The organism is Pseudomonas sp. C 49-2, from assembly GCF_003970195.1.
Lineage (GTDB): Bacteria > Pseudomonadota > Gammaproteobacteria > Pseudomonadales > Pseudomonadaceae > Aquipseudomonas > Aquipseudomonas canadensis.
The window spans coordinates 1-55,288 of sequence record NZ_RXYG01000021.1; the positions used below are offsets into that span (position 1 = coordinate 1).

58 protein-coding genes (1 of these 58 cut by a window edge) are annotated in these 55,288 nt (G+C 60.7%); 34 read left to right on the forward strand and 24 right to left on the reverse strand.

Annotation, left to right across the window (positions count from 1 at the left end):
• Together EJ576_RS27165 and EJ576_RS27170 are read left to right on the forward strand one after the other, a co-directional pair.
• Window positions 1-1,875 (forward strand): RHS repeat-associated core domain-containing protein (locus tag EJ576_RS27165; RefSeq protein WP_148106698.1); only part of this gene is annotated, 1,875 nt, incomplete at its 5' end.
• Entirely contained in the window at window positions 1,872-2,195 is a 324-nt protein-coding gene (locus EJ576_RS27170; protein ID WP_028616587.1) for a contact-dependent growth inhibition system immunity protein, read from the forward strand. The genes EJ576_RS27165 and EJ576_RS27170, both read left to right, overlap by 4 nt.
• A gap of 152 nt (window positions 2,196-2,347) precedes the next feature.
• Here EJ576_RS27170 and EJ576_RS27175 read toward each other — a convergent pair whose 3' ends face one another.
• Window positions 2,348-2,935, reverse strand: coding sequence for an NUDIX domain-containing protein (locus EJ576_RS27175; RefSeq protein WP_126571553.1), 588 nt, complete (start codon window positions 2,933-2,935; stop codon window positions 2,348-2,350).
• 11 nt (window positions 2,936-2,946) lie between these two features.
• Window positions 2,947-3,804: an SDR family NAD(P)-dependent oxidoreductase gene (locus tag EJ576_RS27180; RefSeq protein WP_126571554.1), complete on the reverse strand. Its 858-nt coding sequence runs from the start codon at window positions 3,802-3,804 to the stop codon at window positions 2,947-2,949.
• 163 nt (window positions 3,805-3,967) lie between these two features.
• On the opposite strand from EJ576_RS27180, the gene EJ576_RS27185 reads away from it, so the two are divergent.
• On the forward strand, window positions 3,968-4,894 hold the full coding sequence (locus EJ576_RS27185) for an alpha/beta hydrolase (RefSeq protein ID WP_122728757.1): 927 nt from the start codon (window positions 3,968-3,970) through the stop codon (window positions 4,892-4,894).
• 192 nt (window positions 4,895-5,086) lie between these two features.
• Here EJ576_RS27185 and EJ576_RS27190 read toward each other — a convergent pair whose 3' ends face one another.
• Complete coding sequence (locus EJ576_RS27190) at window positions 5,087-6,247, reverse strand: alpha-hydroxy acid oxidase (protein WP_122728759.1); 1,161 nt, start codon at window positions 6,245-6,247, stop codon at window positions 5,087-5,089.
• 121 nt (window positions 6,248-6,368) lie between these two features.
• On the opposite strand from EJ576_RS27190, the gene EJ576_RS27195 reads away from it, so the two are divergent.
• On the forward strand, window positions 6,369-7,154 hold the full coding sequence (locus tag EJ576_RS27195; protein ID WP_122728761.1) for a DeoR/GlpR family DNA-binding transcription regulator: 786 nt from the start codon (window positions 6,369-6,371) through the stop codon (window positions 7,152-7,154).
• Here EJ576_RS27195 and EJ576_RS27200 read toward each other — a convergent pair.
• The 3 genes from EJ576_RS27200 to EJ576_RS27210 are packed head-to-tail and all read right to left on the reverse strand — an operon-like array spanning window position 7,134 to window position 8,499.
• Window positions 7,134-7,856: a DUF72 domain-containing protein gene (locus tag EJ576_RS27200; protein ID WP_126571555.1), complete on the reverse strand. Its 723-nt coding sequence runs from the start codon at window positions 7,854-7,856 to the stop codon at window positions 7,134-7,136. The two genes, EJ576_RS27195 and EJ576_RS27200, sit on opposite strands and share 21 nt — an antisense overlap.
• Complete coding sequence (locus EJ576_RS27205; protein ID WP_126571556.1) at window positions 7,853-8,284, reverse strand: DNA methylase; 432 nt, start codon at window positions 8,282-8,284, stop codon at window positions 7,853-7,855. The genes EJ576_RS27200 and EJ576_RS27205 overlap by 4 nt, the downstream gene beginning before the upstream one ends.
• Window positions 8,285-8,286: 2 nt before the next feature.
• Window positions 8,287-8,499, reverse strand: coding sequence for a hypothetical protein (locus EJ576_RS27210; RefSeq protein ID WP_126571557.1), 213 nt, complete (start codon window positions 8,497-8,499; stop codon window positions 8,287-8,289).
• 200 nt (window positions 8,500-8,699) lie between these two features.
• Between EJ576_RS27210 and EJ576_RS27215 the strand changes: the two genes are divergently transcribed.
• Window positions 8,700-9,260 (forward strand): type 1 glutamine amidotransferase domain-containing protein, encoded by a 561-nt coding sequence (locus EJ576_RS27215; protein WP_126571558.1) that lies wholly within the window; start codon window positions 8,700-8,702, stop codon window positions 9,258-9,260.
• A gap of 58 nt (window positions 9,261-9,318) precedes the next feature.
• On the opposite strand, the gene EJ576_RS27220 is transcribed toward EJ576_RS27215, so the two are convergent.
• Entirely contained in the window at window positions 9,319-9,525 is a 207-nt protein-coding gene (locus EJ576_RS27220; RefSeq protein ID WP_028616597.1) for a PLDc N-terminal domain-containing protein, read from the reverse strand.
• A gap of 267 nt (window positions 9,526-9,792) precedes the next feature.
• Here EJ576_RS27220 and EJ576_RS27225 point away from each other — a divergent pair, with 267 nt between their 5' ends.
• Window positions 9,793-10,269, forward strand: coding sequence for a hemerythrin domain-containing protein (locus EJ576_RS27225; RefSeq protein WP_028616598.1), 477 nt, complete (start codon window positions 9,793-9,795; stop codon window positions 10,267-10,269).
• A gap of 65 nt (window positions 10,270-10,334) precedes the next feature.
• The gene (locus tag EJ576_RS27230; protein WP_126571559.1) at window positions 10,335-10,616 is read left to right on the forward strand and encodes a hypothetical protein; all 282 of its coding nucleotides are present in this window, start codon (window positions 10,335-10,337) and stop codon (window positions 10,614-10,616) included.
• Window positions 10,617-10,824: 208 nt separating this feature from the next.
• On the opposite strand, the gene EJ576_RS27240 is transcribed toward EJ576_RS27230, so the two are convergent.
• Complete coding sequence (locus tag EJ576_RS27240; protein ID WP_126571560.1) at window positions 10,825-11,373, reverse strand: putative natural product biosynthesis protein; 549 nt, start codon at window positions 11,371-11,373, stop codon at window positions 10,825-10,827.
• A gap of 62 nt (window positions 11,374-11,435) precedes the next feature.
• Entirely contained in the window at window positions 11,436-11,819 is a 384-nt protein-coding gene (locus tag EJ576_RS27245; RefSeq protein ID WP_126571561.1) for a DUF2946 domain-containing protein, read from the reverse strand.
• 164 nt (window positions 11,820-11,983) lie between these two features.
• On the opposite strand from EJ576_RS27245, the gene EJ576_RS27250 reads away from it, so the two are divergent.
• Both EJ576_RS27250 and EJ576_RS27255 read left to right on the forward strand, forming a co-directional pair.
• Window positions 11,984-12,592: an SCO family protein gene (locus EJ576_RS27250; RefSeq protein ID WP_016976099.1), complete on the forward strand. Its 609-nt coding sequence runs from the start codon at window positions 11,984-11,986 to the stop codon at window positions 12,590-12,592.
• Window positions 12,592-13,059, forward strand: a complete 468-nt coding sequence (locus EJ576_RS27255) for a copper chaperone PCu(A)C (RefSeq protein ID WP_122728773.1) — start codon at window positions 12,592-12,594, stop codon at window positions 13,057-13,059. Before EJ576_RS27250 ends, EJ576_RS27255 begins: the two co-directional genes overlap by 1 nt.
• A gap of 162 nt (window positions 13,060-13,221) precedes the next feature.
• Here EJ576_RS27255 and EJ576_RS27260 read toward each other — a convergent pair whose 3' ends face one another.
• Window positions 13,222-14,157 (reverse strand): LysR family transcriptional regulator, encoded by a 936-nt coding sequence (locus tag EJ576_RS27260; RefSeq protein ID WP_126571562.1) that lies wholly within the window; start codon window positions 14,155-14,157, stop codon window positions 13,222-13,224.
• Window positions 14,158-14,244: 87 nt separating this feature from the next.
• Between EJ576_RS27260 and EJ576_RS27265 the strand changes: the two genes are divergently transcribed.
• Window positions 14,245-15,276 carry an NADP-dependent oxidoreductase gene (locus EJ576_RS27265; protein WP_126571563.1) on the forward strand — a complete coding sequence of 344 codons (1,032 nt, stop codon included), beginning with the start codon at window positions 14,245-14,247 and terminating at the stop codon, window positions 15,274-15,276.
• Here the strand turns inward: EJ576_RS27265 and EJ576_RS27270 are convergent.
• Entirely contained in the window at window positions 15,263-15,592 is a 330-nt protein-coding gene (locus tag EJ576_RS27270) for a DHCW motif cupin fold protein (RefSeq protein ID WP_126571564.1), read from the reverse strand. The genes EJ576_RS27265 and EJ576_RS27270 overlap by 14 nt on opposite strands.
• 125 nt (window positions 15,593-15,717) lie before the next feature.
• Here EJ576_RS27270 and EJ576_RS27275 point away from each other — a divergent pair, with 125 nt between their 5' ends.
• Window positions 15,718-16,203, forward strand: coding sequence for an HIT family protein (locus tag EJ576_RS27275; protein WP_068934253.1), 486 nt, complete (start codon window positions 15,718-15,720; stop codon window positions 16,201-16,203).
• Between the two features lie 122 nt (window positions 16,204-16,325).
• Here the strand turns inward: EJ576_RS27275 and EJ576_RS27280 are convergent, their stop codons facing one another.
• Entirely contained in the window at window positions 16,326-16,796 is a 471-nt protein-coding gene (locus EJ576_RS27280) for a GNAT family N-acetyltransferase (protein WP_123478581.1), read from the reverse strand.
• A 175-nt stretch (window positions 16,797-16,971) separates the two neighbouring features.
• Between EJ576_RS27280 and EJ576_RS27285 the strand changes: the two genes are divergently transcribed.
• Window positions 16,972-17,307 (forward strand): hypothetical protein, encoded by a 336-nt coding sequence (locus tag EJ576_RS27285; protein WP_126571565.1) that lies wholly within the window; start codon window positions 16,972-16,974, stop codon window positions 17,305-17,307.
• Here EJ576_RS27285 and EJ576_RS27290 read toward each other — a convergent pair.
• Window positions 17,297-18,910, reverse strand: a complete 1,614-nt coding sequence (locus EJ576_RS27290; RefSeq protein WP_126571566.1) for a hybrid sensor histidine kinase/response regulator — start codon at window positions 18,908-18,910, stop codon at window positions 17,297-17,299. The genes EJ576_RS27285 and EJ576_RS27290 overlap by 11 nt on opposite strands.
• Window positions 18,911-19,026: 116 nt before the next feature.
• Here EJ576_RS27290 and EJ576_RS27295 point away from each other — a divergent pair, with 116 nt between their 5' ends.
• The 5 genes from EJ576_RS27295 (at window position 19,027) to argE (ending at window position 23,351) form a co-directional block, all read left to right on the forward strand.
• Window positions 19,027-19,629: a response regulator transcription factor gene (locus EJ576_RS27295; protein WP_028616609.1), complete on the forward strand. Its 603-nt coding sequence runs from the start codon at window positions 19,027-19,029 to the stop codon at window positions 19,627-19,629.
• A gap of 126 nt (window positions 19,630-19,755) precedes the next feature.
• Entirely contained in the window at window positions 19,756-21,087 is a 1,332-nt protein-coding gene (locus tag EJ576_RS27300; protein WP_371923958.1) for a flavin-containing monooxygenase, read from the forward strand.
• 23 nt (window positions 21,088-21,110) lie between these two features.
• The gene (locus tag EJ576_RS27305; protein WP_016969085.1) at window positions 21,111-21,521 is read left to right on the forward strand and encodes a RidA family protein; all 411 of its coding nucleotides are present in this window, start codon (window positions 21,111-21,113) and stop codon (window positions 21,519-21,521) included.
• Window positions 21,522-21,531: 10 nt separating this feature from the next.
• On the forward strand, window positions 21,532-22,209 hold the full coding sequence (locus EJ576_RS27310; protein WP_126571568.1) for a DUF1028 domain-containing protein: 678 nt from the start codon (window positions 21,532-21,534) through the stop codon (window positions 22,207-22,209).
• On the forward strand, window positions 22,206-23,351 hold the full coding sequence (gene argE / locus EJ576_RS27315) for an acetylornithine deacetylase (RefSeq protein WP_126571569.1): 1,146 nt from the start codon (window positions 22,206-22,208) through the stop codon (window positions 23,349-23,351). Before EJ576_RS27310 ends, argE begins: the two co-directional genes overlap by 4 nt.
• A 104-nt stretch (window positions 23,352-23,455) precedes the next feature.
• Here argE and EJ576_RS27320 read toward each other — a convergent pair whose 3' ends face one another.
• Window positions 23,456-24,367, reverse strand: coding sequence for a LysR substrate-binding domain-containing protein (locus EJ576_RS27320; RefSeq protein WP_122728793.1), 912 nt, complete (start codon window positions 24,365-24,367; stop codon window positions 23,456-23,458).
• A 219-nt stretch (window positions 24,368-24,586) separates the two neighbouring features.
• Here EJ576_RS27320 and EJ576_RS27325 point away from each other — a divergent pair, with 219 nt between their 5' ends.
• From EJ576_RS27325 to EJ576_RS27360, 8 genes are all read left to right on the forward strand, one after another.
• Window positions 24,587-26,002 (forward strand): cytosine permease, encoded by a 1,416-nt coding sequence (locus EJ576_RS27325; RefSeq protein WP_122728796.1) that lies wholly within the window; start codon window positions 24,587-24,589, stop codon window positions 26,000-26,002.
• Between the two features lie 158 nt (window positions 26,003-26,160).
• Window positions 26,161-26,652: a GNAT family N-acetyltransferase gene (locus EJ576_RS27330; protein ID WP_126571570.1), complete on the forward strand. Its 492-nt coding sequence runs from the start codon at window positions 26,161-26,163 to the stop codon at window positions 26,650-26,652.
• A 304-nt stretch (window positions 26,653-26,956) separates the two neighbouring features.
• Window positions 26,957-27,220: a hypothetical protein gene (locus tag EJ576_RS27335; RefSeq protein ID WP_126571571.1), complete on the forward strand. Its 264-nt coding sequence runs from the start codon at window positions 26,957-26,959 to the stop codon at window positions 27,218-27,220.
• Window positions 27,221-27,289: 69 nt separating this feature from the next.
• On the forward strand, window positions 27,290-27,715 hold the full coding sequence (locus EJ576_RS27340) for a GNAT family N-acetyltransferase (protein WP_126571572.1): 426 nt from the start codon (window positions 27,290-27,292) through the stop codon (window positions 27,713-27,715).
• 396 nt (window positions 27,716-28,111) lie between these two features.
• Window positions 28,112-28,624, forward strand: a complete 513-nt coding sequence (locus EJ576_RS27345) for a sigma-70 family RNA polymerase sigma factor (RefSeq protein ID WP_126571573.1) — start codon at window positions 28,112-28,114, stop codon at window positions 28,622-28,624.
• On the forward strand, window positions 28,621-29,571 hold the full coding sequence (locus tag EJ576_RS27350) for a FecR domain-containing protein (protein ID WP_126571574.1): 951 nt from the start codon (window positions 28,621-28,623) through the stop codon (window positions 29,569-29,571). The genes EJ576_RS27345 and EJ576_RS27350 overlap by 4 nt, the downstream gene beginning before the upstream one ends.
• 98 nt (window positions 29,572-29,669) lie before the next feature.
• Window positions 29,670-32,132: a TonB-dependent receptor gene (locus EJ576_RS27355; RefSeq protein ID WP_126571575.1), complete on the forward strand. Its 2,463-nt coding sequence runs from the start codon at window positions 29,670-29,672 to the stop codon at window positions 32,130-32,132.
• Between the two features lie 63 nt (window positions 32,133-32,195).
• A complete protein-coding gene (locus EJ576_RS27360; RefSeq protein ID WP_122728809.1) occupies window positions 32,196-33,089 on the forward strand; it encodes an AraC family transcriptional regulator in 894 nt (297 codons plus the stop codon).
• Here the strand turns inward: EJ576_RS27360 and EJ576_RS27365 are convergent.
• The gene (locus tag EJ576_RS27365) at window positions 33,031-33,618 is read right to left on the reverse strand and encodes a LysE family translocator (protein ID WP_028616617.1); all 588 of its coding nucleotides are present in this window, start codon (window positions 33,616-33,618) and stop codon (window positions 33,031-33,033) included. The genes EJ576_RS27360 and EJ576_RS27365 overlap by 59 nt on opposite strands.
• Before the next feature lie 331 nt (window positions 33,619-33,949).
• Here EJ576_RS27365 and EJ576_RS27370 point away from each other — a divergent pair, with 331 nt between their 5' ends.
• Window positions 33,950-34,792 carry an alpha/beta fold hydrolase gene (locus tag EJ576_RS27370; RefSeq protein ID WP_126571576.1) on the forward strand — a complete coding sequence of 281 codons (843 nt, stop codon included), beginning with the start codon at window positions 33,950-33,952 and terminating at the stop codon, window positions 34,790-34,792.
• 87 nt (window positions 34,793-34,879) lie between these two features.
• Here EJ576_RS27370 and EJ576_RS27375 read toward each other — a convergent pair whose 3' ends face one another.
• Window positions 34,880-35,764, reverse strand: coding sequence for an NAD(P)/FAD-dependent oxidoreductase (locus tag EJ576_RS27375; RefSeq protein WP_126571577.1), 885 nt, complete (start codon window positions 35,762-35,764; stop codon window positions 34,880-34,882).
• Between the two features lie 143 nt (window positions 35,765-35,907).
• Between EJ576_RS27375 and EJ576_RS27380 the strand changes: the two genes are divergently transcribed.
• Window positions 35,908-36,345: an Rrf2 family transcriptional regulator gene (locus EJ576_RS27380; protein ID WP_068934276.1), complete on the forward strand. Its 438-nt coding sequence runs from the start codon at window positions 35,908-35,910 to the stop codon at window positions 36,343-36,345.
• A gap of 4 nt (window positions 36,346-36,349) precedes the next feature.
• On the opposite strand, the gene EJ576_RS27385 is transcribed toward EJ576_RS27380, so the two are convergent.
• The 3 genes from EJ576_RS27385 to EJ576_RS27395 form a co-directional block, all read right to left on the reverse strand.
• A complete protein-coding gene (locus EJ576_RS27385) occupies window positions 36,350-37,795 on the reverse strand; it encodes a mechanosensitive ion channel family protein (protein ID WP_122728817.1) in 1,446 nt (481 codons plus the stop codon).
• A 68-nt stretch (window positions 37,796-37,863) separates the two neighbouring features.
• Entirely contained in the window at window positions 37,864-38,724 is an 861-nt protein-coding gene (locus tag EJ576_RS27390; protein ID WP_122728820.1) for a pirin family protein, read from the reverse strand.
• A 76-nt stretch (window positions 38,725-38,800) separates the two neighbouring features.
• On the reverse strand, window positions 38,801-40,006 hold the full coding sequence (locus tag EJ576_RS27395; protein ID WP_126571578.1) for a multidrug effflux MFS transporter: 1,206 nt from the start codon (window positions 40,004-40,006) through the stop codon (window positions 38,801-38,803).
• A 102-nt stretch (window positions 40,007-40,108) separates the two neighbouring features.
• Here EJ576_RS27395 and EJ576_RS27400 point away from each other — a divergent pair, with 102 nt between their 5' ends.
• Together EJ576_RS27400 and EJ576_RS27405 are read left to right on the forward strand one after the other, a co-directional pair.
• Window positions 40,109-41,215, forward strand: a complete 1,107-nt coding sequence (locus tag EJ576_RS27400; protein WP_126571579.1) for an efflux RND transporter periplasmic adaptor subunit — start codon at window positions 40,109-40,111, stop codon at window positions 41,213-41,215.
• A 2-nt stretch (window positions 41,216-41,217) separates the two neighbouring features.
• On the forward strand, window positions 41,218-44,301 hold the full coding sequence (locus EJ576_RS27405; RefSeq protein WP_126571580.1) for an efflux RND transporter permease subunit: 3,084 nt from the start codon (window positions 41,218-41,220) through the stop codon (window positions 44,299-44,301).
• A 294-nt stretch (window positions 44,302-44,595) separates the two neighbouring features.
• On the opposite strand, the gene EJ576_RS27410 is transcribed toward EJ576_RS27405, so the two are convergent.
• From EJ576_RS27410 to EJ576_RS27420, 3 genes are all read right to left on the reverse strand, one after another.
• On the reverse strand, window positions 44,596-45,825 hold the full coding sequence (locus EJ576_RS27410; protein ID WP_126571581.1) for a M20/M25/M40 family metallo-hydrolase: 1,230 nt from the start codon (window positions 45,823-45,825) through the stop codon (window positions 44,596-44,598).
• Between the two features lie 47 nt (window positions 45,826-45,872).
• On the reverse strand, window positions 45,873-46,931 hold the full coding sequence (locus EJ576_RS27415) for a diguanylate cyclase (RefSeq protein ID WP_126571582.1): 1,059 nt from the start codon (window positions 46,929-46,931) through the stop codon (window positions 45,873-45,875).
• A gap of 80 nt (window positions 46,932-47,011) precedes the next feature.
• The gene (locus EJ576_RS27420) at window positions 47,012-47,644 is read right to left on the reverse strand and encodes a LysE family translocator (RefSeq protein ID WP_122728832.1); all 633 of its coding nucleotides are present in this window, start codon (window positions 47,642-47,644) and stop codon (window positions 47,012-47,014) included.
• A gap of 123 nt (window positions 47,645-47,767) precedes the next feature.
• Between EJ576_RS27420 and EJ576_RS27425 the strand changes: the two genes are divergently transcribed.
• The 4 genes from EJ576_RS27425 (at window position 47,768) to EJ576_RS27440 (ending at window position 52,658) form a co-directional block, all read left to right on the forward strand.
• A complete protein-coding gene (locus EJ576_RS27425; RefSeq protein WP_122728834.1) occupies window positions 47,768-49,180 on the forward strand; it encodes a PLP-dependent aminotransferase family protein in 1,413 nt (470 codons plus the stop codon).
• A gap of 146 nt (window positions 49,181-49,326) precedes the next feature.
• Window positions 49,327-50,067, forward strand: a complete 741-nt coding sequence (locus EJ576_RS27430) for a response regulator (RefSeq protein WP_122728836.1) — start codon at window positions 49,327-49,329, stop codon at window positions 50,065-50,067.
• Window positions 50,064-51,368, forward strand: coding sequence for an ATP-binding protein (locus EJ576_RS27435; RefSeq protein ID WP_123478567.1), 1,305 nt, complete (start codon window positions 50,064-50,066; stop codon window positions 51,366-51,368). The genes EJ576_RS27430 and EJ576_RS27435 overlap by 4 nt, the downstream gene beginning before the upstream one ends.
• Window positions 51,369-51,575: 207 nt before the next feature.
• On the forward strand, window positions 51,576-52,658 hold the full coding sequence (locus tag EJ576_RS27440) for an LLM class flavin-dependent oxidoreductase (RefSeq protein WP_123478566.1): 1,083 nt from the start codon (window positions 51,576-51,578) through the stop codon (window positions 52,656-52,658).
• Window positions 52,659-52,698: 40 nt separating this feature from the next.
• Here the strand turns inward: EJ576_RS27440 and EJ576_RS27445 are convergent, their stop codons facing one another.
• Both EJ576_RS27445 and EJ576_RS27450 read right to left on the reverse strand, forming a co-directional pair.
• The gene (locus tag EJ576_RS27445) at window positions 52,699-53,493 is read right to left on the reverse strand and encodes a class II aldolase/adducin family protein (protein ID WP_038846144.1); all 795 of its coding nucleotides are present in this window, start codon (window positions 53,491-53,493) and stop codon (window positions 52,699-52,701) included.
• Between the two features lie 107 nt (window positions 53,494-53,600).
• Window positions 53,601-54,506, reverse strand: a complete 906-nt coding sequence (locus tag EJ576_RS27450; RefSeq protein ID WP_123478564.1) for a LysR family transcriptional regulator — start codon at window positions 54,504-54,506, stop codon at window positions 53,601-53,603.
• 217 nt (window positions 54,507-54,723) lie between these two features.
• Between EJ576_RS27450 and EJ576_RS27455 the strand changes: the two genes are divergently transcribed.
• On the forward strand, window positions 54,724-55,288 hold the 5' portion of the coding sequence (locus EJ576_RS27455; protein ID WP_033897171.1) for a cysteine dioxygenase. Its footprint extends 47 nt past the window's final position; 565 of the gene's 612 nt are visible here — the first part of the coding sequence; its start codon is at window positions 54,724-54,726; its stop codon lies beyond the right edge, outside the window.

A 55,288-nucleotide genomic window follows, 5' to 3' on the forward strand; every position in this document is an offset into this window, starting at 1 on the left:
GTGGGCGAAACCTACCGACTCCAGTATCACGCCAATGGATTGATCCAGCAGGAAACCGGCTTTGACGGCCAGCGCACAGCTTACCTCTACGACCTCAACGGCAACCTGCAGGAAAAGACCGAACACGGCGATGACGGCAGTCAGTTAGTTACCCGTTACGAGCGCGACTACGCCGGACGCCTCGTAAGAAAAACCCTGCCCGACGGCAACCTGGTCGATTACGCCTACGACCGTCAGGGCAATCTCTTAAGCGTCGAGGATGGCCACTGGGCGTTGGCCTACGAGTACGACAGCCAAAACCGCCTCACCGCCGAACACCAAGGCTGGGGCACGCTGCGCTATGGCTACGACGCCTGCGGTCAACTGCAAAACCTACGTCTGCCGGACAACAACCGCCTGGTGTTCAACCACACCAAAGGTGGCCACCTCGCCACCGTCGAGTTAAACGGCGCGTTACTGACATCCCACCTGTTCAAAACCGGCCAGGAACACCAACGCCAACAAGGCCAACTGATCAGCCACTACCACTACGACGATCAACAACGCCTGCACGCCCACGCCGTCACCCAAGAGCAACATACGCTTTACCAACGCCACTACGACTACGACAAATCCGGCAACCTCACCCGCCTGCTCGACACCCGCAAAGGCGACCACCACTACCACTACGACCCACTAAACCGCCTCACCCGCGCCAACCACTCGCAAGGCGAGCAAGAACGCTTTGCCCACGACCCGGCCGGCAACCTGCTCATGCAAAACCGCCCCGGCCCCGACATCGTGGCGGGCAATCGGCTGATGATCCAAGGCGACCATCACTACGACTACGACGCCTTCGGCAACCTTATCCGCGAACGGCGTGGCAAAGGCCATCAACTCGTCACCGAATACCGCTACGACTGCCAGCACCGCCTGATCGGCATCAAAAAACCCAACGGCCAGACCGCTAGCTATCGCTACGATCCGTTTGGGCGGCGCATCAGCAAGACCGTTGATAGCACAACTACCGAGTTCTTCTGGCAAGGCGACAGACTCATCGCCGAACACCAGACGGATCGCCACCGCAGTTACCTCTACGAGCCCGACAGCTTCCGGCCGCTGGCACTGCTGGAAGGCTTTGGTCCAAAGGAAACCAAGGCCTACCACTACCAACTCGACCACCTCGGTACGCCGCAGGAACTTACCGATACCAAAGGCGAAATCGTCTGGTCCGCCCATTACCGCGCCTACGGCGAAATCAGCCGTCTCGACATCGGAAAAGTGGACAATCCGCTTCGTTTCCAAGGCCAATACTTCGACCAAGAAAGTGGGCTGCACTACAACCGTCATCGCTACTACAATCCGGATGTCGGTCGCTACCTGACGCCTGATCCGGTGAAACTGGCAGGAGGCATCAACGCGTATCAGTACGCGCAGAATCCAATCGGATGGATAGATCCTCTAGGCCTAAACTGTAAGAACACGAACTGTCCTGAAGGGCCCTATAGCGTAATAGTTCCGGGAGGAGGTTTAGATGCACATGAGAAGGCAGGAGGACATTTAATGGAAAAGCACATAGGTAGAAGCGACAAACAATTGTTGGACCGTTTGAAACAAGAACCACACATCCCAGCCGCCTCTACTTTCCATGACAGAGCCAGCGCAGAGCATGAAGTATCGACTGTACTGGATCAAAACAAAGCAAAAATCGATAAATTTTTAAAGGGAACAAAGAATCAAACCGTCATCACTCAAAAAACCAACTACCCCGTAGGCACGAGCTTTAAAAAGAACAGCACAACAGCGCTTCCGGGAAAGGAAATTCAACTGATAATCCGTAGAGATCATAAAATGCATACTGGCTACCGAATTCATACTGGATTTCCAAACCCATGAATCAAGACTATCCTGAACTACAGCAATTTCTTGCGGGTTACTTCAATCAAGACTGGGTTGATGACCACAAAAAAGCGGACGACGTTATTAAATATTTCATCTCCGAATCATCTGAAGATACGCTATTAGAAGTGCAAGAAGAACTAGATAAGCTAATGCGAAGTGGAACGACAGAGCAAGAGCTCGAAAATTACTTATTCAGTGATATCGGTTGCTATTATTATTATCGCAGCGAATGGCCCGACGGAATCACTTGGCTGAGACATGTTGTATCAATACTGAAAAATGGAATCCTCCAAATGAAAAATGAAAAAAACTAAACGACGCTTAATAAAGCGAGACCCACTCCTGTGGCAAGCGAGCTTGCTCGCGTTGGGCCGCGCAGCGGCCCCAATCCAGGCAATGGTTTTTTTAGTTAATTCGGCACCGCCTGCTCACTACAATGATCGTGTTCACCCGCTAACCAACAAACTCACCACCCTTCTTTCAACATCCGTAACTCCAAATGCTGCAACAGCATAATCGTCTTCCCATCCACAATCTCCCCGCTCTGCACCATCCCCAGCACCTGCTCAAACCCCAGCTCCAGCACCTCGATATCCTCACCCTCCTCTTCCAGCCCACCACCGCTCCCCACCCGATCCCCCGGCTGATACTCACCCATGAAAAAGTGGATCCGCTCCGTCACCGACCCCGGGCTCATGAACGCCGCATAGATCTTCTCCACATGCCCCACGCGATACCCGGTTTCTTCTTCCGCTTCCAGGCGAATACGTTCTTCGGGACTGGCGTTGTCGAGTAAACCGGCCGCCGCCTCGATCAGGTAGCCGGGGTAGTCATTGACGAACGTCGGCATGCGAAATTGGCGGATCAGCAACACCGTGCGCTGCTCGCGGTTGTACAGCAGGATGGTCGCGCCATTGCCGCGGTCGTATACCTCGCGGGTCTGGGCTTGCCAGCTGCCGTCGCGGCGGCGCAGGTCGAAGCTGTATTTTTTCAGCAGGTACCAGTTTTCCGAGAGGGTCTCTTCGGCGGTGATGCGAACGGGGCTGTTGTCCATGCTCGGGTTTCTCAAGAAAAGGGTTGTGTTTGCTTGATGCTGTTCCAGGCAGCGGCGACCGCTTCGGCGCTACTCGCCTTGATCCGTGCGAGGTTGCGCGGGTAGTCCACCCCTGGGTTTTCGGTGAAGCGCGTGGCCGTGAATTGGCCGTTGCTGGCGCGCAGGATATAACCCGTGTCCTCGCACTGCGAGGAGGCGAGAAACAGCACGCCCGGCGTCACCCAGTCGGGCTTGAGTTCATCCGGTTCTTCGGTCACGCCCCACATGCGCGTCTTGGCGACCGGTGAGATTGCATTGACCTTGATCCCGGCCTCAGCACCTTCGTGGCTCAACGCGTTCATGATCCCCAGTTGCGCCATCTTGCCCGCGCTGTAGGCCACCAGGCCGGTCTGCTCATACTGTGCGTACATGGCGCGGTCGGAGGTGGTGAGGATGATGCGCGGCGCAGATGAGCGCAGCAGGTGTGGCCAGGCGTGCTTGCACAACCACAGCGGTGCGTAGAGATTGATGTCCATGGCGCGTTGCAGGAACGCGGCGTCAAGGTCGGCGATGGTCTGGTAACCGACCCAGCCGGCGTTGTGGATCAGGATGTCGAGTTGGCCGAAGGCCTCGATGGCGTAGGCGATCAGTTGCTCGCAGCCCGCGTTCGTGGACAGGTCACCGCCGTGGCCGACCACGTTCAAGCCTTCGGCCTGCAAGGCTTCTGCCGCGGCCTGGACCACCGAGGCATCACTGCCCGCGCCGGCATTGTCGGCACCGATATCGCTGATCACCACCCGTGCGCCGCCCTGGGCCAAAGCCCGTGCGTAACTGAGACCCAACCCGCGTGCACCGCCGGTGATGACTGCAGTTTTGCCTGTGAAATCCATGTGCTTGCTCTCCTGTTCGGGCCGCCCACCCTAACAACCTCGGCGCGCCTTGTTCAATGCTGTAATACTTTGCAAGCAATCCCCGTTGACGGCTGTCGAATTAATTCCTGCCTGGTTGGGCCATCTGGTAAAACCCCTGCTTCACCTTTTTCCTGGAACCTTCATGTCCTCTCGTTTTCTCTCGCGCCTGAGCCTGCGCTGGTTTCCCATGGTGTGCATGGCGTTGTTGATCGTTGGCCTGCCGGTGGGCTGCGCGGTGCTGCAACACAAGGAGCGCGAACTGGTATTTCGCATCGAGCCGGGTACCGCCAGCTGGTACAGCGGCTTGCCCAAGGCGGTGCAAGAGTTCGAACTCAAGCCGGCCAGTTTCAAAGCCGGACAGAATATCCATGGCTGGTGGTACCCGGCGGACAAGAAAGACGCGCCCGCGGTCCTCTATCTGCATGGCGTGCGCTGGAACCTCACCGGGCAACTGTTTCGCATCGAGCAACTGCACGCCCTGGGTTATTCGGTACTGGCCATCGACTATCGCGGCTTCGGCCAGAGCCACGGCGAGCTGCCTTCGGAAACCACGGTATACGAAGACGCGCGCGTCGCCTGGGAACGTTTCCAGGTGCTGCAACCGGACCCGAATAAACGCCTGATCTACGGACATTCCCTGGGGGGCGCGGTGGCCATCGACCTGGCTGCCGAGCTGGGCAAACAGACTCCACTGCCGGTGCGCGGGCTGGTGATCGAATCCACCTTCACGTCGCTGGCAGATGTGGCCACGGCCGTGGCGAATACCTCGTTGCCGGTGCGATGGTTGCTGTCGCAGAAATTCGATTCCATCGACAAGATTGCCGATATCCATATGCCGCTGCTGGTGGTGCATGGCCTTGATGATCGCTACGTGCCGCCGCGTTTCAGCCAGCAATTGTTTGAAGCTGCCCAGGAGCCCAAGCGGCTGTTATTGGTGCCCGGTGCCAGCCATAACAACAGCATGAGCCTGGCCGGTCGCAGCTATGGCCAGGCGCTGGAAAAACTGATGCACGCGAAGATGCCGGACCAGGTTGCCACACACTCCACAGGTCGAAGCGCAGACTCGTAAAAGCGTATTTCGGCACTGGGTTCGCGCTTGCGTGTCAAGCGCAAACCCTGCCCATACTGGGCCAAAACAGAAGTTGATCAAATAATAACCTCTGCCGAAATCGCCAACCCTGCCGGGGCCTCGCAAAGTTATCCACAGAGATACCCACGGTTTTCGTGGACAACTCTTTTTATATTTTTACGTTTTTTTTGCTCAGTAAACGCTTTCAGGAAATGTACCGGGCAACAAAATCTCGCGATTCACATCGCGTATATCGTTATACCCACACAATGCCATCGACACGTCCAACTCACGGGCGATGATCTCAAGCGCCTTGGTCACACCCGCCTCGCCCATCGCACCCAAACCATACAAATGCGGGCGGCCGATCATGGTGCCTTTGGCGCCCAATGCCATCGCTTTGAGCACGTCCTGGCCGGAGCGAATACCACCGTCGAGCCATACCTCAATGCGCTCACCCACCGCTTCGACAATCGCCGGCAACTGGCTGATGCTCGAAGGCGCACCGTCCAGTTGACGGCCACCGTGGTTGCTCACCACCAGCGCGTCGGCACCGGCGTTCGCTGCCAGGCGAGCGTCTTCTACATCAAGGATGCCCTTGATGATCAACTTGCCGCCCCAGCACTTCTTGATCCACTCCACATCGTCCCAGCTCAGGCGCGGATCGAACTGCTGGGCGGTCCAGGAAGACAGCGAACTCATGTCTGCCACGCCTTTCACGTGCCCGACGATGTTGCCGAAACCCCGGCGTTTAGTGCCGAGCATGCCCATCACCCAACGCGGCTTGGTGGCCATGTTGAGGATATTCGGCAAAGTCAGTTTCGGCGGCGCCGACAGGCCATTGATCAAATCCTTGTGACGCTGGCCAAGGATCTGCAGGTCGAGGGTCAGCACCAGCGCATCCACACCGGCAGCCTTGGCCCGCTCGATCAGTTGTTCGATAAAGCCGCGGTCGCGCATCACATAGAGTTGGAACCAGAACGGCTGGCCGACGTGCTCGGCGATGTCTTCCAGGGAGCAGATGCTCATGGTCGACAAGGTGTAGCGCAGGCCAAATGCGGCGGCGGCGCGCGCGGTCAGAATCTCGCCATCGGCGTGCTGCATACCGGCCAATCCGGTGGGTGCCAGTGCCACCGGCATGGCCATCTCCTGGCCGATCATCGTGGCGCGGATCGAGCGCTCATCAATGTTGCGCGCCACCCGCTGGCGGAACTTGATGCTGGCAAAATCACTTTCATTTGCCCGGTAAGTGCTCTCAGTCCAGGAGCCGGAGTCAGCGTAGTCGTAGAACATCCGTGGGACACGTTTTTGCGCGAGCTTGCGTAAATCTTCGATGGTTGTAATCAACGACATCTAGGTCACCTCTCCCTGAACTGAATGCTGAGAGTAACCGCCCATCGGCTGCGCAACCAGCCATTGCGTTTATATAGCCGCACGGCTAATCTCGCATAAACCCGCAAAAAAGCGCACAAACATGCACGGCACTCATCAAGACATCGACTTGCCCTCTTTGCGCAAACAGAAAATCCTATTGCTGCTGGAGCGCGACGGCAAAGTCACCGCCTCGGAGCTGGTGGAACACTTTGCCGTGTCCCAGGACACCATCCGCCGCGACCTCGGCGAACTCGCGGCCGCCGGCCTGTTGCAACGCGTCCACGGTGGCGCCCTGCCCCGGCCCAAAGACACCGGCAAAGACTTCTTCACCCGTGTCGGCGAGACCAACGAAGCCAAGCGTCACCTTGCGCGGCTGGCCGCCGACCGTGTGGAAGATGGGCAGATCGTACTGTTCGATTCCGGCTCTACCACGCTGCAGATTGCCCAGTCATTGCCGCGCTCGATTCGCCTCACTGTGGTCACGACATCCCCCATGATCGCCATCGCCTTGGCCGACCATCCCGATGTGAAAGTGATCCTCACGGGCGGCCAGCTCAACCCGGCGACCCTGTCCACCAGCGGCCATGAAACCGTGCGCATGATCCAGGGCATCAAGGCCGATTTGCTGTTCACCGGCGTGTGCGCGCTGCATCCGCAAGTGGGCATCAGCTCGCTGCATTTTGATGAAGTGGCGGTCAAACAAGCTCTGCTCGACAGCGCCTCCCATGTGGTAGCGGTGACCATGGCGGACAAACTCGGTGCCGTGGAGCCTTTTGTGGTGGCACCGTGCAGCCGTATTCACACGTTGATTACCGAGTGGCATGTACCAAGTGTGGAGGCGTATGAGCAGCTAGGGTTGGAAGTGCTACGCGTGGAGGTCGAGTAGGGACAGCGCGTCGGGCGTGGCCAAACCGCTGGCGGTATTGTCGAAGATGCACCAGGTGGGAATGCCAGCCGCAACAGACGCGCTCAATAAACGCGCATACGCCTGAATGCGTTCAGGCCCATAACCACTGTGATAGATACGCGGTGCTCCGTGCAGGCGCCAATAATGCACGCCCTGCCAACCGCCCGGAGCATTTCCCGCCTCGATGACCGGCGGGTCGGCAGCTACTCGCCCGATCTGCAGATCCTGCAGCATCTCTTCAGCCGTTAACCAACTCGCGTGCCGTGGTTCAAGTACGACAGCGCCTGTAAAACGTCGGCGCAACGCCGTGAAGAATGCGTTGGCAACAACCGGTTCGTAATTCAACGAAGGCGGCAATTGCACCAGCAGGCAACCTAATTTTTCACCCAGTTGCAGGCATTGCCCGAGAAACGCATCCAGTGCGGCCTCGCAGCCCTGCAAGCGCAATTCATGCGTGATGCGCTTGGGCACCTTGACCGAAAAACCAAAGCCCGACGGCACCGAATGCGCCCAACGCGCGTACGTCTTCGCCAGGTGCGGACGATAGAACGAACTGTTGATTTCCACCGCATTGAAACGCGAAGCATAACGCTCCAAATGCGTGCCCTTGTCGGCAAAGGCTGCCCAGTACTCACGCGGCAAACTCCAGCCGGCACAGCCCACAAACAGGGTTGCCGTCAAAACAGCACCTTGGCGGCATCGCGCATGAAAATCTCGATGGTCTTGGGCCCCACACCATCGAATTCCCCAAGGCGCTTTTCGAAGGACGCTCGGCTCTCGCTGGCCTTGCGCATATGTGTGATCTTTCCCGCGTACTCAGCATTCAACTTGGCGCTGAGGTCGAGCAAACGTTGCGCGGTGGTTTCGTCATAGCGCACATAATGCGCGCGCCCGAGCATGGCGACCAACTCACGCGATGTGCAGTGCTGCAGCTTGCGCGCCGAGTCGCGGCCCTGCTCTTCAACGATCACCTTGTAGGCCTGTGCGGCAATCGGTGCCTGGATGCGCTTGCCCATCAGGAAGCTGGCGATAAACCACTTGAAGAGGCCGTCATCATCGTCGGGTTTGAGTTCGATGCCCAACTCCAACGCGGTGATAGAACGGGCCATGTTTAATGGCCCAGCTTGCGCTCGGCCTTGGCGGCCTGCTCGTTGATGGCATTGGTCTGGCGCTCAGTGTCCTTGATCGAGGTGGGCGTCAGCACTTTATCGACGGTTTCGGTGTTGGGATTTGGGCGCTCCAGGGTCTGGCCTTTTGTGGCTTTATCAGTGCCCTGCTGAGCTTCTCCGGAGCTGATGGGGGCTGGGGTCTTATCGGCAGTCATGGTGTTTCTCCAATCAATGAATGCCCGCAGAAATATCGGGCACCTATGCAGCAGAAGCCTTCAGCCTTGGATAGTTCAAGGAAATTGACCGCGCCAACCACCCAAGAAATAAGCGCAAATTAATTTAAACCTTTGCCGCCCGGGCCGGATCAACTCTCCCATACCCCATCCTTCGCACCCCCATCAGGAGACACTCGATCATGAGTTCAAACCTTAACGGCAAGAAGATTCTGGTCATCACGTCCAACACCGGCATCGAGCGCGATGAACTGCTCAAGCCCCTGGAAACACTACGCGGCTATGGCGCGACAGTGACCCATGGTTCCAGCAAAGGCGGCACGACCCAGACCTTCGTCGGCGATACCGAGAAAGACAAGACGGTCGAGTCCGATGCGGCGCTGTCCGAGCTATCGGGCAGTGAGTTCGATGCACTCGTGATCCCCGGCGGCACCGTTAACGCGGATACCTTGCGCCAGGATGCAGCGGCGCTGACGTTAATCAATGAGTTCGTCAAAGCGGGTAAAACCGTGGCGGCAATCTGTCACGGGCCATGGGCCTTGATCGATGCCGGTGTGATCAAGGGCAAGACCCTGACCTCCTATAAAAGTGTACGTATCGACTTGGAAAACGCCGGCGCCGCAGGCTGGGTCGACGCCGATGTCAAGGAATGCCAGGCCAATGGTTGGACGTTGATCACGTCGCGTACACCGGACGACTTGTCAGCGTTCAGCGAGGCAATCGCCAAAGCTGTAGCCGGCTGACTCCGAGCAGAACGAAAACAGGCGCCGCAATGGCGCCTGTTGTCTATTCAGGCCTGACTCAACTTTTACGCTGCTCGGGCATCTCGCGTTTGGGCCCGAACATCGCCCAGGCGATAAGCCCAAACAACGGCACAAAAATCAGAATGACCAGCCACAATCCTTTCGACTCCCAGCCCCCCGTGCTGCGCAGTACGATATTGATGGCCCATAGTTCCAAGAGCAGCAGAATCACCGCCAACCCGATCCAGATGTATTGAATTTCCATGCTTCACCTCCTAGGTCGTATGCATTAGGTCAAGCCATGGCTGCGAGGGTTCATTAAAATTTGCGTCAACTGACCCGGGTTGTGGAATGCAACGTGTCACAGGCAACACCATGCAACCTGCACGACACGCTTCACCTTCAGCTTATCGTAGGCCATTGAATTACTTGATGAATCAAAAACAGCTCAAGTTGGTACAACTGATGCACCTGAATACGGGACGAGGCATGCATTTCGACATGCCCTGAATATTCCCGTGAGGTGTCACCCATGAATGCCATTGACCTGCTCAAAGCCGACCACGAACGCGTGAAGGCCCTGTTGACTCAATTGAGTGAATCCACCGAACGCGGCGTTAAAAAACGCACTGAGCTGCTGGCCAAGCTGGAAGCGGAAATAAGCCTGCACACCAAGCTCGAAGAGGAAATTCTTTACCCGGCGTTCAGGAAGGCCGGTGGCAAGGAGCAGGACATCATGTATCACGAAGCCAAAGAGGAGCACCGCACTGTCGATTCCTTGGTACTGCCGGATCTGAAACAGACCGAACCTTCGACTACGGAGTTTTCCGGTCGCGTAAAAGTGGTCAAGGAGCTGCTGGAACACCACATCGAGGAAGAAGAAACCGAGATGTTCCCGCAGGCGAAAAAACTGCTGGGCAAAGCGTTGCTTGAAGAGTTGGGCGCTGAAATGGAAGCGATGAAAGCGGCGCATAAAAAATTGCAGTCGACCAAGCCAATGGCGGCCTGATCGAGGCATGACCCGAGCCTGGAGGAAACTCAGGCTCTTGATGCATCACGATAGGGGATTGCATCATGAAGACCAGATTGCCCCAAAGGATTTTACTTATAGTCGGCCTGTCAGCTCTGCTCGCAGGCCCCGCCTACGCCGCATTTGGCGATAATCCCGAACCGGCTGCTAGCGCCTTGAGTGGCGACAGCGCTGCCGGTTCAGCACTGCCGCCGGGAACCTACCCCAGCAGCCCCTCCGACAGCGACAAGAAAACCAAAGAACCGGCAAAGCAGCCGAGCAAGCCGGCTAAACCTGCCGACCGCCAGCCAAAAGAAACTCAGCAAAAACCTCGCTCAGGCAGTTGACGGCTCATCCGTTCCCGGCGGCGCGGGCGTCAGCCCCCAGTCGCCGTGTTCATACCAGTCATCACCGAGCATTTCCGCCGGGTGCATGGGGATCATGCTTGAGGGTCAGCAACGTGCCAAAGGAAGAGTCGAAAGGCTCGGCCAGTACCGGCAAGTAGCGCAGCTAGACCAGCCCAATCCGGCGCCGGGCAATGGATTCAACAGCCTCTCAAGGCACCGACAACCACCCACTGAAACCACCCGGCGCCTTTAACGGGCACCAGGCGAAATCCCAGGGCGGCGGCGGCGGCAACGCCTGCTGTTCGGCCCCTGCAGACCGGCCGTCTTTCCAATCGACAACCCGTGACGATTGCCACGCCAGGGCCACACCCTGGGCCTGACTTTCATCCGTATTGACCCAACACGCCGCAGCCGCCGCCATGAACGCCTCGATCGGCTCGTCGTCGATCTGCGACCGATACGGCGAGCCCAGCAGCCAACGGCAGACATTCAGGTGATAGGTCCAATCCAGCGGCGGCCGGTTGCGATAGGCCCAGGTCATGAAGCTGCGAAACAGGTTCAATCCTTCAGGCGGATCCAGCTTGAGCAGCGCCGGGCAGATATCGAACAGGGTGTGCCAATACGGCAACAACCGCGCATCCAGGTGCACGAAGCTGCGGGAATTACTCGGGTATTCAGGCGGCGCCGGTTCCGCGTGCAGGCGGCGGGACGCCTTGCTGACCAGGCGGCTGGCGCCTGCGGGCAACAGGTGGTTCATGAAACGCACTCACAGTCATGACGATGGAATGCCGCCCGATCACGGGAGGCCCAAGGCATACGTCAGAAAGCGGGGGAAGCGCGAGGGTTGGCCGAAGGCCAGGAATAACGCGGTGGCGCCTTGTTGCGCCGCTCGTAAGCGGGTCGAGGGGTTTGCCGCAGGCCCAACAGCCAGGCGAGACCCACCAGAAACACCAGCGCAACCGTCAAGGCGTTGCAGACCGGGCAAGCAAAGTAGTTCGAGATGTTGCTGGAAGACGGGCTGCCCAACCCTTTGTCGGAAAGTGGTGCCGGCTTGCCGTCCACCGAACAGAACGCCCCGCCGATGCCATTCAGTTCCTGGCCCATCATCTGCCCATGCCCCAAACCGCAGACGAACAGGTTCATCAGCACGCAGAAGTACAGGGCCCAGGCAATCAGGGAACGGTCGGGGTGGCTCAATTTCATGGCAGCGACTCTACCACCAGAGCCGCCAAAGGATGAAGTGTCGCAGGCCCCTGTGGCAGAACGTCGCAGATTACGTGCACTTCCCAGGGTTGGTAGACTGGGCGCCCTCAAAGCCTGACGTATTGATCCAGAGCAATGCAGGCGTTTCACAGGATGCACAGTTGATGAGTACCTTATTCACCCGCCGCAAAGTGCTGACCGGAATGGGCCTGCTGGGCCTGGGCAGCCTGCTGGGCGGCTGTGACTACAGCCCCAAGCTGAACTTCAAGTACGGCAAGGACCTGAGCGACAAGATCATGGGCCGTACCTTCAAGCTCAAGAACACCGACGGCGAAACCGTCACCTTGAGTTCGTTCCGTGGCCTGATGCCGGTGGTGTTCTTCGGTTTCACCCAATGCCCGGCCGTGTGCCCGACCACCCTGGCGCGCGCCGCGCAGGCCAAGAAGCTGATGGGCCGCGACGGCGAAATCATGCAGGTGGTGTTCATCACCCTGGACCCGGAACGCGACACCCCCGAGATTCTCGACAAGTACGTCAAAGCCTTCGATCCGAGCTTCGAAGCGCTGTACGGCACCCCGGAAGAAATCGCCGTGGCCGCCAAGGAATTCGGGATCTTTTATGAAAAGATCCCCGCCGGCGACACCTACACACTGTCCCACACCGCCACCAGCTTCGTGTTCGACACCCGTGGCAACCTGCGCCTGGGCCTGCAGGCATCCCTTACCGCTAAAGAGTGCGCAGAAGACCTGCTCACCGTCATGGAGGTCTGCTAATGACTGCCGTTCAACACCTCAAACGCACCCTCATCGGTCTGACCCTGCTGGGCCTTGCCGCCCACGCCAGCGCCCAGGTGCAAGTAACCGACGCCTGGGTACGCGCCACCGTGCCGGGCCAGCCGTCCAGCGGCGCGTTCATGACCGTCACCGCCGACAGCGACAGCCAACTGCTGAGCGTGGCCTCGCCGGTGGCCAAGAACGTGCAGATCCATGAAATGAGCATGAAGGACGACGTGATGCGCATGGGCCCGGTGGGTTCGGTAGCCCTGCCCGCCGGCAAGGCCGTGTCCCTCGACCCCAACGGCTACCACGTGATGCTGATGGGCCTGACCGGCCAGATCAAGGAAGGCGACCAAGTGCCGCTGACCCTGACTGTGCAAAACGCCAAGGGCGAGAAGCAGGCGATTGAAGTGAAGGCACCGGCCCGTGGCGTGGACGGGATGGATCACAGCAAGATGCATTGATGGGGACTGTGGCTTGTGGTGAGCGGGCTTGCCCCGCGCTGGGGCGCGAAGCGGCCCCAACCAAGAGCACTCAATTCCCTCTGACAGAACGCGGTGGATGGTTTTAGGGCTGCTTCGCAGCCCAGCGCGGGGCAAGCCTGCTTACCAGACCAAACGAGAGCTTTATCGGTTTGGCGCGGGAGTTGGGTGGGCTTTATCGAAAGGGACCAGGCCACCTACCCTTGGCTGCGTCATCAGGTGAAAACTCTCGCTGAGCAACTCGACCGTGGCGCGAATGCTGTCGGTCTGACGCGGTACCGCGAACAACCCATAATTGACGCTTAACGCCGGGCTGCCGTTGGGCCCCAGTGCGATCACGCGCATGGTGTCCGGGCGGATATTTTCGGCAGGCAACAACGCGACGCCCAAGCCGCTTTCCACGGCAGCCATGATCACGCCGATATTCGGGCTGGTGACGGTGACACGGAAATCGCGGCCGGCAGTCAATAACGCGTCGAACATCAGGCGCCGCCACGCGCAAGGTTCGGCGTACACGATGACATCCAACGCCAACGCCGGGTCGATCTCGTCATCGATCCCGCACACCCAATACAACGGCATATTCCAGGTATGCACGGGGTCGGCGGCAAATACCGAGCTCACGCCAATGGCAACGTCGAGCAAACCATCGTGCCAGCGTTCAGCAAGTGCATCGCCGTGGTCCACGGTGATGTCCATGTGCACGTGGGGGCTGGCACGGCGTAAGCGGCCCAGGGCGGCTGGCAATGCTGAGACGGCGACGTCTTCCGACAGGCCGACGCGCACCGTGCCCATTACCGTACGCTCCTTCAAGCGTGTCGCCACTGTTTCGCCCAACGCCAGGATGCGTGTGGCATAGCTGAGCAACAGTTCGCCCTCAGTGGTCGGCACCACGCCACGCCCGGTGCGACGCAACAGGCGTTGCCCGAGCAATTCTTCCAGCCGGCGAATCTGCGCGCTCAGCGCCGATTGCGCCCTGCCCGCCTGTTGCGCGGCGCCACTGAGGCTGCCGTGATGACACACCGCGACAAAGGTGCGCAGCAAATAAGGTTCGAACGCGTCGGATATCATGTTTGGCATAACTCTGAATCAACCGCTATCAGCCTACCTTGATACCCATCGTATGACTACGCTGCTCAGCCTGTTCAATCAGTGAGTAGAAACATCATGGATAACCTCCAGAACCCCCGCGTCGTATTGGCCGCTCGCCCCGAAGGTCGCCCGAAAACCAGCGATTTCCGCCTTGAGTACGCACCGATCCCCGAGCAGAACGATGGACAGGTGCTGCTGGAAAACCTTTACCTGTCTCTCGACCCTTACATGCGCTGGCGCATGAGTGCAGCCAAATCGTATGCCGAGCCGGTGGGCATCGGTGAGGTGATGGTCGGCGGCACCGTGGCGCGTATCAAGCACTCACGTCACGCCGATTGGCACGCAGGCGATATCGTATTGGCCTACGCCGGCTGGCAGCGCTTCGCGCTGTCTGACGGACAAGACCTGCGCCGCCTGGACCCAGGCGTCGCACCGCTGACCACCGCCCTCGGCGTGCTGGGCATGCCGGGCTTCACGGCCTACGCTGGCCTGCTCAATATCGGCAAACCCAAACCCGGCGACACCGTAGTCGTCGCAGCCGCCAGCGGTGCAGTCGGTTCAGTGGTCGGCCAGATCGCCCGCCTGCACGGTGCTCGTGCCGTGGGCATTGCCGGGGGAGCGGATAAGTGCGCATTCGTGAAAGACGAACTCGGCTTTGATGCGGTCATTGACCATCACGCAGCGGACTTTGCCGAACAGCTGGCCAAGGCGTGCCCCCATGGTATCGACGTGTACTTTGAGAACGTCGCCGGACCTGTCTGGGATGCCGTGCGACCGCTGCTCAATGATTTTGCGCGTATACCCGTGTGCGGGCTGATCGCTCATTACAACGATGGCGCCCTTCAAGAAGCAACGACGGACCGATTGCCTGCAACGATGCATGACATTCTCGCCAAGAGCCTGACCGTGCGTGGGTTTATCCAGACCGAGTTTGTCGATCAGCAGCAGGACAAATTCCTGCACGACGCCGCGCAGTGGATCGCCGAAGGCAAACTCAAATGGCGCGAGGACATTGTCGACGGACTGGCGCGGGCACCCGAAGCGTTCATCGGGCTGCTGGAAGGTCGCAATTTCGGCAAGTTGATCGTGCGCCTCAATCCACAATAAACAGCTTCGCCCCACTAGTCGTCGATGAGCGATGGCCTTCCATGTCATTGCCCACCTGGTAACTCATTCCGGCCGTCAGGGTGAACTGACGGCCGTCTTCCAATTCGGTGTGCAACTCGCCTTCAAGGCACAACAGAATATGCCCTCTCCAGCACCAGTGATCCGCAAGGTAGCCGGGGGTATATTCGACCATGCGCACGCGGGTTGTGCCGAAGTGGCAGGTGCGCCATAACGCATTGCCGGTAATGCCTGGGTGAATGGCACGTTCGACAGTAGACCAGTCGGTGGTGCCAAAAGGGACGGCAGTGAGTTCCATGGTGGGCTCGATGGTTGTTTAGCGAGGCTTGAGGCTAATCATCTGGAGCAACGGGCGATAGGCACAGATCAAACGCTTTTCTGGGATACAGGTATCCTGCTCGCAACGCTCCCCTGGATTCGCTTATGCACATCGACCCCGCGTACATCCTTCACGAAACCGAACACTGGCTGCTCAACCACCACCTGGCCTCGGCGTTGCCCGGTTACCTGATGTTGGGCGCCAAGACACCGATCCATTCCCTGGCCGACATGCCGGAAGCGGCGCTGGCGGAGTTGGGTGGGCTGCTGGCGAAAACCCAGCGAGTGGTAGAAGCGCAGCTCAAACCGAAATGGCTGTACATCAGCCGCTATGGACACATGCCGGGATTCCCGCTGCATTTTCATTTCATACCGGTGTACGACTGGGTGGAGGAAGCATTCTGGCGGGATGATCGGTATCGCTTGCTGCAGGATTTTGGCTCGCAGCCCCCGACGCAAACGTTGACCGATGGCGCTGAGTTAACGCTGTTTGTGTGGCGTGAGTTTGGCGAGAGCCTCACACCACCGGTAATCCACGGAGCCTCGGTGGCGCAGGTCATCGAACGCCTACAGGCACGTTTTGATGATTGAAACAGTTCCACTGTAGGCGCTGGCTTGCCAGCGAAAATCGTCAACGATGACACTGGTGTTCTGGATGAGTGCGGCGTCCGTGATTTTTTCGCCGGCAAGCCGGCTCCTACAGGGGCAGGGTGTCAGGTCGTAAGGTGTTTAGTCATCGGGATACAGGCCAACTGCAACCCTGATGGTGAGTGATAGACGGCCTGCTCATCTCCCGCATACCCGTGCGCGCGGTAGAAACCCACCGCATTCAGCGTCGAATCCAGCACCAAGGTGGGGATGCCCCGCTTATGCGCCTGGTCCTCTAGAAAATCCAGCATCGCCTTGCCATAGCCGCACCCGGTGTAATCCGGCAGGACGAACAGCGCGCCGACTTCATTGTTGTCCGGATCAAGCATTCCAGTGACGACCGCCTGACCGTCCACCCACCCCAGGTAAAACGGTTTATCCATCAGCGCGCTGTAACCATCTTCGGCCTTACCCCGCGTCCACAGCAGCATTTGCTCGCGCGTGTACGCGCCGATGCATTGGCCGCGAATGGCCTGCAAGCGGATGTCGAACGCCACCTGGGCGTGTTCTGGGACAGCCCGTTTTATCTCCAGCATTTCACGCTCCTTCCATGAAATCATCGTGCCATTAGCACACTTGTGCTAATCGACCCCTCCCCCCTGCGGCGCTATATTCCCCGACACTTCCAGCGCTACTCCGGCACCGTGCATCTCTTGCGCGTGGGCGCGTTGTGCGCTGGAAAAACCATAACAACCCCAAGGAAGAAGCACCATGAAACTGCAATCCTCTGTTACCCGTCTTACCCTGTTGGGTGCCCTGATCATCGGCATGGCCGGCTGCAGCAACATCAAGCCTACCGAAGACCACCTCAAGACGCTGTCGGAAACCAACCTGGGTGAGCCGGTCAAGCGTATCTCCAATGTGCGCAGCGACTCGATGACCACCTACTACGTCGCCAGCGCGGCATCCGGCGAGTACAACTGCTCGGTGCCCAGCGGTGCCAGCGGTGGTGCGTTCGCGGTGGCGAGCTTTGGGCTGATGAAGCCTGCCGCCTACTGCCAGCCCAAAGGTGCACGCGGTAACCCCCTTCAGGGCTTCACCCAGTAACCGCCTCCTGGCTCAGGTCCCGCAGAACACCGCGCAGTTCAGCGGGGCGCACAGGCTTGGAGAGAATGGCGATCTGACGGTCGTGCAACGCGGCCTGGATTTTCTCCACATCGTGCCCGGTGAGGATCAGCGCCGGGACCGCCCAACCACGTTGTTCGCGCAGGGCATCAATGCATTCGATACCGGTGGCGTGGTTACCCAGATCGTAGTCAGCGACGATGATGTCGCAATCACTGACCAGATCACGCCCCGAGGACGCCGCCTGCACTTCGCACCCCCAGCGCTCCAGCAGCGCCTGGGTGGCGAGCAACACGTTGTGGTCATCTTCCACCAGGCACACCTTCAACCCGGTGAGCAACCCAGCCTGGCGCGTGTCATCACGCGGTGCCGTTGCTCGCGGCGCGGTGGCCAGGGTAAGGCCATACAGGCTTACGGAAGTGCCATGACCCACCCGTGAACGCAGGCTCACTTGAACCCCCATCAACTGCCCCAGGCGCTTGACGATGGACAGCCCGAGGCCCACGCCTTCGACGTCTTTGTCACGCAGGTGGCGTACCCGATAAAACTCCTCGAAGACCTTTGACAGATGCTCCTCGGCAATCCCTCGCCCCCGGTCATGAATCTCTACCGCCAAGCCGCCGTCGCGAATGCGCACGCCGATCAGCACCGGACGATGCGCGCCATATTTGAAGCAATTGGACAGCACGTTCTGCACCATGGTCGCCAACAGCGCCGGGTCGACCAGCACCCAGTGCGCGCACGGCCGCAGGCGCAATTCCACACCCGCCCAGCGCGCGGCCTCGGCGTTCTGGCGCACCAGGTCGGCGAGGAACTCACCCAGGTGCACCGCTTGGTACTTGGGCAGCAGGCGGCCGTTGTCGAGGGTATAGAGGTCCAGTATCGAGCGGAACAGTTGCGACACGTTGAGCAAGGAACGGTCGATATTGTCCACCAGCCGCCGTTCTTCATCACCCAACCGGGCTTCGCGCAGGCACGCAGTGAACAAACCGATGGAGTGAATGGGCTGGCGCAGGTCGTGGCTGGCCTGGGCGAGGAAGCGCGATTTTTCGAGGTTGGCGGCGATGGCTTGCTCGGACGCCTTGCGCGTGCGCTCCAGCAGAATGTGCGCGTACACCGGGATCACCGTGCTGGTGATCATCAGCATCAGCACCATGAAAGGTTGCGCCTGCCACACCGGCGTGAGGCGATACACGATCAGCAGCGCCAGCAACGCCAACGCCGTGGCAATCGCCAGGTATCGCGAGCCGTAGCGCATGCCATTGCCGAGGTTGACCCACACCATCACCGCATACAATGGCAAGGCCGCCTCGCCGCCGACCACCATACCGAACGAGGTGCCGGTGTAGTCGTGAAGCATGCCGAAGATCCGCCGCGCCGGATAATGCCCGGGCCAGCGCACAATCACCTGGCGCAAGACTATGGAGGCCAGCAGGAACAGGAAGATATACAGGATCACCGGCAGGTAGGTGTCCACCGACTGTCCGGGCAGGAAGCCCAGCGCGCCGATATACACAATGGCAATGCTGGCCACCACAATGCGCAGGTTGGCTTGATCGAGTTCGGAGTTGGTATCAAGGCTCATGGGGTTACGTCCTTGTGCGGCAGTCATCAATTCCTTCACACACCCCAGGCAGGCCCAGGGCGCGGTGGTAAGGTAGCATGCAACTGCACAGCCTTGCCCCAGGAAGGAGCACTCCTATGACCGGTCGCATCATCATCGCCGACGATCACCCGATGTTTCGCGAGGCCATGTTGCGCACCGTACAGCGCATACTGCCGGACGCTTTGATGCAGGAAGCTGGCGACCTGGAAACGGTGCTCGCGCTGATCCGAGAAGGCGGCGAGGTCGATACCCTGATCCTCGACCTGCGCTTCCCCGGCCTGACCTGCATGAGCCAACTGGTCGACCTGCGCCAGCAACTGCGGCGCACCACGTTGATCGTGGTGTCGATGGTGGATGACCCGGCATTGATCGATCAGGTCATGGCCCTGGGCGCAGATGGCTTCATTGGCAAGAACATCGCCCCCGATGAGATCGGCCAGGCCCTGCTGGCCATCCGCGAAGGCGAAGTGCTGGTCAAGTTCGCCCCCTCCGGCCTGCTGCCGCTGGACACCCACACCCTCACCGCCCGCCAGCAGGACGTGCTGCGCCTGATCGCCCAAGGCAAGACCAACAAGGAAATCGCCAAGGCCCTGGATATCTCGCCGTTTACCGTGCGCATCCATGTGTCGTCGTTGTTGCGCACGCTGGATGTGCCGTCGCGGGCGGCGGCAGCGGTGAAGTATTCCGGGGAGTTTTAGTGGTAAGCGGGTTCACCAAAGACGCTGCTTGCCAGTCGCTTGGTCAGCCCTGCATCCGATATTTATGCTCACTTCCCAGCTTAATAATATTTTATTTATAACCCCCCTCCCCCTAGCCTTGAAGTCATGCCAACGCTGAATCCAACTGCATTACGCAAGGACAGAGACATGACTCAAGCAATAACAAAAACAGACACGCTGGTGGTAGGCGCCGGCCAAGCTGGCGTGGCCATGAGCGAGCATCTGAGCAAGCAAGGGGTGCCCCACTTGGTGCTGGAGCGCAGCCGTATCGCCGAGCGCTGGCGCACCGGGCGTTGGGATTCGCTGGTGGCCAATGGGCCGGCCTGGCATGACCGCTTTCCGGGGCTGGAATTCGACACGGTCGCTCCGGATGGATTTGCGCCGAAAGAGCATGTGGCGGATTACTTTGAAGCCTATGCCCGCAAGTTCAATGCGCCGATCCGTACCGGCGTGGATGTGCTGTCCGTGGTGCGTAATGTCGGCCGCCCAGGCTTTACCGTGCACACCAGCGAAGGCGTGATCGAGGCCAACCGTGTGGTCGCCGCCACCGGGCCGTTCCAAAAACCAGTGATTCCGGCCATCGCGCCGAAAGACAGCGCGCTGCACCAGATCCACTCCGCCGACTACCGCAACCCCGCGCAATTGCCGGCCGGTGCGGTGCTGGTGGTGGGCGCGGGTTCCTCCGGCGTGCAGATCGCCGATGAATTGCAGCGCTCCGGACGCCAGGTGTATCTCTCGGTCGGTGCCCACGACCGCCCGCCCCGCGCCTATCGCAATCGCGACTTCTGCTGGTGGCTGGGGGTGCTGGGCGAGTGGGACCAGGCGGCCATGAAACCCGGCCGTGAGCACGTGACCATCGCGGTCAGCGGCGCACACGGCGGCAAGACCATCGACTTCCGTGAGCTGGCCCAGCAAGGCATGACCCTGGTCGGCCTCACGCAAGCCTTCAACGGCAGTGTCGCCAGCTTCCAGCCGAACCTGGTGGAAAACCTGGCACGCGGCGATGAAAACTACCTGGCCCTGTTGGACGCAGCCGACGCCTATATCGAGCGTAACGGCGTCGATCTGCCGCTGGAGCCCGAAGCCCGTCGCGTATTCCCTGACGCCGACTGCATCAAGCACCCGATCCTGGAACTGGACCTGGCCAAGGCCGGTGTCACCTCGATCATCTGGGCCACCGGGTTTGCCGTGGACTACAGCTGGCTGAAGGTCGCCGCCTTCGACGAAGCCGGCAAGCCCCAGCACCAGCGCGGCGTGTCCAGCGAAGCCGGGATCTACTTCCTCGGCTTGCCATGGCAATCGCGTCGGGGTTCATCGTTTATCTGGGGCGTCTGGCATGACGCCAAGTATGTGGCCGACCACATCGCCATCCAGCGTCAATACCTTGAATACCGCGAAGCCGCCCCGGTGGTTCGTCCCTCCCCTGTCAGCGCCTGATCCCTTTATTGCCGGAGTTTTTGATGCCTACTCACACTCGCATCCGCATGTTCAACACCAAGGAAACCTACCCTAACCAGAGCCTGGACAACGACCTGTGCCAGGCCGTACGTGCCGGCAATACCGTGTACGTGCGCGGCCAGGTGGGCACGGATTTCGAAGGTAACCTGATCGGCCTTGGCGACCCGCGCGCCCAGGCTGAGCAAGCGATGAAAAACGTCAAGCAACTGCTGGAAGAGGCCGGTTCCGACCTGTCGCATATCGTCAAGACCACCACCTACCTGATCGACCCGCGCTACCGCGAGCCGGTGTATCAGGAAGTCGGCAAATGGCTCAAGGGCGTGTTCCCGATTTCCACCGGGCTGGTCGTATCGGCGCTCGGTCAGCCGCAGTGGTTGATGGAAATCGATGTGATCGCCGTTATTCCAGAGTAAGGAGCCGCACATGACCTTTTCAATCGTCGGCCGTTGTGCCGAAACCGGCCAGCTGGGCATTGCCATCAGCTCATCGAGCATTGCCGTAGGTGCCCGTTGCCCGTGGCTGCGGCCCGGCGTGGGCGCGGTGTCGACCCAGAACATCACCCTCCCGGCCCTGGGCCCGGACGTGCTGGACCTGTTGGAGCAAGGCCTCGCCCCCGCCGATGCGGTCGACAAGGCGCTGACGCGCAACGGTTACAGCCAGTACCGGCAACTGACGGCGATTGATCACCTGGGCCGCAGCGTGCATTTCAGCGGCAGCGAAACCCTCGGCACCCATAACGCCGTGTCGGGCGAACAATGTGTGGCGGCGGGCAACATGCTCGCCGAACGCACGGTGATCGAGGCGATGATCACGGCCTTCGAGCAAGGTGAAGGCCAGTTGGCGGACCGGTTGCTAGCGGCGATGCATGCCGCCATCGCCGCCGGGGGCGAAGCCGGCCCGGTGCACTCCGCCGCGCTGGTGGTGGTGGGCGAACTGACCTGGCCGATCATCAACCTGCGCGTGGATTGGGCCGATGAACAACCGATCCTTGAATTGCAAAAGCTCTGGGAGGCCTATCGCCCGCAAGTGCAGGACTACATCGACCGCGCCCTTGCCCCGGACCGCTCCCCTGGCTACGGCGTGGCCGGAGATGACCGATGAGCGCCAGCCGCGAACTGCTGCAGGCGCTGGTGGGGTTTGACACCACCAGCCGCGAATCCAACCTGCAACTGATCGAGTTTGTACGCGATTACCTGGCCGGTTTCGGGGTATCCAGCGAGTTGGTCTACAACGAAGATCACAGCAAGGCCAATTTGTTTGCCAGCGTGGGTCCGGTTGAGTTGCCGGGGATCGTGCTGTCGGGGCACACCGATGTGGTACCGGTGGACGGCCAGCCCTGGACCGTACCGCCGTTCGAGCTGACCGAACGCGACGGCAAGCTGTTCGGGCGCGGCACCGCCGACATGAAGGGTTATATCGCCTGCGTGTTGGCACTGGTGCCGGCGTTGGTCGCGGCGCCGTTGCGGATGCCGGTGCACATCGCACTGTCCTATGACGAAGAAGTCGGTTGCCTGGGCGTGCGTTCGTTACTCAAGGTGCTTGAAGAACGGCCAGTGAAACCCATGCTGTGCATCATCGGCGAACCGACCGAACTCAAGCCGGTGCTCGGCCACAAGGGCAAGTTGGCGATGCGCTGCGACGTGCACGGCGAGGCATGCCATTCGGCCTACTCACCGTATGGCGTGAATGCGATTGAGCATGCTGCCGAGCTGATTGGTGAGCTGGGACGGATTGGCCAGCGGCTGCGGGAGACCCAGGATGCGCGGTTTGATCCGCCGTTCAGCACGGTGCAAACCGGTGTGATCAGCGGTGGCAAGGCCCTGAATATCGTCCCGGCGGATTGCCGGTTCGATTTTGAAGTGCGTGCGTTGCCGTCGCAGGACCCCGCCGAAGTGGCTGAAGAACTGAAGGCCTACGCCGAGCAGCAGGTGTTGCCGCGCATGCAGGCGGTGAGTGCGCAGAGTGCGATTCACTTTACTGAGTTGTCGGCCTACCCAGGCTTGGTCACCGATGAGCGCAGCCAGGCGGCGGAGTTGATCGCGGCGTTTTCCGGCTCGCGGGCGTTCGGCACGGTGGCGTTTGGCACTGAAGGTGGGTTGTTTGACGCCGTGGGCGTTCCCACGGTGGTGTGCGGACCGGGGAGCATGGACCAGGGGCATAAGCCGGATGAGTTTGTCAGCCTGGAGCAACTGGCGGGGTGTGACGCTATGCTGGGGCGGATGCTGGACTCGATTCGCGCCTGAACACTTCATGCAAATCCCTGTGGCCTTGTTTTTGTGGTGAGTGGGCTTGCCCCGTGCGAGGCAAGCTCGCTCACTACAAAAGCTCGGTTCCTACGGCCGGAGCCCTAGGCGAGGAGTCGGGCGAGTTCTTCGCGGCAGTAATCGACAAACAGTTGCACCGGCTTGGTCAACGGCGCGCGGCGAAGCCAGACTGCCGACAAGCCTGAACCGGTCACCGTTTCTGCCAACGGCACACACACCACTTTCTGGCCATCGTAGGTGTATTCGGTAAACGGCTTGGTCACCAGGATGGAAAACCCGAACCCCCGCCCCACCATCCCCCGCACCATCTCGATGGACGGCGAGCTGAACACGATATTCGGCGTCAGCCCGCGCTCTTCAAAGATGCTCACGAAGTAGGTGCGACTCGGCAGCACATCCAGCAAGATCATCGGTTCCAGCACTAGGTCCGCCAGTGAGACCTTGGCCTGCTGCGCGAAACGATGATCCGCCGGCAACAGCGCATATGGCTGCTGCGGCGGCATCAATGGCGTGGTTTCGATGGTCGCGCCCAGGTCATGTTCGAACAGCATCGCCACGTCGATACTGCCTGCCGTCAACGCCTGCACCAGTTCCTGCTGCTCGCCATCACGAATGCGGATCTCCACCCCCGGCCAACGCGCCTTGAAGCCGGCGATCAAGCGGGGCAGGTACAACGGCGCCACGGTTTCAAAGCAGCCGATATCGATTTGCCCCGCCACCACGTCATTGTCCGCGAGGGCGTTCTGCTCGAACTCATGGGCTACGCGCAGCAACTCCAGGGCCTTGCGATAGAAGCGTGCGCCGCTGGGCGTCAGCGACACCCCCTGGGCGTGATGACGGATAAACAGCTGCACGCCAAAGCTGTCTTCCAACTGCTTGATCGCCGTGGACACCGACGGCTGCGCGATGTACAGCTTGCGCGAGGCCTCGGCGACGCTGCCGCATTCGGCCGTAGTGACGAAATATCTGAGTTGGCGCAGGTTGTACGCAGCCATCGGGACCTCCAGAAACGTGGGACTTCGCCCGCTAAACAGGTGTAGGCAACATACCGGAGCGCGGCAAGGCTGCGAGCTATATTTTTTAAGGTCTATAGCAACAAACTTACTAATTTACCTCCCCGTGTCCATTGCAGATCATCACTCCAACAACAAAGCGCCGCGCACGTGGCGCACAGCGAAGTACGTCAACGTACTCACCTTGCCTTGGAGTTCGTCATGGTCACCACTGCAACATCCTCCGCCCCGCTTATCGAAAAACACACGATTGGATACGTGCCCCCGGAAGATCGCCATGGAAAGGTAAGAGACCTGTTCACCCTGTGGTTCGGCGGCAATATTGCGCCGCTGCCGATCGTCACGGGTGCGCTGGGTGTGCAACTGTTCCACCTCAACCTCCTCTGGGGCATCGTCGCCATCCTCATCGGCCACCTGGTCGGCGGCGTGCTGATGGCGCTGCACTCAGCCCAGGGCCCGCAAATGGGCATCCCGCAAATGATCCAGAGCCGCGCCCAGTTCGGCTCCCTCGGCGCCTTGCTGGTGGTGGTGATCGCCGGCGTGATGTACATCGGTTTCTTCGCCTCCAACATCGTGCTCGCGGGTAAATCCCTGCACGGCGTGGTCGACGCGGTGCCCGTGCCGGTGGGCATCGTGATCGGCGCCATTGGTTCCGGGATCATCGGCATCATCGGCTACCGCTTCATCCACGTGCTCAACCGCATCGGCACCTGGGTGCTGGGCGCCGGGATCGTGCTGGGCTTCGGCTACATATTTACCCACGTACAGACCACGGACTTCCTGACACGCGGCGAATTCAACATCGCAGGCGTGCTGGCGACCGTGTCCCTGGCGGCCCTGTGGCAAATCGCATTTGCCCCCTACGTGTCGGACTACTCGCGCTACCTACCGGCTGACGTGCCGGTTGCGTCCACCTTCTGGACCACCTACCTCGGCTCGGCGCTGGGCTCCAGCCTGTCGTTCATCTTCGGCGCGGTCGCCGTGCTGGCGACTCCGGTGGGGATGGATACCATGGACGCCGTCAAACTCGCCACTGGGGCGATTGGGCCCCTGATGCTGGTGCTGTTCCTGCTCAGCGTGATCAGCCATAACGCGCTCAACCTGTACGGTGCCGTACTGTCGATCATCACCCTGGTGCAGACCTTTGCCTACCGCTGGATTCCAACGGCGAAAAGTCGTGCGGTGATTTCGATTCTGGTATTGGCCGCCTGTGCGATTGCAGCCGTGTTTGCCTCGAAAGACTTCATTGGCCATTTCGTCGACATGGTGTTGGTGTTGCTGGTCGTGCTGGTGCCATGGACGGCGATCAACCTGATCGACTTCTATGCGATTCATAAGGGCAAGTACGACATTGCCTCGATCTTCCGCGTGGATGGCGGGATTTACGGGCGGTATAACCCACAGGCGCTGTTGGCGTATGCGGTTGGCATTGTGGTGCAGATTCCATTTATGAACACGCCGCTGTATGTGGGGCCGATTTCGGAACACATCAACGGGGCGGACTTGTCCTGGGTGGTGGGGTTGGTGGTGACGTCGCCGTTGTATTTCTGGTTGGCGAGCCGGGACAGTGCGTATAAGCGCCGGATGGAGGGGGGAAAGTTGGTAGGGGAGATTTAATCCGGCTGTTTTGGATTGAGCTGTGAAGGAAACCCGCTTTGGCGGGTTTTCTGGTTGCGATGAGTGTGCATTGGCTCCTACCGGCGATAGCGTTTCAGTGCCAGGCACGTGATGTTTCTCTATGATAGAACCTTTCGCTTAGTGCCTCAGGAAAGACCATGCCCGCCCTCACCTTCCGCAATGCCCACCCCGCCGACGCTGCCCAATGCTTTGAAATCGAAACAAGCGCCTACGAAGGCGACGAAGCCGCGACACTGGAAAAGATCGCCACGCGCATTGCGCAGTACCCGCAAGGCTTTTTGATCTTGGAGGCCGAGGGCCAAACCGTGGGTTTCATCAACTGCGGTTGCGCCTATGACGTGGTGATGTCGGACGAGGCGTTCAAGGAGTTGGTGGGCCATTCGGCCGAGGCGCCGAATGTGGTGATCATGTCGGTGGTGGTCGACCCGGCGCAGCAGGGCAAGGGCTATTCCAAGGCGTTGATGACCGAATTCGTGCAGCGCATGCGCGACATGGGCAAGCAGACGATCCACTTGATGTGCAAAGAACAACACGTGCCGTTGTACAAGCGCATGGGCTACCACTACACCACCCCCTCACCTTCCGACCATGGCGGAATGGCGTGGCATGAGATGATGATGGCGCTCTAGAGCACCGCAGGTGGGTTCCGATTGTGTGTCGAGACATCTAAGGCGTAGCGACAGCTCAAAAGATCAATGTATTTCAATCCGCAAAAAGCTGGGGCGCGGCTCCAATCTCTGACGCCAGACTTGAGACCACACACGATAAACAAGACATGGCCTACAGTCTCACAACCGACTGCGTGTACGGACCCGAGGCTGGTTTCAGCCCGTTACATCCCCGTGAAAACACCTCATTGAATGACTTGCCGGCGCTCGATAGCCTGCGATGCGCCCATCAGGGTATTTTTATTTTCATCACAGAGGTGTACTCATGTCTTCAATTGGTGGATTGAACCCTTTCGCTTCGATGTATCAGGCATTCGAAATCGGCAGGATCGATAGCGACAAACCCAGGCATAACCCCCTTGATCAGTCGGCGGGAGATGATGCCGAATACTTCGATCACAACACCCAAAGCTGGCAACCGACGCAGTCTGCCGGCAACGGACACTATGCGCCCTTGGGTGATCCTTACCGCGAGCCTATAGATTTCGAGATCAAGGCCGATGGCGAGGGACGCTGGGAGCGGGCGTAAGACCATTGGCGGCCCAAGGCAGTGCGCACCTGCCTGGGCCGTTCAACACGCACCTGGTGAGATGCAACGATGACTGCACCTTCAATTGAGATCAGCGACCAACCCAACCCCGAAGCCGAACGCATCCTAGGCAGCGGGCTGGCGGCATTTAACGAAAGCATCACCGGCTACAACGATCGCAGGCCGCTGATGGTGCTGATCAAAGACACCGAAACGGATCAGATCCTCGGCGGCATCACCGGTAAAACCACGCAGGGCATGGCCTTTCTCGACCTCTTCCACCTGCCTGAACACCTGCGGGGTTCGGGCTTGGGCAGCCAATTGCTGCAAGCCTTCGAAGACGAAGCCCGGCGTCGGGGTTCTCGCAACGCGGTGCTCTATACCCTGAGCTTCCAGGCGCCAGGGTTCTACGAGAAGCACGGTTGGGTGAAATTCGGTGAAGTGCCCTGCGAGCCTGAGGGCAGCAGCCGGGTGTTTTTGTCTAAATCACTTTGATGTCTTGCCAGCCCAGGCCGGCAAAGTCCTGCGTGAATTCGAGCAACTCTCGGTCGATGTCGTGGGCGTGGCCATGTGTCCCGCTGTCGGCCAAGCCATACGCGCATCAAAATACCCGCACGACTGCAAGGTGCCGGGTAAGTCATAGCCTGACCTGACCATAGGCGGTAGCACGCCGATACATAAGGCGTCCGAAGGGAGGGCATCGCGAATCAGGATGGGTGATGAAGCGGTCTTGCGTAACCAGGCTCGGAACGAGGTCAGCCGCCGTTTTAGCATAGATCCACACAACCAGGCCCTACCGATAGCAAACCAATATCATTTGCGCACAGCCCGCCGCTTTGCTTTAATCGCGACCAATTCTTATTTACACGCTTTTTGAGCTGGACGGGCAGTGTGTCGACCTCTTTTTCCCACCTCTACGGCACCCACCACAGCTGGCTGCTCGGCCTGCTGCGTCGACGCCTGAACGACCGCTGCGATGCCGCCGACCTGGCCCACGACACGTTTGTCCGGATTCTCAGCCGCCCACCCGCCGAAACCGACCCCGTACGCCAGCGCTCCTACCTGGCCACCATCGCCCGCGGGTTGTGCATCGACCATTGGCGCCGGCGCCAGCTCGAACGTGCGTGGCTGCAAACCCTGGCCGAACAACCTCAAGCGCTGCAACCGTCGCCGGAACAGCGGGCGATCATCGTCGAGACGCTGGTGGAGGTAGACGCCATGCTCGCGCGCCTGCCGAAGAAAGTCAGCGAAGCCTTCCTGCTCGCCCAACTGCATGGCCTGCCCTACAAGCAGATCGCCGAGCAGCTTGGCGTGGGCGAGCGCATGGTCAAGAAGTACATGGCCCAGGCCCTGTTGCATTGCGCGATCCTGGAAGCCGAGCTCGACGGGATGCTGGTGCTATGACGCTCCCCGGCAAACTCAGTCACGCCTGCCTGGAGCAGGCGGCACAGTGGTATGTGCGCCTGCAGGATCAGGGCAGCGCCCTGGAGCAACTGCGCTGGCAAGCTTGGGTCGCGCAAAACCCCGAACACCTGGCGGCCTGGCAGTATGTGCAGCGGGTAAGTCAGCGTTTTGCCCCGCTGCAGGAACAAGCCCAGAGTGCCAGCCGGGCCTTGCGCAGTTCGCGGCGTCAGACGCTCAAGACCCTGTTGGTGCTGTGCGGCGGCTCGGCGCTGGCCTGGGGAAGCTGGCGCAACACCGCCCTGCCGCGGCTGGTGGGTGGCTGGAGCGCGGACTATGCAACCACCAGCGGCGAAACACGCGATGCGCTGCTGGCCGATGGTAGCCATGTGTGGCTGAACGCATTGAGCGCGCTGGATGTTCGATTTGATACGAGGCAACGGTTGCTGCATCTGCGCTTTGGCGAGGTATTGATCGACACAGCCAAGGACGCCAGTCGGCCGTTCCTGGTCGACACTGAATACGGGCGTATGCAGGCGCTGGGTACCCGTTTCAGTGTGCTGCAAGGCGACGATCACACCCAGCTCAATGTCTTCGAAGGCCGCGTGCAGGTCACCACCCAAGACCGGCAGGTGCGCATCATCGAAACGGGCCAGCAAGCATCCTTCACCCGCGACGGCTTCAAGCCCATCACAACGGCCTCCCCGGCGCGGGAAGCGTGGAGCCGTGGCGTGCTGTTGGCGGACAACATGCCGCTTGGGCAGTTGATCGCCGAACTCAACCGTTATCGCCCAGGCCATCTGGGTTGCGACCCCGCGGTGGCGCAGTTGCCGGTGATGGGTTCGTTCCCGCTCAAAGACAGCGATCATGCCCTGCACCTGTTGCAGGCGGCGCTACCGATTCGGGTCGACCGGCCGTTACCGTGGTGGGTATCGGTCGGGCCGCAGTAAAAAATCTTCAACCGCCAGTTCCCTTTTTCAACACTCGTTCGGTTAACCCTGCAGACGCTTTGAATTCGCCGATCGATTTGATCCAAAGGGAAACATCCATGTCGCAACCTGCTCGCTTCGCGCTGCGCCCATTAGCGCTGGCCACTTCGCTGTTCTGCCTCGGCGCGCCGATGGTACACGCCGCCGACTCGCCTTCGACCCAGGAAGCCGCCCGCCCATACCGCATCGCCGCCGGGTCCCTGGTCAGTGTGTTGAACAGCTTCGCCGAGCAGTCAGGCATTTTCATCGCCGGCCACAACAGCCTCGCCGCGGACAAGACCAGTCCCGGCCTGAACGGCAACTACACCCCGGCGGCCGGCTTGCAGCGCCTGTTGCAGGGCAGCGGTTTGCAGGCCCTACCTCAGGGCAACAACGGCTACGTGCTGGAGCTGATCCCCGCCAACACCGGCGCGCTGGAGCTGGGCGCTACCACGATTTCCGGCCAAGACCTGGGCGCCACCACCGAAGAAACCCATTCCTACACCACCGGCTCCATGGCCTCGGCCACTGGCCTGCCGCTGTCGATGCGTGAAACCCCGCAGTCGGTGACGGTGATCACCCGTCAGCAGATGGACGACCAGGGCACCAACAGCATCGCCGATACCCTGCGCCGCGCCCCCGGCGTCAGCGTGCAAAACTACGACAGCGAGCGCTGGGAGTTCTCCAGCCGTGGCCTGCCGATCACCAATTTCCAGTACGACGGCGTCAACTCTACCTACGACGGGGTGTATGACTACGGCACCACCAGCACCGACATGGCGGTGTACGACCACCTGGAAATCATCAAGGGTTCTGCCGGCCTGCTGAGCGGCTCCGGCGATCCTTCGGCCACGGTCAACCTGATTCGCAAAAAGCCCACGGCAGCGTTCAAAGCCTCGGTGACCCAGACCTTCGGTTCCTGGGACAATTACCGCACCGAAGGCGACATTTCCGGCCCGCTGACCGAGTCCGGTAACGTGCGCGGCCGCTTCGTCGGTGTGTACCAGGATCGCCAGTCGTACCTGGACCACTACCAGCACACCAAGGACATCGCCTACGGCATCCTCGAGGCCGACCTCACACCCGACACACTGCTGACCTTCGGTATCGACCAGCAGGACACCCGCTCCCGCGGCGCCAGCTGGACCGGTTTCCCGATGTACTTCAGCGACGGCTCGCGCACGAATTTCTCGCGCTCATTCAACCCGGCCGCCGACTGGAGCCGTCGCGACTTCAACAACCAGACTATCTTCGCCTCGGTGCAACAGAAGCTGGCGAATGATTGGTCGCTCAAAGTCAGCCTCGACCGCAAGCGCAGCCAGCACGACACCCTGCTCGCCTCCGCCAGCGGCGGCAACCCAGACCCGGTCAGCGGCGAGAACATGTACATGTTCATGGGCAAATACAAGGGTGACCAAGTGCAGAACACCCTGGACGTGAACCTCAGCGGGCCGTTCAACCTGTTCGGCCGAGAACACGAGTTGATCATGGGTTTCATGGCCACTCGCTCCAAACAGGATGTGCCGGTGTACGGTTCGGTGTACCCGCCCGTGGGCGGCAGCATCTTCGACTGGCACGGCGAATACGCCAAACCCGACATACCGCGCAGCGGCCAGAACGATATCGTGCAGCGCCAGACCGGCGCCTACCTGGCCACACGCCTGAAACCCACCGATGATCTATCGGTCATCCTCGGCACCCGCGTGAGCAATTTCAGCGGCACCGACAACACCGATTTCTACGACCCGACCAAACCCGACAACCGCACCAGCTATCACCAGAGCGGCGTGGTCACGCCGTATGCCGGGATCGTCTACGACCTCAACGACACCTGGTCGGTGTACACCAGCTACACCCAGATCTACCGCCCGCAGAACAGCAAGGACGCCGACCGCAAGCTGCTTGATCCCATCGAAGGCGACACCTACGAGGCGGGGATCAAGGCCGCGTTCTACGAGGGCCGCCTGAACGCCAGCTTTGCGGCGTTCCGCATCGAGCAGGACAATGTGGCCGAATACGTCTCAGGCTTCGAGACCGACTCGGTGTATCGCCCGATTGCCGGTGCGACTACCAAAGGTTTCGAGGCGGAACTGTCGGGTGAGGTGCTGGACGGTTGGAATGTCTCCGCCGGCTACACCTACCAGCACACCCGCGATGCCAACAACGGCTACGTGTACAGCTCGGTGCTGCAAACCACCACGCCACAGCAAGTGGTGCGCCTGTTCAGCACCTACCGCCTGCCCGGCGCGCTGGAGAACGTCACCGTGGGCGGCGGTGTGAACTGGCAAAGCGAGTTCTTTGGCAATGTATTCCAGCCCGATCCAAACGATACGGTCAACTTCGGCCATAACTCGCGCATCACCCAAGACAGCTACTACCTGGTTGACTTGATGGCACGCTACCGCTTCAACGAGCACTTGAGCACCACGCTGAATGTGAAGAACCTGTTCGATAAAAAGTACTACACCGGCCTGGGCAACTTCGGCACCGGTTTCTACGGCGAACCCCGCAGCCTGCAACTGGCGACCAAGTGGGATTTCTGAGATGACGACGGTGGAGGTCTGTGCAATGATCCCTTCACTTGCTCAAGGGAGGGACCCGCCGCCATGTCGCCGAACAGCCTCGCTCACCCCTCACGCTCGCCGCGCTTCTGGCGCGACGAGCGCCTGCCCTTCATCGAAGCGCGCACCATCGCCGATGGGCGCAAGGTGACCTATAGCCGTCACGCGCATGAGCATTTCTCCATCGGTGTAGTCACCACCGGACGCAGCTATTACCACTACGGCGCCGAAACGTTTGAGATCAGCGCCGGCACGGTGGTGTTGATGAACCCTGGCGACGTACACGCCTGCAACCCCATCGCCAATGAGCCGTGGTCCTACCAGATGCTGTACATCGACACGCCCTGGCTGACAGACTTGCAACACCAGTTGGGGTTCGGCACGGACCAGGGTTACCGCCCATTCAGCACGCCCTACACCCGGGACACGGTGCTCTACGACGGCCTGTTGGAGTTGTACGGGATACTGGCGGATGAACAGGCCGAACACCTGCAAAAACAGAGCGCACTGGTGAGTTACTTCACTGAAGTTCAACAGCGCCTCAACCCCTCCGACACGCCGGTGCGTGAGGTCAACCACAAGCTGGAACGCGCCGCCGACTACATCCGCGAACACTGCACCGACGCCCTCAAACTGGAAGATATCTGTGTAGCAGCCGAGCTTTCACCGTCCTACCTGATCCGTGCGTTCAAGCAGTATTACGGCCTGACGCCCCATGCATTCCTGGTCAACCAGCGTATCCAGTTTGCCCGCGCGCAATTGCGCCAGGGTGAACTGATCGCCGACGTCGCGCTGGCCGCAGGCTTTGCCGACCAGGCGCACTTCCAGCGCACCTTCAAGCAGCATTTCGCTGCCACGCCGGGGCAGTACCGCGACCGACTCAAGCCATCAATAAATAACCCACACTGGCCACCAGCAACGCGGCCATTGAGCGGTTGAACACGCGAACGCCCTGAGGGTTGCCGAGGTAGCGGCGCAGGAATGTGCCGGCGTAGGCCCAGCACGCCACCGACAGGTAGCAGATAACCAGATAGAGCGCCGCAAACAGCCAGACCTGTGCGGCGTCGCCATCCGCCACAAACAAGCCCATCCCCGCCACGCAGGCCAGCCACGCCTTGGGGTTGAGCCATTGCATGATCGCCCCATAGACCATCGACGGCGCCGTTGCGGCGCCCTCGGCATCCAGCCGGCCATCGTCCGCGGCCAGTTTCCAGGCCATGTACAGCAGGAAGGCCACCCCGCCCCACTGGATCAACTGGGTCAAAATCGGCCAGCGTACCAGCACCTCATGCAAGCCCAGCCCAATCAACACCAGCAACAGCGTGAAGCCGACGGCCGCACCGAACACATGCTTCTGGCTGGCGACAAAACCGAAGCGAGCCCCCGAACTCAGCGCCACCACATTCACCGGACCCGGCGTGATGGACGTGGCCAGGGCGAAGGCAGCCATGGAAATAATCAAGCTCATTGCAACTCCTTTTGTTCGAAACCGTGATGGTGTGGCCACGGTAAACGGCGAGTCAGATCGCGGTATTGAACAAAATGACCCTCGTCGGATTAGCCACTCGACGAAAAAGCCCGCCTGCAGTTGGACTGGCAACCACGCTCGACCAGCAACACGCTGATCGATTGTGCCAATGGCCTGATCGCCCACAAGGTCGTTTAGATGCTTTTATTCCATTGATATAACTGCATTTTTTTCTTTCGAAAGGCCGATTTTGATAGGCAAAAATGCGTATTTCCCGTGCAGGAGCCGGTGCTAGAGTTCAGCCCCTACTCATCGCAAAGAAGGAACCGCTATGTCACGTCGTCTGTTGGCAGCTGCCTGCCTGATGCTGTCTTTTTCTGCGGCTCAAGCCGCTGAACGCTGGGAAACCCTGCCGCCGACTCCCGCCGCCGTGGCGGGCGCGAAAACCGGTTACGCCGGCGTCAACGGCATCAAGGTCTACTACACCCGCACCGGTCATGGCTCACCCGTGGTGCTGCTGCATGGCGGTTTGTCCAACTCCGATTACTGGGGCAACCAGGTCAAGGCGCTGGCGGCCAAGCACACGGTGATCAGTATCGACAGCCGTGGCCACGGGCGCAGTTCGCGGGATGACAAACCCTACGGTTATGACCTGATGGCCGACGATGTGGTGGCCGTGCTCGACCACCTGAAGATCCCCCGCGCCGATATCGTCGGCTGGAGCGACGGCGCCATCATCGGCATCGACCTGGCCCTGCGTCACCCGGACCGTATCGGCAAAGTTTTCGCCTTCGCCGCCAACACCCAGACCTCGGGTGTGAAGGACGCCGTGGAAAAAAATCCGACCTTCGCCGCCTTTATCGAACGCGCTGGCAAGGAGTACGCCAAACTGTCGCCGACGCCTAAAGAGTACGACGCGTTTGTCGAGCAGATCAGCCATATGTGGGCCAGCCAGCCGAACTGGACCGACGCCCAACTGCAGAGCATCAAGACGCCGATTCTGATTGCCGACGGCGACCATGACGAAGCAATCAAGCGCGAACACACCGAGTACATGGCAACGACCATTCCAGGTGCTGGCCTGTTGATCCTGCCGAACACCAGCCACTTTGCGTTCCTGCAGGACCCGGCGTTGTTCAATGCGGCCGTACTGGGCTTCCTTGACAGCAAATAGACGCTGTACCCGCCGGCGCGCAGTGTTGATCACCGATCATGAACCTGGCGGTAAAGGCTTCGTTGTCCACGGACAGCCCGGTGTACCTCAACCGTTGATCAACGAAAAATGCGCGCCGACTCCGGCGCGCACGCCCTCCGCCACGGCCAGCGCTACGGATCCGGCGGCGAGGGACGCATCGCCACAGGCAAACACGCCAGGCGTGGATGTCTGGCGCATGTCATTGGTGTGCAGGTAAGCACCGGTGGGGCCGTCGTCAAGCTCACAGCCCAGTTGCGCGGCCAAAGGGCTGATTTGGGTGCGAGACATCGTAAAGATGCCGTCGAGGCTGAACACTCGGCCATCGTCCAACTCCAGGTCGGCTCGCTCGCCGAAGATGCGCCGTACCGCGCCGCTTTCCACGCTGACCCCACGCCGATCCAACTGCGCCTGTTGTTCGGCATCCGGGGTGAACACGCCCTGGGTGAACAACGTGGTGGTGCCCCAGTCCGGCAGCATCAGTGCGTGGTGCATGGCCAGGGGTGAAGTTGCCAACACACCGATGCGGCCTTTGTCCAGCTCGTAGCCGTGGCAGTAAGGGCAATGGAAAACGTGCTTGCCCCACCGCTGTTCGAGGCCTTCGATGGCGGGCAACGTGTCCACCACCCCAGTGGCCAGGATCAGGCGTTTGGCGTGAAAGGTACCGTTGCATTCGCTGCGAACGGCAAACCCTTGTGATTCTGCACCCGCCTCAATCACGCTGTCTTGCACCCAAGTGACCGTCGGGTACTGCATCAATTGGCTGCGGCCTTGAGCAACGATGGCCTCCGGAGCCTGGCCATCCTGGCCGAGGAAACCGTGAGACGTTGCCGCAAAACGGTTGCGCCGTTGCCCCGCATCAACCACCAGCACCTGGCGTCGCGCCCTTGCCAGTTGCAAGCCTGCTGACAGACCGGCATAGCTGCCGCCCACGATAATGACGTCGTACATCATGATGGTGATCCCTGCTTTACGCATTCGGTTGTCCGAATGCTTTCACGACACACCATATGTTACGTGAAAATACTGCGTCAAGACTCTCGCAACTTTTTAGGTTACGAACGATACTTTGGTCCGAATCACCCTGAGGTTTATTAATGAGAAATGACACCCGACTGTCGCGCATGCTCCACGTACTTATCCACATGGGTCGCCATGAAGAGCGCGCAACCTCGGAGACTATCGCGCAAATGCTCGGCACCAACCCGGTTGTGGTGCGGCGCACACTCGGGCTGCTCAAGGAAAAAGGGTATGTACGCTCGGAGAAAGGTCACCAGGGCGGCTGGAGCCTGGGTAAGCCCCTGAGTGAGATCACCTTGCTGGAGATTCACAACGCCCTGGGCACGCCGTCGATATTCGCCATCGGCCTGTCGACCGACCACCCGCAATGCCTGGTGGAACAGGCGGTGAACGCAGCGCTGACCGATGCCTTTGACCAGGCTCAGTCGTTGTTGCTGGCGCGGCTGGGGGATGTGACGCTGGAACAATTGGCGAATGACTTTGACCAGCGCTATCGCATCGCCATGGCGCGTTGACCGGCTACAACCCGCGATTGCGCAACCATTGCAGGAAACCCTTCTTGACGGGTACCACCGGCGCGTCCTGAGTCAAGGCCTGCGCAGCGTGCAGGCGGAAATCCAGCAAGGTTTTCATGGCCTCGCTGATGTCGTGCCGCGCATCCAGGCAGGGCTTCAAGTATTCCTTCTCGATGCGGTACAGGGTGCAGAAGGTCTTGGCCGAGAAATCCGCCAGCGCCGCCTGGTCTGACAGAATACCCGCCTCGCCAATCACCTCCGCCGGCCCCATGCGCCCGGCTTCGAACTTGTGTCCGCCCTTGGTCAGCATCACCGAGACCACCCCGGATTCGACGATAAACAAATGATCACTGACCTCCCCGGCCGGCAGGATCATCTCGCCGGCGCGGTAGGTGTGCAGGGTCATGTTCTGGCTGAAGGTGTCTTTCTCTTCCTGGCGCAAGGTGGAGAAAATCGACGAACGCTCCAGCAATGCGCGCGCCGCAGACATTGCCGGCGGTGTGCTGCTTTCAGTGGCAGACAGCAGGCCGACGCCCGCCGCTTGCAGGTGACGGAAGGCCAAATCGTAAAGCTGGTTGCGCACTTCACGCTTAAGGGTCATGGCCGGTACAAAACCGCTGATTTCATACTCCACACCACCACTGGCCGAGGTCTTGAACGCCACACTCGGCGCCGGCTTGCCCAGCAGCGGCCGACACCCCTGCATCGCCCGCTCCAGCGCCTCGATCACCGTTTGCGGGCGCGCATGGGGGCTGACTTGCAGGCTGACCGAGAGGCCGAACATGTCCGCCGGGCGCGAGAAATTGATGATCTTGGCCTTGGCCGCCAGGGAGTTGGGGATCACCGCCAGGCTGCCCTGGGAGGTTTGCAGACGCGTGGCGCGCCAGTCAATATCGGTCACCCGGCCTTCGGTGCCGTCGATAGAGATCCAGTCATCGATCTGATACGGCTTGGTGGTGTTGAGCACAATCCCGGAGAACACATCGCTCAACGTGCTTTGCAGCGCCAGGCCGACAATGATCGCCACCGCGCCGGAAGTAGCGAGCACGCCCTTGACCGGCAGGTCGAGCACATAGGCCATGGCGGCGATGATCGCGATCAGGAAGATCACGGCGCCGACCAGATCCTGCAACAGGCGCCCGGTGTGCCCGACGCGCTGCATCATCACCGCACCGAGCAACACCGTCAGCGTGCGCGCCGCGAACAGCCACCAGCCGATCTGCAAGGCAGTGGCCGCCAGGTGCAATGCGGTGTTGTCCGCATAGGGTGCCATTTGCATGGGGTTCATGCCGTCGTTGAACAGCACGGCGCTGTACACGGCAAAGATCGCCAACCGCGCCGCGAGCTTCCAGTTGGCGAGGTTGACGGAAATAAGGCGCCACACTGCGATGTCGATAAAGATCAGCGCCAGGGCGCACAACATCGGGTGATCAGCGATAAATGAGGGCATCCAGGCGACTCCAGGGTGAATGCCGTGAAGATCGCATGAAATGCCGCTGCAGGGTATAGCGGGTGTGCTTACATCTGGCCGAAACGACCGGATTGAAAGTCCGCAAACGCCTGATGAATCTCCTGCTCGGTATTCATCACGAACGGGCCATGCCCGACGATAGGCTCGTCGATGGGTTCGCCACTGAGCAGCAACACCTTGGCGTCGTCGTTGGCCTCCAGTGTCAGTTGGCGACCATCACGCTCAAACAGCGCCAATTGCCCTTGGCGCGCGACTTCCGCGCCATTGACCAACACCGTACCGCGCAGGATCACCAGGGCTGTATTACGCCCTTCGTGCAGGTCCAAAGTGACGGGCTTGCTGGCGTTGAGGCGCAAGTCCCACACGTCGATAGGCGTAAAGGTGCGGGCCGGGCCTTGGGTGCCAGCAAACTCGCCAGCAATCAGGCGCAGTTGCCCGGCGTCGTTGGCCAACGGCAGTACCGGAATGTCGCCATCGACAATCGTCTGGTAACCGGCGTCGGCCATTTTGTCCTTGGCCGGCAGGTTGACCCACAGTTGCACCATCTCCAGCGCCCCGCCGCTACGGGCAAACGCTTCGGAGTGGAACTCTTCGTGGAGAATGCCTTTGGCGGCAGTCATCCATTGCACGTCGCCGGGGCCGATGGTGCCACCGGCGCCGGTGGAATCGCGGTGTTCGACTTCGCCATCGTAGACGATGGTCACGGTCTCAAAGCCGCGATGAGGGTGTTGACCGACGCCGCGACGTTGTTCGGTCGGCGTGAAATCTGCCGGACCGGCGTGGTCCAGCAGCAGGAATGGGCTGATGTGCTTGCCCATGGTGTCGTAGGAAAACAGCGTGCGCACCGGGAAACCGTCGCCGACCCAATGGCCGCGAGGGCTGGTGTAGATGCCGATAAGCTTTTTCATGGTGTACCTCCAAAGTGCATACACCATAAGGCTGCTGGCCGTTGGGCACTAGCCGGCAAAAGCGGCCTGGATCGTCCTACGTATAGGACAATCCCTTGACCTGGCGCTGACGCAGCAGATGAAACGCGACAAAGGCCGTCAGCGCAAAACAGGCCTGGATGATGATCATCGGCGCGGCACTGCCATCGCGCAGTTGGCTCAGCAAGACGCCGCTGCAGGTGGCGCCGAACATCTGCGCAAACCCCATCAAGCCTGCTGCCAGACCGGCGCGGTGTGCGTTGGGCATGACGCCACCCGTCACCGACCCTGGCAGCACCAGGCCGCCGCCCAGGGTGACCAGCGCGATCGGAATATCCAGGCCGAGTACCGATAGGCCGAACAGCGCATAAATGACCAGCGCTGACACGCCGCCGATGGCCACCATTGTCACGCCCATCGCCACAATCCGCTGGGGGCCCAGGCGCAGGATATTGCGTCGGGTGTAGGTGGAACCGACGATGAGCATCGACACGATCAGGCCGAAATTGATCCCGTACTCAAGAGTGCTGAAGCCCAGCAGGTTGATAAACACCGCCGAAGAACCGGCAATCACCGCAAACATCGCGCCATAGGTGCACGCCAAGGCCACGGCGAACGCACGGTATTGACGGCCCTTGAGCAGATCCAGGTATTGCCCGCCGAGGGTGCGCCAGTGGCCGGCCTTGGGATCGAGGTAGTGGTTGCTCTCGCGAAAGAACAGCAAGGCCAGCAGCAACACCACGCTGCCAATCACCAGCGCCAGGACGATCGGCGCGTGCCAGCCGAAGAGTTTGATCAACAGGCCACCGACCATGGGTGCCACCACAATGGCGTAGAGCATGCCGATCATGGTCAAGGCCAGTGCAGGCCCCGCCTCGGCCTTCCACACGTCCCGCACCACCGTGCGCGCCAGTACCAACGCGGCGCAGGCGCCCAGGCCTTGCAGCACGCGGGCGGCGATGAACTGGTGGATGTCGTGGACCAACAGCATCGACAAGGTCGCCAGCACGTACAGCACCAGGCCGCCGATCAGCACCGGACGCCGGCCGATACGGTCCGACAGCGGGCCGAACAGCAATTGCCCGAGACCAAAGGCAGCGACAAATGCCGACAGTGCCATCAATGCCGAGCCGGCTGGCGCTGCCAATGCATGCTCGATGGCGCCAAGGCCAGGGATGATCAATTGGGTCGAAACCTCACCCAGTGCCGTCAGGGCCACCAGTAAAAACAGTAGGCTTCGCGAGGGGACCGGGGCATTTGTCATGAGGTGTATCCGGGGGGCTGGATTAATTTATATTTCGACCATAATATGCGTAAAAAATTATGTCCATAATTTTTTGCCCAACGGTTATCCCCGGAGCCCGCCATGCACCCTCTTCCCTTGCGTCTTCTCACGCCCCTGGCCCTATTAATCGTCCTCAATGGTTGCAACAGCAAAGCCGACACCGCCGCCGAAGTCCCTCAACCGCGCCCGGTCCTCGCGGCCAAAGTCGAAGCCGCCGGCACCCAACAGAGCGCCTATACCGGCGTGGTCGCGGCACGTACCGAAAGCGACCTGGGTTTCCGGGTCAGCGGCAAAGTCATCGAACGCAAGGTCGATCCTGGCCAGCACGTGTCCCGTGGCGACACCCTGCTGGTGCTGGACATCGGCGACTTCGAACTGGCCCTGCGCTCGGCAAAGAACCGCGTCAACGCCGCCCAGGCACAACTGCGCCAGCGTCGTGACGACGAAAACCGCTACCAGCGCCTGGCCAATACCGGCGCCGTGTCGCGGCAGATCTTCGACCAGTCCGCGACCAACCTGCGCGTCGCCGAAGCCGAGCTGGCCTCGGCGCAATCCGACGCCAGCCAGATCGAAAACCGTCGCACCTACTCCGTGCTCAAAGCCGATGGCGACGGCATCATCACCGACGTGCGCGTGGATCGCGGCCAGGTGGTCGCCGAAGGGCAGATTGTGGCGCGCCTGGCCCATGACGGTGCCCGCGAAGCCATCGTCAACCTGCCGGAAAACCAGCGCGACCAGGCCTCACAGAAAGCCCTGGCCTTCCCCTTCGGCGCGCCTGACCAAGCGGTGAGCGCCACGTTGCGCGAACTCTCTGCCAGCGCCGACCCGACCACCCGCACCTACCGTGCCCGCTACGTGCTGCACGGCGCCGTCGACCGCTTCGCCCTCGGTTCCACCATCACCGTGCGCCTGCAAGGCAACGGCCAGGCCGAGCAAACCCGCGTGCCCATCGGCGCACTGCATGACGCGGGACAAGGCACCGGCGTGTGGCTGATCGGCGCAGATGACAAAGTCAGCTTTGCTCCCGTGAACGTCGCCAGCCTCGGCCAGGAAGACGTGCTGCTCAACAGTGGTGTTGCCCCCGGCCAGGTCATCGTTGCTCTCGGCGCACACCTGCTGCACAGCGGTGACGCCGTGCGCCTGCTGCCCGCGCAAGTACTGGCCCTCAACCGCAAACAGGACAACTGAGCATGCGCGGTATCAACCTCTCCGAACTGGCGGTCAAACATCGCGCGGTCACCCTGTTCCTGATCATCGCGATCCTCGCCGCCGGGATCTTCTCCTTCGGCAAACTGGGACGCGCGGAAGACCCCTCCTTCACCGTCAAAGTGATGACCATCACCGCCGCCTGGCCCGGCGCCACTGCCCAGGAAATGCAGGAACAGGTGGCCGACCGCCTGGAAAAACGCTTGCAGGAACTGGACTACTACGACCGCGTCGAGACCATCGCCCAACCCGGTTTCGTGTCGATGCGCATGACCTACAAGGAATCCACGCGCCCCAGCGAAATCCAGGACCTGTTCTACCAGACCCGTAAAAAGCTCAGTGATGAAGCCGCGAAGCTGCCCAAGGGTGTGATCGGGCCATTCTTCAACGATGAATATTCCGATGTGTATTTCGCGCTGTACGCTCTGGAAGCCGAACACCTGCCTCATCGGCAACAGGTGCAGATGGCCGAAGACCTGCGCCAGGGTTTGCTCAACCTGCCGGGGGTGAAGAAGGTCAATATCCTTGGCGAACAGGCGCAGCGGGTGTTTGTGGAGTTTTCCTACGAGCGCCTGGCAACCCTGGGCATCAAGCCGGATCAGATTTTTGCTGCATTGGCCGCACAAAACGCCGTGGCGCCGTCGGGTTTCGTCGAGACCGCCGGGGCCCGCGCTTACATCCGCATCGACGGTGCGTTCGATAGCCTGTCGCTGATCGAAAACGTGCCGCTGGAAGTCAATGGCCGCGTGTTGCGCATCGCCGATGTAGCCACCGTCATCCGAGGCTATGAAGACCCGCCCAGCTACCGCATCCGTCACCAGGGCGACCCCGCGTTGATGCTAGGCGTGATCATGGAGAAACACTGGAACGGCCTGGAACTGGACAAGAGCCTCAAGGCCCAGGAAGCCAGGATCCAGGCCGATTTGCCGCTGGGCGTGAACTTCGCCAAGGTCTCCGACCAGGCGAAGAACATCAGCCTGGCAGTGAATGAGTTCATGCTGAAATTCTTCGTCGCCCTCGCGGTGGTGATGGTGATCAGCCTGTTGGCCCTGGGTTTCCGTGTGGGCCTGGTGGTGGCAGCAGCGGTGCCGCTGACCTTGTCGGTGGTGTTTGTGATCATGCTGCTGACCGGGCGTGAATTCGACCGCATCACCCTCGGCGCGCTGATCATTTCCCTGGGTTTGCTGGTGGATGACGCGATCATCGCCATCGAGATGATGGTAGTGAAGCTCGAGGAAGGTTTCGACCGTATTCACGCCGCCACCTTTGCCTGGAGTTCCACGGCGGCGCCGATGCTGACCGGCACGCTGGTCACCATCATCGGCTTTCTGCCGGTGGGGTTTGCCCGCTCCGGTGCCGGGGAATATGCCGGCAACATCTTCTGGATCGTTGGCTTTGCGCTGATCTCGTCCTGGCTGGTGGCCGTGGTGTTCACGCCGTATCTGGGCGTGAAACTGCTGCCGCAGATCAAGCCGGTGCCTGGCGGCCATGACGCAATCTATGCCGGGCGTTACTACCAGAAGCTGCGGGCATTGGTCGAAGCGTGTGTTCGCGGGCGTTGGCTGGTCACCGGCCTGGTGGTGGCGGCGTTTGTGCTGTGCGTGCTGGGCATGGGCGTGGTGAAGAAGCAGTTCTTCCCCAATTCCGACCGTTCCGAGCTGATTCTTGAGGTGTACATGCCGCCCGGCAGCGCTTTCAAAAGCACCGAAGCGGTGGCCGCGCAGTTGGAAAAAGCCCTGCTGCAAGAACCGCAAACCACAATCGTCGACACCTATGTGGGCGGCGGCGCACCGCGTTTCTTCCTGTCGCTGAACCCCGAACTGCCGGACCCGGCGTTTGCCAAGCTGATCGTGCAGACCCCGGACTCCCACGCTCGCGACGCCTTGAAACTGCGCATGCGTGAACGCATTGCCGCCGGTGAGTTTCCTGCGGCGCGGGTGCGCGTGACGCAGTTGCTGTTCGGTCCGCCCGTGCCGTTCCCCGTGGTGTTCCGTGTGTCCGGCCCTGACGTGGACGTGCTGCGCGGGGTCTCCGAAGACGTGCGCAAAGTCGTCGCCGCCAACAAGCTGACCAAGGACGCCTTCCTCGATTGGGGCGAGCGCACCAGCGGCTATCGCCTGGTATTGGATCAAGACCGCCTGCGCCTGCTGGGTTTCACCCCCAATGAGGTCAAGTCCCAGCTCAATGCCTTGCTCAGCGGCAATCCGATCACCGAAGTGCGTGAAGGCAACCGCACCGTCTCCGTCGTCGCCCGTGCCCAGGGCAGCCAACGTGAAGACCTCGGCAACCTCAACAACATGACCCTGACCAACAGCGCCGGCACCTCAGTGCCATTGGCCCAGGTCGGGCATTTCCAGGCGGTGATGGAAGAACCGATCCTCAAGCGCCGCAACCGCGCGACCACCGTGGAAGTGCGCGCCGACATCATCGACGGCGTGCAACCGCCCGACGTGGAAATGGCCGTGTACAAAGACCTGCAACCGCTGATCGCCAAGCTGCCCGCCGGTTACCAGATCGACATCGGCGGCCCGGTGGAAGAAAGCGCCAAGGCCAACGTCGCCCTGGCCGCGCTGTTCCCGATCATGATCCTGCTGACACTTACGGTGATCATGTTCCAGGTACGCTCATTCGGCGTGATGTTCATGGTCTTCGCCACGGCGCCGCTGGGTTTGATCGGCGCGGTGCCGACCTTGCTGCTGTTCAACCAGCCGTTCGGCTTCAACGCGATCCTGGGCTTGATCGGGATTGGCGGGATCTTGATGCGCAACACACTGATCTTTACCGACCAGATCCGCCAGAACCAGGAGCACGGCATGGCGATTCGAGAGGCCATCGTCGAAGCCACGGTGCGGCGTGCAAGGCCGGTGATCCTCACGGCATTGGCGGCGGCGCTGGCGTTTATTCCGCTGACGTTGTCGGTGTTCTGGTCGTCCCTCGCCTATGTGCTGATTGGCGGGGTGTTGGTGGGGACGGTGTTGACGCTACTGTTCTTGCCGGCGATGTGCAGTCTGGTGCTGGGGCGAACGCGCACAAAAACTGCTGAAACCTCCCACGTAACAGCGAGATAAGCTCTACAGATATCACCTGAAAACCTCTGCAAAGTCCCTCGACTGATCACACAGTGCGAGGGATTGCAGATGGATTTTCTATTGAGTGCGTTGGCTTTCTGGGCATCAGCCGCAGGGAGTCGGCGCCGGAGTCCCCTGTGGTGAGCGAGCTTGCTCGCGCAGCGGCCCCAATCCAGGCGATGGGGATTTCAGGCAAATCGGCATCGACTGTTCTAGGTCTGCTACGCAGCCCAGCGCAGGGCAAGCCTGCTCACCACACCTGCTCACAACAACAGGATGTCAATCACCGGAAAATCACCGCTTCGACAACTCCATAATCATCCGACTAAGCAAATAAACCCGCGGCACCACACTCTCCACCTCCGCATACTCCTCCGGCGTATGAATATTCCCGCCAACAATTCCAAACCCATCCAACGTCGGCGTCCCAACCCCAGCCGACAGACTCGCATCCGCCGCCCCGCCGCTGCCTTCAATGGTCAGCGTCTTACCCAACTCCGCATAAATCCCCTGGGCGATCGCGACCAGTTTGTCCGACTCCGGCGTTTGCGGCATCGGTGGCAACCCACGCTGCAGGCTGGTCTTCACTTCGGTCTCCGGGATGAGCTTGTTCGCCGAGACCCGCGCAAGGTCTTTCTCGATGCGATCAAACTCTTCCGGCAATGCCGCACGCACGTCGGCCTTCGCAGTGGCCTGGTCAGGAATGACGTTGGTACGGTCCCCCGCCTTGATCACCGTAAAGTTGATGGTGGTTTTCTTCTCCTCATCCCCTAGCTTGCCCAGTTGCAGGATCTGGTGCGCGGCCTCCATGGCGGCATTACGGCCAAGTTCCGGGGCGACGCCGGCGTGGGCGGCTTTGCCTTTGACTTCGACCACGGCGGTGGCGCTGCCTTTGCGCCACACCACGAGGCCGTCGGCGGGGCGGCCGGGTTCGAGGTTGAGGGTGACGTCGTGGCCCTTGGCGGTTTTGCGGATGAGGTCGGAGGCGGCATCGGAGCCGGTTTCCTCGCTGGCATCGAGCAGGAAGGTGATCTGCGCGTAGTCCTTGAAGCCCTGGTCCTTGAGGACTTTGAGCGCATAGATGCCGGCGACGATGCCGCCCTTGTCATCCATCACGCCGGGACCGTAGGCGCGGCCGTCCTTGATGTGGAACGGGCGTTCGGCGGCCGAGCCTTCCTTGAACACCGTGTCCATGTGGGCCATCAGCAGGATCTTGGCTTTGCCGGTGCCCTTGAGGGTGGCGACCACGTGGCTGTTGTTGGCCGCTTTGTCCGGCACCAACTCAATGGAGAAACCCAGCTGTTTCAGCTCACCCACGGCAATGTCGCGCACTTGGGTCAGGCCCGGTTCATAGCCTGAGCCCGAGTCGATATTCACCAGGCGCTCCAGCAGTTTCAGGGCCTCGGCCTTGTACTGTTCGGATTGCGCCTGGATCTGTTTATGGGGTTCGGCGCTATAGGCCGGCAGGGCGAAGGACAGGGCCAGGGTGGCGGCCAGGAGGGTACGGGGGAAGGTGAAGAGCATGAACCGATCCTTGTTTTTGTTGAAAGGTGCCGCCACACCCTACTCCACTAGATCGATCGCAACCAACTCCCCTGTACCGAGCTGACACGGTTGCGCCCGCTGCTCTTGGCCTCGTACAACGCCTGGTCGGCATCGTTCAGCCACTGGGTGGAGTCGGCATGGCTCGGTTGATACGGCGCCAGGCCGATGCTCAAGCTGGCGCGCAAGGTCGGGTCCTGGGCGTAGGCCAGGGCGTTGAAGCGGTCACGCAGGGCATCCATCACTTCAGTGGCGCGGTTGAGCGGCATGTCGGGCAGGATCACACAGAACTCGTCGCCACCGTAACGCCCGGCCAGGTCGGTGGCACGCAGGTTCTGGCGCAGCACTTTGCTGAGCTGGCGCAGGACGATATCGCCGGTGACATGGCCGTAGGTGTCGTTGATGGTCTTGAAGTGGTCGATGTCGATCAACGCGATGGCGGCGCCGGCAGGACCTCGGCGGCAGCGCTGGAACTCGATTTCCAGATGGTCCTTCCAGGCGCCATGGTTGAGCAGGCCGGACAGGCTGTCGGTGCGGCTCAGGGCCAGCAGTTCGCGCTTGTGCCGCGCCAGTGTCACCGCCTGGCGATAACAGATCCAGCCCAACGCCAGCGGATACAGCATCAGGATTGGCAGGCAAGCATAGAGTTGCCCCTGAGAGGTGACGGCGATGAATGCGGGTGCAAAGATCAGTAACGCGGTGCCGATACCCAGCGCCTGCGCCACCCACCCTGCCAGCATGAAGCGCGGACCGCCGATGGCCACGTTGTTCATCGTCATCATCGACAAGGTAGTCACGCTGGGCAGCGGATTGAAGTGCATGGCACCCACCCAGAACCCACCGCAAAAGGAATCGAACAACAGGTTGCGCCGCTCGCTGCGCAGAGCGTTGGTGCTGCGCAGCGTCAACTGAAAAGCCAGATGCGGCCAGGCAAAGGCGTTGATCACCATCCAGGCCCACACCCATCCAGCGGGATCCAGGGGATACATCCCGAACACCACACAGACAAAACCGAGCGTCAGCCCAAGGGTACGGGATTTGTACAGCCGTGAAGCGAGCGGAAGTCCGGTGCCCTCTGCAGCTGACATGGTGAGGTGAGATCCTGGAGGAATGCCTGGAGTCTAACAGGGCAACGGCAGATCGCCACTACCGCTCATAAGCTCACTCCTCAGTGGGCAAAACCCCGCGCCAGCATCAGTGCTACGCCCAACAGCAACAGGGCCGTGATCCGCTGCAACACCACCCGGCGCTTGGGGTTTTCCAACACATGCTTGATGCGCTGGCCGAAGTAGCAATACAGGCAGCCGCTAGCGAATTGCAGCAACAGGAATGTCAGCCCGAGGATGGCAATGTCCATCGTCGAACTGTGCTCTCCTGTCCCGGCGAACTGCGGGAATACCGCGCTGAACATGATGAGGGTCTTGGGGTTGGAAAAACCGGTCAGCAAGCCCTTGCCGAACAGGTTGCGCGCCGCTTCCACATGGCCGATCCGTTCGATCACCACGCCGCTGCTGGTCCACTGTTTGTAGGCGAGGTGCAGGATGTACGCCACGCCGACCACCTGGATCACTTGGGTGATCACCGGATAGCCTTTGATCAATTCGGAAAAGCCCACGGCAAAGATCAGGATCGAAATCAGGTACGACACACTGGCGCCGATTTGTGCCGGGATCGAACGGCGCAGCCCGTCACGCACGCCCAGGCTCAACAGCAGCAGGGTCATGGGGCCTGGGCTGAACGTCATGGTGGCGCAAAACAGCAGGAAATACAGGAACGAGGAAAGGGTTAACGCACTTGTCATGGCCGGGGACCTTGAGGATAGAGCCCGCAGTCTAGGCAGCTGGCATTGCGCAAGGCAGGTAAAGTGATGCCTAATCCGCCCTGACTTTACCGGTAAAATCACCAGCAAAGATAAGGAAATCACGTGTTCGTATCGGCCATCGCCTTTGTAGAAGGCACCCCCAAGGTGCAACAGATCGTCGAGGCGTTCAGCCAGGCCATCGAAAACGGCGAATGGGCGCCCGGCAGCAAGTTGCCGTCGGTACGCGAACTGACCGAGACCCTGGGCGTGAGCAAGTTCACCCTCAATGAGGCCCTCGACCGCCTGCGCGGCCGCAACCTGCTTACCTCCAGCCAGGGCCGTGGTTATTTCGTGGCGATGGAGACCGTGCGTCCGCCCGCCGCGAACTGGGTGGACCTGCTGCCTCAAGACCTGCTCAGCGTATTGCGCCGCCCCTTGGCCGCGGCCAACGGCGACCTGCGCCCTGGCGGCGGCCACCTGCCGGAATCCTGGCTGGACAGCGAAGCCCTGCGCCAGACCTTGCGCAGCGTGGTGCGGGCGCCGTCACTGCGCATCGCCAGCCTGGGCACACCGGCCGGGTTGCTGCCGTTGCGCCAGGCCCTGCAACAGAAGCTGCATGGCGAGGGCCTGTCGGTGTCCGTGGAACAGATCATCACCACCCCCAACACCGTGCAAGGCCTGGACATGCTGATGCGCCTGCTGGCACGTCCCGGCGATACGGTCCTGCTCGATGCACCCTGTTATTTCAACTTCCACGCCAACCTGGCCCTGCACGGGGTCAAGGTGGTGACGATCCCGCGGCGCCCCGACGGTTTTGACTTCACGGCCCTCGAACACCTGCTGGCCGAGCATCGCCCCCGCCTGTACCTGACCACCAGCGTGTTGCACAACCCCACCGGCCACTCCTTCAGCCCCGGCCAGGCGTTCCGCCTGCTGCAACTGACCCAGCAGTACCACTGCCATATCGTCGAGGACGACCTCTACGGCGACCTGCACCCCAACCCGCCACCGCGCCTGGCCGCCCTCGCCGGCCTGGACCAGGTCACCTACCTGTCGGGCTTTTCCAAAATCCTCAGCGCCAACGCCCGCGTCAGCTTCGTGGTGGCCGCGCCGCAACTGGCGGCCAACCTCACCAACATGAAGCTGATGAGCGGCGGCGTGACGTCCGAACTGTTCGAGCAAGTCGTGTACCGCATGCTCAGCGAAGGCAGCTACGCCAAGCACCGCAAGCGCATGGTGCAGCGCTTGATGGAAGCCGGTGGACGCGTGGAGCAATGGCTCAAGCGTTGCGGCTGTGAACTGCCGATGGGTTACGAAGGCGGGATGTTTATCTGGGCGCGCCTGCCGCCTGGGGTCAACGGCGAACTGTTGGCCCAGGCGGCATTAAAACAGGGCATGGTGCTGGCGCCCGGCGCGCTGTTTGGCTATGACCCGGCGCAGCGTGACTCGATGCGTTTCAACGTGGCCCACAGTGATGAGGCAAAGGTCCAGCGGTTGTTCGAAACGCTGCTGGGCAAGGCTTCGCACGCCCTTTGACTGATGAACATAGCCTGTCGCACCCGCCATTTTGCATCGTCGTGTATCTGCTTATCGCCAGATACACTGGAATACAAAGGGTACAAGGCAAGGGCGTCGCCAATGGCTAGACTGCGCCCCAATGAGTATTTAACGAGGAAGGCAGCATGGATCATGTCGATCACATCCTGATCGTCGATGACGACCGGGAGATCCGCGAACTGGTAGGCAACTACCTGAAGAAAAACGGCATGCGCACCACCGTGGTCGCCGACGGCCGCCAGATGCGCAGCTTCCTCGACACCACTCCCGTGGACCTGATCGTGCTGGACATCATGATGCCCGGTGACGACGGCCTGCAGCTGTGCCGCGAACTGCGGGTGGGCAAGCACAAGGCCACTCCGGTACTGATGCTCACCGCGCGCAACGATGAAACCGACCGCATCATCGGCCTGGAAATGGGCGCCGATGACTACCTGGTCAAACCCTTCGCCGCCCGTGAATTGCTGGCGCGGATCAACGCCGTGTTGCGCCGCACACGGATGCTACCGCCGAACCTGGTGGTCAGCGAAACCGGACGGCTGATCCGTTTCGGCCGCTGGCGCCTGGACACCACCGCCCGCCACCTGCTTGACGAGGACGACACCCTGGTGGCCTTGAGCGGTGCCGAATATCGCTTGCTGCGGGTGTTCCTCGACCACCCCCAACGCGTGCTCAACCGCGACCAGTTGCTCAACCTGACCCAAGGCCGCGATGCCGACCTGTTCGACCGCTCCATCGACCTGCTGGTGAGCCGCCTGCGTCAACGCCTGCTGGATGATGCCCGCGAACCGGCCTACATCAAGACCGTGCGCAGCGAGGGTTACGTGTTCTCGCTGCCGGTGGAAATCCTCGGGGCCAAGCAATGAGTCCAAGGTTTCGCTGGCCGCGCACCCTGGCGTCGCAACTGTCGCTGATCTTCCTGATCAGCCTGCTGTGTGCCCATGGCTTGTCCTTCAGTGCGCAGTTCTACGAGCGCTACATCAGTGCGCGCACTGCCATGCTGGGCAACCTGGAAAACGATGTGTCCACCTCGGTGGCGATCCTCGACCGACTGCCGGTCAACGAACGGGCCAGCTGGTTGCCGCGTCTCGACCGGCAGAACTACCGCTACCTGCTGAACGCCGGTATGACCGGCGAACCGATGAGCAGCGATGATGTGCCCATGGCCGCCACCTCCATCGCAGACGCGCTGGGCGAACACTACGCGCTGACCTTCCGCGACATTCCCGGCATGCAGAAACACTTCCAGGCGCACCTGACCCTGGCCGATGGTAGCCCGATCACGATCGACGTACGCCCCGCCGCCCTGCCCGTCGCCTACTGGCTTCCGGTGGTGCTGGTGTTACAACTGGCACTGTTGCTGGGCTGCACCTGGATCGCCGTGCGCCTGGCCATCCGCCCACTGACCCGCCTGGCTCGCGCCGTGGAAACCCTCGACCCCAACGCCCACCCCACGCCGTTGGACGAAAAAGGCCCCACCGAAGTCGCCCACGCCGCGGCCGCGTTCAACGAGATGCAAAAACGCATCGCCGAGTACCTCAAGGAACGCATGCAGATCCTGGCGGCGATTTCCCATGACCTGCAAACCCCGATCACCCGCATGAAACTGCGCGCCGAGCTCATGGAGGACTGCGCCGAACGCGACAAGCTCTGGAGCGACCTGGGCGAAATGGAACACCTGGTGCGCGAAGGCGTGGCCTATGCGCGCAGCGTCCACGGCGCGACCGAAACCAGCCACCGGATCAATCTCGACGCCTTCCTCGACAGCCTGGTGTTCGACTACCAGGATATGCACAAACAGGTCAGCCTCACGGGTAAAAGCGCCGTCGTGTTCGACACGCGCCCCCACGCCTTGCGCCGGGTGCTGGTGAATCTGGTGGACAACGCTTTGAAGTTTGCAGGCAGTGCCGAATTGGAAGTGGGCTCGACGGCGGACGGGGAATTGTCGATCAAGGTATTGGATCGTGGCCCGGGGATTGCCGAAGACGAACTGGTTCAGGTGATGCAGCCATTCTACCGCGTCGAAAGTTCACGCAATCGCGGAACCGGCGGCACCGGACTGGGGTTGGCGATTGCACAACAACTGGCCGTGGCGATAGGCGGTTCGCTGACCTTGAGCAATCGGCCGCAAGGTGGGTTGTGTGCCGAGATACGCTTGGGGCTTTAAGCCAAGGAGACCGGTGTTGCCGACGCATGCGGACGGTGCACAGATGCAAATTATTGATATACAGCCAAACTCATGATTAAACATTTTAATAATTAGGTTAGAACCAATCGGCATTTTACAGCCCCGGTCCCGCCACCTACTTTGGAGGCGAATAACCGACCCCCTGCCCGGTGGAGGTGTCACTCACGCATGACACAAGGACAGACCATGAGCATTGAATTCATCGGCTACATTGGCGGCCATCACGCTTCCGAAATCCATCCGCGCAGCGGCCCTACCCTGCAACCCGACTACGTAGAGACCGTGGCCCGCGCCCACGAAGACGCCGGCTTCGACCGCGCACTGGTGGCCTTCCACTCCAACAGCCCGGACAGCACACTGATCGCCTCCCACGCCGCCAGCGTGACCCAAAAACTTCAATTCTTAATCGCCCACCGTCCCGGTTTCGCCCAGCCCACCTTGGCTGCGCGCCAGTTCGCCACCCTGGATGTGTTCAACGGTGGGCGCACGGCCGTGCATATCATCACCGGCGGCGACGACCGCGAACTGCGCGCCGACGGCAGCCACATCGGCAAGGACGAACGCTACGCCCGCACCGACGAATACCTGAGCGTGGTGCGCCAGGAATGGACCAGCGAACAGCCTTTTGACTTCAAGGGCACCTACTATCAGGTCGAAGGCGCGCACTCCACGGTGAAGTCGCCGCAACAGCCGCATATCCCGCTGTATTTTGGTGGTTCGTCCAAAGCCGCGATCGAAGTGGCAGGCAAACACGCCGATGTGTATGCGCTGTGGGGCGAAACCTACGAACAAGTGCGCGAGATAGTGAATCTGGTGCGTGCCGAAGCGGCCAAGCATGGACGCACCATTCGCTTCAGCCTGTCGCTGCGGCCGATCCTTGCCGAGACCGAAGCACTGGCGTGGGCACGGGCCGAGCGCATCTTGCAGCAGGCGACCGAGCTGGCAGAGAAAAATGGTTTTGTGCGGCGCGAACCGCCGAATGAAGGCTCGCGCCGGTTGCTCGCAGCGGCGGCGCAGGGGTCGCGCCTGGATAAGCGCTTGTGGACGGGGATTGCGGGGTTGCTCGGTGCACAGGGTAACTCCACCTCGCTGGTAGGCACCGCTGAGCAAGTCGCAGAGGCGTTGGTGGATTACTACGATCTGGGGATCACCACGTTCCTGATCCGTGGGTTTGATCCGTTGAATGATGCCATCGACTATGGCAAGCGCCTGATTCCCCTCACTCGCCAACTGATCGCTGAACGCGAGCAGGCCCAGCAAGTGGCTTGATCCCCAGGGGAGTTGGTTAGCCAACTCCCCCACTGAAGATTCAGTTCTTGTAGTCGGTATCACTGCGCTCCAACTGCCGGATCAACGCATTCCAATGCCGCGCCACACCCGGACCGTCCCCACTGGCAAACACCTTCGCCTGCTGCTCGACCTTCTCCACCACCTCCCTCGGAGGGAAGATCAACTCCGCATTCCCCGCCGCCTGCGCCGCGACCTGGATATTGCACGCACGCTCCAACTGCTGCAGTTGCTGGAACGCATGCTCGACACTGACGCCTGCGGTCAACAACCCATGATTACGCAGAATCATCACGCTCTTGTCTCCCAGGTCCGCGACCAGGCGCTCACGCTCGTCCAGGTCCAGGGCTACGCCTTCATACCCGTGGTACGCCACCCGCCCGGAGAAACCAATGGAGTGCTGTGAAATCGGCAGCAGCCCATCCTTCTGTGCCGACACCGCTATACCGTCACGGGTGTGGGTGTGCAGCACCGCTTGCAGGTCGTGGCGCGCACCGTGGATGGCGCTGTGGATCACATAGCCGGCGTAGTTGATGCCCAGGCCGGTAGGGTCGTCGACGATGGTGCCATCGAGGTCGACCTTGACCAGGTTGGACGCGCTGATTTCATCGAACAACAACCCAAAGGCATTGATCAGGAAATGCTCGTCGGGGCCCGGTACACGGGCGGAGAAGTGGGTGTAGATGTGGTCGGTCCACTTGTACAAGGCCGCCAGGCGATAGGCGGCGGCCAGTTTGACGCGCACTTCCCATTCTTCCGGAGTGACGCGCTGGCGAACATTAGTGGAAACGCTGGAAATCGAGGTGACGCTGCTCATGGCAAAACTTCCTGGATGGCCTTAAGGACTTCCAGGCAAGCCTAGGGGATGCAAAAAAATAATAAAAAGCACATTTTAATCTAAGCTAATTATTATTTTTTTTCATATCAAGCTGCATCCTTGATCTTGTGCAACGAGGCCGCGACCCACTTGCCAAACGCATCCACCGGCCCCTGCAGGTTACCCAAGAAGTGCGGATAGATCAGCCACAGGTCCATCACCGGCTTGAAATCCTTGAGCGGCACCACCGCTAGATGCTCACGATGGGCGCTGCGCTCCAGCAACGGGCGTGGCACCAGGCCAAGGCCCAGGCCGTCCGCCACCAAGCCCAATTGCAGCTCAGTGCCAAAAGTCTCCAGGTTCACCCGCAATGCCAGCCCTTGGTCGGACAAGGTCCGCTGCAAGCCTGCGCGGAAACCGCAACCGTCCGGGTTGAGAATCCAGCCGTTCTGGTACACATCCGCCAGCTTGCAGGGCTTCTTCGGCAGTTGGGCCTTGGCACACACCACCACCAGTTCCATCTTGCCGATGGACTCGCCGATGATGTTGTCCGGGAAGATCTTGCCCGCCGGGAACAACGCCGCAGCCGCATCCAACTCGCCGCGCTCGATCTTGCCGACCAATTGGCTGCCCCAGCCCGTGGCGACCTGGGCGCGCAGGTCCGGGTATTCGGTACGCAGGAGCTTGAGCGCATCCAGCAGCACCACATCGCCAATGGTCTGCGGTACACCCAGGCGCAGCACGCCGGTGGGTGGTGCGTCGGTGGCCACCAGCTCACGCAGGGCATCCATCTCGCGCAGGATCAGCCGGCACTGCTCGTAGACGCGGGTACCGATCAGCGTAGGCTTGAGGGGTTTGGTATTACGGTCGAAGAGCTCCACGCCCAGCGCCTGCTCGAAGTTCTGCACACGGCGGGTAATGGCCGGTTGGGTCAGTTGCAACGACTCAGCGGCATGGCTAATGGACTGGCAACGAATCACTTCGACAAAGGCATCGATATCGTCAATTTTCATTTGGGCCGCACATAGAGAACAGTCATTAAGATGTGTGCGAAGCATAGTTGCAGGAAAGCTATCTGGATAGTCCGCGCTGTGATCGATAACGTCTAACGCTATTCAGACCGGTTCTAAATTACCTTCAGCTATAAGCTAATCATTAAAAAATAGCATATTAACTATAAACATTATGCTTAGATAAACCCATCACCACCGACCACACCATGGAATTGTCATGACCCAGGCCAAGCACCCCGAAAGACTCAGAGCCTTCATCGGCGCCCTGGCGGAATTGATCGACGGCAATCCACGCGAAGGCGACCTGTTGCACCGGGGCGGCAAACTGCTGGCGCAACTGGTCAGCCATGATGACTGGCTCCCCGATGCGTTCGCCCAGCCCGATCCCGAGCGTTATCAGCAATTTTTGCTGCACGCCGACTCGCGCCAGCGCTTCAGCATCGTCAGTTTTGTGTGGGGGCCGGGCCAAAGCACGCCGATTCATGACCATCGGGTGTGGGGCCTGATCGGCATGCTGCGCGGTGCCGAATTTTCCCAAGGCTTCGAGCGCGCGCCGGATGGCCGCCTGGTGGCTGAAGGCAAACCGATCCAGTTGGTGCCGGGCCAGGTTGAAGCCGTGTCGCCCAAGGTCGGTGACATCCACCAAGTCAGCAATGCCCACAGCGACCAGGTGTCCATCAGCATCCATGTGTACGGCGCCAACATCGGTGCGGTGCGCCGGGCGGTGTACCAGCCCGACGGCAGCGAAAAACTGTTTATCTCCGGTTATTCCAACGCCTTCC

Bases quoted from the DNA above. Each gene is read 5' to 3' on its own strand.
- EJ576_RS27170 (WP_028616587.1), top strand. From the start codon at position 1,872: ATGAATCAAGACTATCCTGAACTACAGCAATTTCTTGCGGGTTACTTC.
- EJ576_RS27175 (WP_126571553.1), bottom strand. From the start codon at position 2,935: ATGGACAACAGCCCCGTTCGCATCACCGCCGAAGAGACCCTCTCGGAA.
- EJ576_RS27180 (WP_126571554.1), bottom strand. From the start codon at position 3,804: ATGGATTTCACAGGCAAAACTGCAGTCATCACCGGCGGTGCACGCGGG.
- EJ576_RS27185 (WP_122728757.1), top strand. From the start codon at position 3,968: ATGTCCTCTCGTTTTCTCTCGCGCCTGAGCCTGCGCTGGTTTCCCATG.
- EJ576_RS27190 (WP_122728759.1), bottom strand. From the start codon at position 6,247: ATGTCGTTGATTACAACCATCGAAGATTTACGCAAGCTCGCGCAAAAA.
- EJ576_RS27195 (WP_122728761.1), top strand. From the start codon at position 6,369: ATGCACGGCACTCATCAAGACATCGACTTGCCCTCTTTGCGCAAACAG.
- EJ576_RS27205 (WP_126571556.1), bottom strand. From the start codon at position 8,284: ATGGCCCGTTCTATCACCGCGTTGGAGTTGGGCATCGAACTCAAACCC.
- EJ576_RS27210 (WP_126571557.1), bottom strand. From the start codon at position 8,499: ATGACTGCCGATAAGACCCCAGCCCCCATCAGCTCCGGAGAAGCTCAG.
- EJ576_RS27215 (WP_126571558.1), top strand. From the start codon at position 8,700: ATGAGTTCAAACCTTAACGGCAAGAAGATTCTGGTCATCACGTCCAAC.
- EJ576_RS27220 (WP_028616597.1), bottom strand. From the start codon at position 9,525: ATGGAAATTCAATACATCTGGATCGGGTTGGCGGTGATTCTGCTGCTC.
- EJ576_RS27225 (WP_028616598.1), top strand. From the start codon at position 9,793: ATGAATGCCATTGACCTGCTCAAAGCCGACCACGAACGCGTGAAGGCC.
- EJ576_RS27230 (WP_126571559.1), top strand. From the start codon at position 10,335: ATGAAGACCAGATTGCCCCAAAGGATTTTACTTATAGTCGGCCTGTCA.
- EJ576_RS27240 (WP_126571560.1), bottom strand. From the start codon at position 11,373: ATGAACCACCTGTTGCCCGCAGGCGCCAGCCGCCTGGTCAGCAAGGCG.
- EJ576_RS27245 (WP_126571561.1), bottom strand. From the start codon at position 11,819: ATGAAATTGAGCCACCCCGACCGTTCCCTGATTGCCTGGGCCCTGTAC.
- EJ576_RS27250 (WP_016976099.1), top strand. From the start codon at position 11,984: ATGAGTACCTTATTCACCCGCCGCAAAGTGCTGACCGGAATGGGCCTG.
- EJ576_RS27255 (WP_122728773.1), top strand. From the start codon at position 12,592: ATGACTGCCGTTCAACACCTCAAACGCACCCTCATCGGTCTGACCCTG.
- EJ576_RS27260 (WP_126571562.1), bottom strand. From the start codon at position 14,157: ATGCCAAACATGATATCCGACGCGTTCGAACCTTATTTGCTGCGCACC.
- EJ576_RS27265 (WP_126571563.1), top strand. From the start codon at position 14,245: ATGGATAACCTCCAGAACCCCCGCGTCGTATTGGCCGCTCGCCCCGAA.
- EJ576_RS27270 (WP_126571564.1), bottom strand. From the start codon at position 15,592: ATGGAACTCACTGCCGTCCCTTTTGGCACCACCGACTGGTCTACTGTC.
- EJ576_RS27275 (WP_068934253.1), top strand. From the start codon at position 15,718: ATGCACATCGACCCCGCGTACATCCTTCACGAAACCGAACACTGGCTG.
- EJ576_RS27280 (WP_123478581.1), bottom strand. From the start codon at position 16,796: ATGCTGGAGATAAAACGGGCTGTCCCAGAACACGCCCAGGTGGCGTTC.
- EJ576_RS27285 (WP_126571565.1), top strand. From the start codon at position 16,972: ATGAAACTGCAATCCTCTGTTACCCGTCTTACCCTGTTGGGTGCCCTG.
- EJ576_RS27290 (WP_126571566.1), bottom strand. From the start codon at position 18,910: ATGAGCCTTGATACCAACTCCGAACTCGATCAAGCCAACCTGCGCATT.
- EJ576_RS27295 (WP_028616609.1), top strand. From the start codon at position 19,027: ATGACCGGTCGCATCATCATCGCCGACGATCACCCGATGTTTCGCGAG.
- EJ576_RS27300 (WP_371923958.1), top strand. From the start codon at position 19,756: ATGCCAACGCTGAATCCAACTGCATTACGCAAGGACAGAGACATGACT.
- EJ576_RS27305 (WP_016969085.1), top strand. From the start codon at position 21,111: ATGCCTACTCACACTCGCATCCGCATGTTCAACACCAAGGAAACCTAC.
- EJ576_RS27310 (WP_126571568.1), top strand. From the start codon at position 21,532: ATGACCTTTTCAATCGTCGGCCGTTGTGCCGAAACCGGCCAGCTGGGC.
- argE (WP_126571569.1), top strand. From the start codon at position 22,206: ATGAGCGCCAGCCGCGAACTGCTGCAGGCGCTGGTGGGGTTTGACACC.
- EJ576_RS27320 (WP_122728793.1), bottom strand. From the start codon at position 24,367: ATGGCTGCGTACAACCTGCGCCAACTCAGATATTTCGTCACTACGGCC.
- EJ576_RS27325 (WP_122728796.1), top strand. From the start codon at position 24,587: ATGGTCACCACTGCAACATCCTCCGCCCCGCTTATCGAAAAACACACG.
- EJ576_RS27330 (WP_126571570.1), top strand. From the start codon at position 26,161: ATGCCCGCCCTCACCTTCCGCAATGCCCACCCCGCCGACGCTGCCCAA.
- EJ576_RS27335 (WP_126571571.1), top strand. From the start codon at position 26,957: ATGTCTTCAATTGGTGGATTGAACCCTTTCGCTTCGATGTATCAGGCA.
- EJ576_RS27340 (WP_126571572.1), top strand. From the start codon at position 27,290: ATGACTGCACCTTCAATTGAGATCAGCGACCAACCCAACCCCGAAGCC.
- EJ576_RS27350 (WP_126571574.1), top strand. From the start codon at position 28,621: ATGACGCTCCCCGGCAAACTCAGTCACGCCTGCCTGGAGCAGGCGGCA.
- EJ576_RS27355 (WP_126571575.1), top strand. From the start codon at position 29,670: ATGTCGCAACCTGCTCGCTTCGCGCTGCGCCCATTAGCGCTGGCCACT.
- EJ576_RS27360 (WP_122728809.1), top strand. From the start codon at position 32,196: ATGTCGCCGAACAGCCTCGCTCACCCCTCACGCTCGCCGCGCTTCTGG.
- EJ576_RS27365 (WP_028616617.1), bottom strand. From the start codon at position 33,618: ATGAGCTTGATTATTTCCATGGCTGCCTTCGCCCTGGCCACGTCCATC.
- EJ576_RS27370 (WP_126571576.1), top strand. From the start codon at position 33,950: ATGTCACGTCGTCTGTTGGCAGCTGCCTGCCTGATGCTGTCTTTTTCT.
- EJ576_RS27375 (WP_126571577.1), bottom strand. From the start codon at position 35,764: ATGATGTACGACGTCATTATCGTGGGCGGCAGCTATGCCGGTCTGTCA.
- EJ576_RS27380 (WP_068934276.1), top strand. From the start codon at position 35,908: ATGAGAAATGACACCCGACTGTCGCGCATGCTCCACGTACTTATCCAC.
- EJ576_RS27385 (WP_122728817.1), bottom strand. From the start codon at position 37,795: ATGCCCTCATTTATCGCTGATCACCCGATGTTGTGCGCCCTGGCGCTG.
- EJ576_RS27390 (WP_122728820.1), bottom strand. From the start codon at position 38,724: ATGAAAAAGCTTATCGGCATCTACACCAGCCCTCGCGGCCATTGGGTC.
- EJ576_RS27395 (WP_126571578.1), bottom strand. From the start codon at position 40,006: ATGACAAATGCCCCGGTCCCCTCGCGAAGCCTACTGTTTTTACTGGTG.
- EJ576_RS27400 (WP_126571579.1), top strand. From the start codon at position 40,109: ATGCACCCTCTTCCCTTGCGTCTTCTCACGCCCCTGGCCCTATTAATC.
- EJ576_RS27405 (WP_126571580.1), top strand. From the start codon at position 41,218: ATGCGCGGTATCAACCTCTCCGAACTGGCGGTCAAACATCGCGCGGTC.
- EJ576_RS27410 (WP_126571581.1), bottom strand. From the start codon at position 45,825: ATGCTCTTCACCTTCCCCCGTACCCTCCTGGCCGCCACCCTGGCCCTG.
- EJ576_RS27415 (WP_126571582.1), bottom strand. From the start codon at position 46,931: ATGTCAGCTGCAGAGGGCACCGGACTTCCGCTCGCTTCACGGCTGTAC.
- EJ576_RS27420 (WP_122728832.1), bottom strand. From the start codon at position 47,644: ATGACAAGTGCGTTAACCCTTTCCTCGTTCCTGTATTTCCTGCTGTTT.
- EJ576_RS27430 (WP_122728836.1), top strand. From the start codon at position 49,327: ATGGATCATGTCGATCACATCCTGATCGTCGATGACGACCGGGAGATC.
- EJ576_RS27435 (WP_123478567.1), top strand. From the start codon at position 50,064: ATGAGTCCAAGGTTTCGCTGGCCGCGCACCCTGGCGTCGCAACTGTCG.
- EJ576_RS27440 (WP_123478566.1), top strand. From the start codon at position 51,576: ATGAGCATTGAATTCATCGGCTACATTGGCGGCCATCACGCTTCCGAA.
- EJ576_RS27445 (WP_038846144.1), bottom strand. From the start codon at position 53,493: ATGAGCAGCGTCACCTCGATTTCCAGCGTTTCCACTAATGTTCGCCAG.
- EJ576_RS27450 (WP_123478564.1), bottom strand. From the start codon at position 54,506: ATGAAAATTGACGATATCGATGCCTTTGTCGAAGTGATTCGTTGCCAG.